Genomic DNA, 57,671 nt, shown 5'->3' with positions numbered 1-57,671 from the left:
CTGATCCGAGCCGGATCGGGCGCGTCGACACTCACGATCGAGCGTGCCGTCACCACAAGTTCCTCGTGATCGCGGGTGACGTGGAAGAACACGTCTTCGTTGCCGTACACGTCCCGCCCGCTCGACTGGTCCGCCGGCGAAGGATCGACGGTGACCGACGACTCCAGGACGTGCTGGCCCTCGAAGGCGCGCGGGCTGAGGAAGCCGCGGCCGAACGACGACTTCACGCGATCGGAGTAGGTGTACGTGGTCCGGTGGGTGATGGAATACCACCGCTGCTGGGGTACTGGGGGCTGGGGTACTGGGGGCTGGGGTACTGGGGGCTGGGGTACTGGGGGCTGGGGTACTGACGGCTGGGGTACGAAGGGCTGTGTCACGCCAGAATCCTTCCGCTTCCGCTGCCCCACAACGGCTGTGTTCCGCCGGGAAGGGTCAGGTGGGTGTCGCGGATGACGTTCGCCAGCTCCTTCAGGGACCTGTGGATCGAGTCGAGAAGGTCGGCGAGCTCCGCGCGTGTTCCGGTGGGATCCACGGTCTCGAGGTCCTCCGGGTCGACTCGGCGCAGACGCGCGATCATGCGCTCGACCAGCGCCTCGGGCCGTGACGTGCCGGTGGAACCGGGCAGCTTGCCGAGCCCTTCGAGGGCTCGGTCGAGCTGGTAGACGAGGGAGCGCGGGTTGCCGGCGTCGAACAGGAGCAGATCCGCCACCGCCGCGAGTCGAATGCGGCCGTGGTGGCGGCGTCGGTACGTCACCGACGACTCCATCGCCGCGAGGACGGACTCGATCACAGCGGTCTCGGTCTCCGGGATGTAGACGGACGTGACCGTGACCGACAGCAGCTTGGTGAGCTGCAGAGCCCGCTCCACTCGCTTGCCGACGTCCATCACGAACCAGCCCGGATCCCGCACCATCGACTCGGAGGCCAGTCCGGAAACCGCGAGGATCGACCCGACGACGGCGGATTGCGTCGCCCAGAGCGGTGCCTCGTCGGTGGTCGGTGCCGCTGCGAGATCGGCGAGCGCGTTGTCCAGTCTGCTCAGCACGGCCCAGGTGTCGACCGACAGCTGATCGCGCACCGCACGCGCCGCATTCTGCAATCCGTCGACGGACTGAGCGAGCGACCCGGCGCGGGTCGCGTCCAGGGTCAGGGAGCGAAATTCCGCGATCGCCTTGCCGCGTCCGAGCTCGACCGTGAAGCCGGGCCCGGTGCCGGACACCCGCGTCACCGCCTCCAGCAGCACCGGCAGCGCACCGCTCCCGTCGGCCCACGGCTTGGATTGGTACTCCTGGTAGCGGTCGCCCGCCGTCACCAGCAGACGAGCCATGTCCTCGGCACGCTCGGAGTACCGACCGAGCCAGAACAGGTCCGCGAGCACGCGCGGCGACGACACGCCTTCGACGCGCGCTGCGGCGTAGCGCGGCAGCACCTCCGGCTGCGCAGGGATGTACGCGATGTCGGCGTCGGCGGGCGTCGTGCGCTGTTCGGAGCGGACCCACACGTCCTTCGCGGCGGTACTGAGCATCGGGTCGATCAGCGGGTCGGTCACCAGCACCTGAGCGAGGCCGCCGTACATCGGTGTGTAGCCGACGCGTTGCGCGACGTCGAACAGCCGCAGTCCGACCGCGCCGGGCACGACGGCTTCGCGGCGATCGTGATGGCCGGCCGGACCCACCGGCGCCGTGGCGAACTGGGGCCGGTCCTGGGCCGACCACGCCCAAGGCTGCGAGCGGATCCGAGCGAGCAGTTGCTCCCGAGCAGCCTGCGTCATGCTCGATCCGACGTGGGCCTCGCGAGAGTCGGTGGAACGCAACAGGAGCGAGCCGACGTTGGCCTCGATGTACGACATCGACGCGGCGTCGCCCGCCCAGTACGTCTGGACCGAGTCGATCAGCAGGTCCTCGTCCAGCAGCGCGCGGCTCAGCCGCGGCAGCAACGGGAGCAGGGCCGGGTTCTCGAGGACCCCGGAACCGATGGTGTTGACGACGGTCACGACACCGCGCCGCAGCACTTCCACCAATCCGACGACACCGAGGTGCGAATCCGGCCGCAGGTCGAGCGGGTCGACGTACGTCTCGTCCACGCGCCGCACGACCACGTCGACGCGCCGCAGCGTCCCGAGCGCACGCATCCAGAGCGACCCGTCCCGTACGACGAGATCCGCGGACTCGACGAGGGGAAATCCGAGCATGGACGCCAGATACGCCTGATCGAACGCCGTCTCGGACATCACGCCGGGGCTCAGGACGACCACCAGCGGATCCTCGGCCGACTCAGGAGCCGCTTCTACCAGTGCCAGGCGCATCGCCCGCGCGAAGTTCGAGAGCTGGCGTGGACTGGTCTTCTCGTACAGCTCCGGGATGGACCGTGACATCACCGTGCGGTCCGCGAGTGCGTAGCCGGCACCCGAGGGAGCCTGCGTCCGGTCGGCCGTGACGCGAAACTCGCCGTCGGCGAAACGGGCGACGTCCGCGGCGTGGAAGAACAACTGGTGGGGGCCGGGGACGGTGATGCCGTGCGCAGCCCGCACGTAGCCGGGGTGCCCGAACACGATCTCGGGCGGAACCAGACCCGTACTGATCAGCTTCCGCTCGCCGTAGATGTCGCTCAGGATCAGATCCAGCAGTCGCGAGCGCTGCACCATCCCGGCTTCGAGCATTTTCCAGTCCGGCGCGGAGACCACGTAGGGCACGCAGTCCAGTTCCCAGCGCACCGTGCCGGTTCCGCTGACACCGGGGCCGGGAATGGTGTTGTAGGTGATCCCATGATCGTCGACGAGCCGTCCGACGCGATTCTGGATGCTCGTCAGCGCGTCGCGACCGTTCTCGGTCACCGACGACACGAGATCGAGCCAGTGCGGCCGAATCGCGTCGCCGCCGTCGAGCAGTTCGTCGCGCGCACCGACGGCTGCGGCGAGCGAGCGGTATCGCGCGAGCAGACCTTCCGGGTCACGGGTACCGCGTGCGTGCGGTGTGTTCTGCGAGTCCGGCACACCGGACACTGTTGCGTGCGCCATGTGACCCGGTGTTCCCTCTCTGACGACCGTCGTGCCTTACGCCAGGAACGATCCGGTTCGACGGAGGTCGAGGAGCCCTGGCGCGCTGACATCGGCGGCAAGGCGCGCTTGCTTCTCGAGTAACTTACCCAGGTCGATGCGGCCGGTCGTGAACCCACCCTCTTCGAACCGTCCGCCGCGACGCGATTCGGCCTCGACGGCATTGACGGGCGGCGCATCGTAGGACCGTCCGCCGGGGTGCACCACGTGATACGCGCATCCGCCGAGGGACCGCTGCGACTGCTTCTCGATCAGATCGAAGTGCAGGGGTGACTGCACCTCGATGCTCGGGTGCAGTGCGCTGGGCGGTTGCCACGCGCGGTAGCGGACGCCGGCCACCTGAACGTCGGCCTTGCCGGTCCGCATCAGCGGCACGGGTGTGCCATTGCAGGTCAACATGAATCGGCCGGGATCGGCTCCGGTCACGGAGACCTGGATGCGCTCGACGGAGGAGTCGACGTAGCGCGCCGTGCCGCCGGACGTCGATTCCTCGCCGAGCGTGTTCCAGGGCTCGATCGCCCCCCGCAGTTCGATCTCGGCGTCGGCCACCACCGTGGTTCCGATGCGGGGGAACCGGAATTCGGTGAACGGGTCGAGCCAACTGGTGTCGAACTCGATGCCGTGATCTCGCAGATCGTCGACGACCCGCGCAATGTCCGCGATCACGAAGTGCGGCAACAGGTATCGGCCGTGGAGGTTCTCACCGTGCCGGATCAGCGGAGCCTTCAGCGGCTCGTCCCAGAAGCGCGAGACCATCGACCGCACGAGTAGCGACTGCACCATGGCCATCTGGTGGTGCGGCGGCATCTCGAACCCGCGAAGCTCGAGCAGTCCGAGGCGGCCACGCGAGGAATCGGGGCTGTACATCTTGTCGATGCAGAACTCCGCGCGGTGCGTGTTGCCGGTGAGGTCGGTCAGCAGGTGCCGCAGTGCGCGGTCGACCACCCAGGGCGCGGGCGCTGCGTCGGGGTCCGCGGGTGTGCGCACCTCGGCGGTGCGGCGAGCGATCTCGCCGAAGGCGATCTCCATCTCGTACAGCGACTCCGGGCGACCTTCGTCGAATCGCGGTGCCTGCGACGTCGGACCGATGAACCGACCCGAGAAGAGGTACGACAGCGACGGGTGCCGCTGCCATTGCGTCAGCATCGACACCAGCAGATCCGGACGCCGCAACAGCGGTGACTCGCGGGGCGTGGCACCACCGAGGGTGATGTGGTTGCCGCCACCGGTTCCGCGCCCGGTGCCGTCGTTGTCGAACGCCTCCGTGCTCAGCCGCGACTGGCGTGCCTCGCGATAGAGCGTCTGCATGAGATCGTTCTGCTCGGCCCACGACGCGGTCGGTTGAACGTTGACCTCGATGACGCCGGGATCCGGTGTCACGGTGAGAGTTTGGATTCTCGGATCGTTCGGCGGGCCGTAGCCCTCGATGACCACGGGAGTCTCGATACTCGACGCCGCCGATTCGATGCGAGAGACGACGTCGACGAAGTCGTCGAGTTCGTCGATGGGCGGCAGGAACACGTGCAGGATGCCGTCGCGCACCTCGGACACCAGGGCGGTGACCGGGTTGTCGCCGGGCTCCGGAGCCGCCGTCATCGGCGAGACGCTGTCCGCCAGACCGAAGTGCGTGCGCGGGGCGGCGCGCAGTTGCCGCGGCGTCGGCAACGGCCCGCGCTCGACGATGGGGTCTGCCGGGTTCTCGAGCCGCTTCGCCTTCCAGGAGATCGCGTCGAGCGGAAGGCGCAGGCCCGCCGGAGAGTCGCCCTCCAACAACACGATTCGGCCGCGTCGCAGTCGCCAGTCGGCGCTCGCCCAGCCCGCACCGTCGTCGGTGCGGTGGATGGGCAACACGAACGCGGCGGGCTCGTCGGTGCTGGCGTCGAGCTTGGCCAGCAGCGCCTTGCGGGCGTCGCGAGTGTCGGTACCCGGTTCGATGTCGTCCTGCCCCTCGGCGGCCGGCGGTTCGCCGTCCGGCTTCTTGAGCAGTGACAGCAGGTGCGCGAGAGGGTCTTCGAACGCCGGACGAGCCTGCTTCGCCGGGAAACCGAAGTCCTCGACGAGTGCCTCGACCAACTCGCGCGCTTTTGCCGGCTCGGTGGCCGGCTTCGTGCGATCGGCCGGTAACCAGGGATCGGCGATCAACGTGTCGTCGTGCCACAGACTTTCGCCGTCGGTTCGCCAGAACAGCCCGATCTGCCAGCGCGGCAACGGTTCTCCCGGATACCACTTGCCCTGGCTGCGTTGGACCATTCCGTCCGGGGCGTAGATGGTCCGCAGCCGCTCGGCCAACACGCTCGCCAGTTCGCGCTTGTGTGGGCCGTCCGCGTCGGTGTTCCATTCCGGCGCACTCGGGTTGTCGATCGCCACGAAGGTGGGCTCACCGCCCATGGTGAGCAGAATCTGCTGCTTCTCGATCCGCTCGTCGATCTCGAGGCCGGCGGTCTCGATCGCGTCCCACTGCTCGTCGGTGTACGGAAGTGTCGTGCGCGGATCCTCGTGGACACGGACGACGGTGTTGGAGAAATCGAGCTCCGCCTTGCACTTGCCGACCGCCCCGGTGATGGCGGCGGCAGTCGACGGGTGGGGTGTGGCCGAGAGAGGGATGTGCCCCTCCCCCGCGAACAGCCCGGACGTCGGATCCATGCCGACCCAACCGGCCCCGGGCAGATACACCTCGCACCAGGCGTGCAGGTCGGTGAAGTCCTCGACCGGTCCGCTTCCGCCTTCGAGCGAGGCGATGTCCTGACTGAGCTGAACCAGGTAACCGGAGACGAAGCGAGCCGCGAGGCCCATCTCACGCAGGATCGACACCAACAGCCACGCCGAGTCGCGGCACGATCCGATGGCGGTGCGCAGCGTGTGGTCGGGTGTCTGCACACCCGGCTCCATTCGGACCGAGTACGCCACGTCGCCCATCACGGCCCGGTTGACCATCGCCAGGAACTCGATGGTTCTGATCTCGCCGCGCTCGCGGACCGCGGCCCGCATCTTCTCCACCCACTGCGTGACCAGAACACCCGGTCCGGACCCTTCCTCGCCTTCGTCGACCGAACGCAGGTAGGGCTCGAGGTCGGGCAGGTCTTCCTTCTTGTACTCGAATCCGAAGTGCTCGGCCCAGTCCTCGACGAAGAAGTCCAGCGGGTTGATGGCCTCGAGATCGGCCACCAGGCCGACGGTGATCGACAGATGGTTCGTGCGTTCGGGGAACACCACGCGCGCAAGGAAGTTGCCGAAGACGTCCTGCTGCCAGTTCACGAAGTGCTCGGCCGGTTCGATCGTCAGCGAGTAGGCCTCGATGGGCGTCCTCGCGTGCGGCGCCGGACGCAGACGGATCTCGTGCGGATACACCTTGGTGAAGCGGTCGAACTGGTAACTGGTGCGGTGCTCCAGCGCTACCTTGATCCCCACCGGACGATCAACTCCTCGTGCAGCAGTTCCGAAATCGGCTCGTCGGCCGGTTCGCTGAAGCCACAACTCTAGAGCCGGGAGCACCGGAGCGCGCACCGACACGGACCCGCTGGGACCCCGGTGGTGTGCCCTACCTCACGATGTGGTCGCCCGGCGCCGGATCATCAGGACGACCGAGGCGGCGAACACGATTCCCACCAGGTTGATCGCCAACTGCCCCACCGACAACGCGGCGATGCGCCACGACCCCACCATCGCGGCCACCACCGCGAATCCGGCGGCGGGCACCGTGGTCACCGAAATGAAGACGCCGACCAGCGCAGCAGACTTCGCCGAGAGCAACGCGAGCATTCCCGCCGCGCCGGCGAGGATCGCGACCACGAACGACGCCGGTCCCACCTGGTAGATGAAGTCGACCTGATCGATGCTGTCGATGGTGCCGATCTCGAACCAGCCGAAGGCCTCCGCCAGCAATGCCCCGACCGCGGTGACTCCCATCGCGAGCGGAAACCCGACCAGGAGTGCGATCGACGAGCGCTTGATCAGCCGAGGTCGACGCAGAACGAGCCCCACCGCCAGTGCGGCGAGTGGTCCGAACTCGGGCCCCACCACCATCGCGCCGACGATCGTGACCGGCGAATCGGTGATGACGCCGACCGCGGCCAGCAGGCACGCGATGGTGAGAAACGACGCGAAGGTGACGTTGAGGGTCGACTCCTCCTTGGTGCGGACGAGCAGCTCGTCCCAGACGATGGCGTCGTCGGGGTCACCCGGCGCGGCGCGCTCGGCTCGGTCGGCCCGGTCCGACAGGGTCGCGTCGATCGACGTCACCGTGATCGCTCCGGTCTGCACGAGACCCAGGCCGTGCAGCGCGTCCAGCACCTCGTTGGAGCTTTCCCGCGTGACGTCGGCTTCGACGACGTCGCCCTCGGGTTCGAGCGCTGCGCCGGGGTACAGCGTCAGGTGCGCGACGCCGACGCAGTTCCGCATGGCCGCCACGACTTCGTCGGTCGTGTCGCTGGGCGTCGCCACGCGGATGCGCTGCACCGCGGCCACCGGATTACTCGTCCTTCTTCCCGGCCTCGTCCTTCTTCGGCGGTGTGGCGTCGATGCCCGACTCCTTGCGCTGCTGCGGCGTGATCGGGGCCGGTGCGTCCGTCAGCGGGTCCACGCCGCCACCGGACTTCGGGAAGGCGATCACCTCACGAATGGAGTCGACGCCGGCGAGCAGCGCCGTGATGCGATCCCACCCGAACGCGATGCCGCCGTGCGGCGGGGCGCCGAAGGCGAACGCGTCGAGCAGGAAGCCGAACTTCTCCTGTGCCTCGGCCTCGTCGATTCCCATGACGGCGAAGACGCGTTCCTGAATGTCCTTGCGGTGGATTCGAATACTGCCGCCGCCGATCTCGTTGCCGTTGCAGACGATGTCGTAGGCGTAGGCGAGTGCCGATCCGGGATCGGTGTCGAAGGTGTCCATGGATTCGGGCTTGGGCGAGGTGAACGCGTGGTGCACCGCCGTCCACGATCCGGAGCCGACGGCCACGTCGCCGCTGGCGGTGGCGTCCGACGTCGGCTCGAACAGCGGTGCGTCGACGATCCAGACGAACGCCCACTCGTTCTCGTCGATCAGCCCCTGCTTTTTGGCGATCTCGCCGCGGGCAGCGCCGAGCAGCGCTCGCTGCGCCTTGACCGGGCCTGCCGCGAAGAAGACACAGTCACCGGGCTGGGCTCCGACGTGAGCGGCGAGTCCGTCGCGCTCGGCGTCGGACAGGTTCTTGGCGACGGGGCCGCCGAGCGTGCCGTCCTCCTGGACCAGTACGTACGCCAGCCCCTTCGCGCCGCGCTGCTTGGCCCACTCCTGCCACGCGTCGAGCTGGCGTCGAGGCTGCGACGCACCGCCGGGCATGACGACGGCGCCGACGTACGGCGCCTGGAACACGCGGAACGAAGTCTGCGCGAAGTATTCGGTGCACTCGACGAGTTCCACCCCGAACCGCAGATCCGGCTTGTCGGATCCGTAGCGACGCATCGCCTCGGCGTAGGTCATGCGCGGAATCGGTGCGGTGATCTCGTGGCCGATCAGGTTCCACAGCGAGGTGAGAATCTCCTCGGCGAGGACGATGACGTCGTCCTGCGTCACGAAGCTCATCTCGACGTCGAGCTGAGTGAACTCGGGCTGGCGATCGGCCCGGAAATCCTCGTCGCGGTAGCACCGTGCGATCTGGTAGTACCGCTCGATTCCGCCGACCATCAGGAGCTGCTTGAACAGCTGCGGGCTCTGCGGCAGCGCGTAGAAGCTGCCCGGCTGCAGCCGAGCCGGAACCAGGAAGTCGCGGGCACCCTCCGGGGTGGAGCGCGTGAGCGTCGGGGTCTCGACCTCGACGAACTCGTGGTGCGCCAGCACCGCGCGGGCAGCTGCGTTCACCTTGGAGCGCAACCGAATTGCGTGTCCCGGGCCCGCTCGACGCAGATCGAGATAGCGGTACTTCAGACGAGCTTCTTCGCCGGGGGTTTCGTCGAGCTGGAACGGCAGGGCCGCACTCTCACCGAGCACCTCGAGCGCGCTCACGTTGACCTCGACCGCTCCGGTGGCGATCTCGTAGTTCTGGTTGCCTTCGGGTCGCAACTCGACGGTGCCGGTGATCTTGACGCAGAACTCCGACCGCAGACGGTGGGCCTGCTCGGCGGCGACTCCTTCGCGGAACACGGCCTGCGCGACACCCGACGCGTCCCGGAGATCGATGAAGATCACCCCGCCGTGGTCACGGCGCCGGGCTACCCACCCGGTCAGAGTGACTTCGTGATCGGCGTGCTCGGCTCGTAGCGAACCGGCGAGGTGCGTGCGCAGCACAGGATTCCTTCCGTGACAGTAAATGTTTTCGCGCCAATCCTACGGAGCGCGTCCACCGGGATCCGAAGACGGTTGCCGACTCACATGCAAAGCTGTCCGTCATGACGTTCGACGACAACGCTCGTATCGATTCCAGCCGGGTTTCGCGCAGCGGAGGCGGTGGGCGGGGCGGCAAGCTCGCGATCGGTGGTGGCGCCGGCGGGCTCATCATCGTGGTGATCGCGCTCGTCCTCGGCGTCGATCCCAGCACTCTGACGGGCGGCGGCACTTCCGACGCCCCGTCGTCGAGCCAGGCGGGCGCCATCACCGGGTGCGACACGGGCGCGCAGGCCAACGCCGACGTGGACTGCCGTGTGGCGGCGACCGTCAACAGTCTCGATCAGGTGTGGGGCGCTCAGCTGCAACCGCAGACCGGAACGGCGTACGTGCAACCGGAGGTGCAGTTGTTCTCCGGCGCGGTGAACACCGGATGCGGTCAGGCGAGCAGCGAGGTCGGCCCGTTCTACTGTCCCGCCGATTCCACGGCCTACTTCGACACCAGCTTCTTCCAGGTTCTCGTCGACCGCTTCGGGTCCAGCGGCGGACCGCTGGCGCAGGAGTACGTGGTCGCCCACGAGGTGGGCCACCACATCCAGAACCAGCTCGGCGACATCGGTCGGGCCCAGAACGACCCCAGCGGTCCTGAATCGGGTTCTGTCCGAACGGAATTGCAGGCCGACTGCTACGCCGGAATCTGGGCGAACTACGCCGACAAGCAGCCAGCGCCCGGGAGCAGCGAGCCACTGCTCGACCCCCTGACCGACCAGGACATCTCCGACGCTTTGTCGGCGGCGTCGTCGGTGGGCGACGACCGCATTCAGAAGGCGTCGACGGGCCGAGTGAGTCCGGAAGGCTGGACCCACGGCTCGTCGCAGCAGCGGCAGAACTGGTTCCTCACCGGGTATCGCACCGGCCAGGTGTCCGCGTGCGACACCTACAGCGCGCGGGACCTCGACAACCCGGCCGGTCTGCAGGGCGTCCGTTAAGTGGCCGACCGCCCGATCTGCGTCACCTGTGGCGTGGCCGTCGACCTCGACCGGTTCGATCCCGACGACTGCGCCGTCTGCTCGGACGACAGGCAGTACGTCGGGTACGACGGTCAGCAGTGGACGACGATGACGGATCTCGCGTCCGATCACGTCAACGTGATTCGGGAGGAGTCGCCCGGGCTCTGGGGAGTCGGGACGGAGCCGTCGTTCGCCATCGCGCAACGCGCACTGATCGTGCCGGGCGAAGGCGGAAACCTGTTGTGGGACTGCGTCTCCCTGGTCGACGGCCCCACGGTGGACCGCGTGAACGAGCTCGGCGGTCTCGCCGCGATCGCCATCTCGCACCCGCACTACTACAGCTCGATGGTCGAGTGGAGCGAAGCGTTCGGCGGTGTACCGATCTACCTGCACTCGGCCGACGAGCAGTGGATCAGGGCGTCCGGGAACACCCGCCTGTGGGACGGCGACACCACCGAGATCCTCCCTGGACGCACGCTGGTCAATCCTCGGGTTCACTTCGCCGGAGGGTCCGTTCTGCACTGGCCAGGCATCGACGGACGGGGCGCTCTGTGCACCGGTGACATCGTTCAGGTGGTGGCCGATCACCGGTGGGTGAGCTTCATGTACAGCTATCCGAACCTCGTTCCCGAGCATCCCGACACCGTGCGGCGGACGGTGGAGCTGTTGGCGCCGTTCGACTTCGAGACGATCTACGGTGCGTGGTGGGGACGCGTGGTGCCCACCGACGCCAAGCGTGCCGTGACCCGCTCGGCCCGCCGGTACCTCGAGCATCTCGGGCTCACGCTCTAGAACAGCGAGCTTTCAGAACAGAGTCAGTGCGGGCTCCGCGGTCGGGGTGACCGGCCGCGGCAGATCGTGAACGGCGCGGGCGCCGACCGGGTCCAGGTCGGTCAGTGCGCGCTTCTCGAGCAGAGGGGTCACCTTGTCGCGCAGCCAGTTCTTGTATTCCGGGCTGACGTAGGCACCGCGGCCGTACAGCTGCCGATAGCGCCGCACGAGCGCGGGGTGCTCGTCGGCCAGCCAGCTCATGAACCATTCGCGGGTGCTTCCGCGCAGATGCATGGGCATGGCCGACACTCCCGTGGCGCCGGCGTCCTCGATGGCCCCGATCAACGTGTCGAGATGTTTGGCGGAATCGGTGAGGAACGGAATCACCGGCGCCACCAGAACATTGCAGGACAGTCCCGCATCGGTGATCGCGCGAATCAGATCGAGCCGCGCCCGCGGGGACGGCGCGCCTGGTTCGAGGGATTTCTGCAGATCGACGTCGTGGAACGCCAGGCTCACACTCACCTGGACGTTCACCTTGGTCGCGGCGAGCGAGAGCAGGGGCAGATCGCGTCGGATCAGTGTCCCCTTGGTGAGGATCGAGAAGGATGTGCCGGACTCGGTCAGTGCGCGAATGATGCCCGGCATCAACCGGTATCGGCCCTCGGCCCGCTGATAGGGATCCGTGTTGGTGCCCAGCGCTACCGGTTCACGCTTCCACGACGCCTTGGCCAACTCCTTGCGCAGGACGGCCGCGACGTTCGTCTTCACGACGATCTGGGAATCGAAATCCCGTCCCGCATCGAGATCGAGATATTCGTGGGTGGGTCGCGCGAAGCAGTAGCGACAGGCGTGCGAGCAGCCGCGCATCGGGTTGATCGTCCACCGGAAGGGCATCGACGAGTCCTCGGGCAACTTGTTCAGCGCGCTCTTGCACAGGACCTCGTGGAAGGTGATGCCATCGAACTCCGGAGTCTGCACCGTGCGGACCAGGCCCGCGCGTTCCAGACCGGGCAGCGCACCGTCCTGCGCTTCGAGCGACTGCCCCTGCCACCTCATGCGTCACAGTCGAACATCTGTTCTAGTCGGTGTCAAGCCGGTCCGGTACCCGATAACCTGACTGTCGTGACCGCACCCACCCTGCCGACGCTCGAGCCCCTCCTCACCCTGGTGATCGAGACGGGGGACGTTCGCGACATCGGCGACTCCCCCGCCGGCGCCGAGGTGGTCGTTCCGGTGACAGGGGGAACCGTCGACGGGCCCGGCATCTCGGGCCGCATCCTGCCCGGTGGAGTCGACGTCCGCACCACGAGGGCGGACGGGTCGACGACGTACGCGGCGGACTTCGTGGTGGAGATGACGGGCGGCCTGGTTCGCATGCGCTGCAGCGGGTTTCGATTCGGCTCCGCGGAGGTCACTGCCGCCGTGGACGAAGGTCAGACGGTCGATCCCGCGCTCTACTACTTCCGGGGCACACTCGAGGTGACCACGGCGGTGCGTGAACTGGTGTACCTCAACCGAGCGCTTCTGGTGACGTCGGGCGCGCAGGACACGCAGTCCGTGGTCCTGGCCGCGTTCCTCGTCACGTAAGCGCGCGGTGGACGCCGCCTCCGCAGTACGGTGCGCCCTCGCGAGTGCGCGCCTCGAGGGGTGGAACCCGGCGGCCGACGACGTCACGACGGTGAACGCCCTCGCGACCGGCAGTATCGCGTTCGACGCAGTCGTCGATCGGACGGTTGCCGGACAGGGTGGCCGCACCGCGACGCGTCGATCGTTCGGTTCGCTGCGCCGTAGCGGCTACACCGTCCCCGGAAGCACGGTGCTGCGCAACCGTTTCGGGATCGTCGACGCGGACGCAGCACATCGCGTCGAGTTCGTTCTCGCCGCAGGTCGCACATGCGAGTTGCACCTGGGGCGTGCCGCATCCGTTCCGCGCACGGCGCGCGGTCTGCTGGGTACACACCGCCATCTGTTCGGCGACATGTACTCCTGGGCCGGATCGGTACGGACCGTCCAGCTGGCGAAGAACGGAACGAAGTTCGCCCCGGTCGGCCGCATCGCGGGATACTTCGACGAGATCAACGCGCTCGTGGACAGCGCACGGTGGGACGAACTCGACCGAGGGTCCATGGCGTACCTGTGCAGCGCCCTCTACGCCGTGATGAACCAGGCCCATCCGTTCCGCGACGGCAACGGCCGGGCCGGGCGCGCCTTCCTCTGCGAGCTGGCGCGCGAGAGCGCGTTCCACCTCGACTACAGCCGCACCGACCGCGCGGAATGGATTGCGGCGTCGATCGATTCCGCACCGCTGCGGCCGAGCGGCACGCCGTCGCCCCGGCCGTTCCTGCCCATCTTCCGAACCGTGGTGCAGCCCCGCGACTGATCAGCTTCCGGCAGAGTTGATCAGCCTCCGGCAGTGGCGAACTCGCCGGCGGCCGACCACGCGTCTCGCTCGGTACCGAAGGCCTCGGCCTGACCCTTGCGGAACAGTGCGATGGACTCGGCGTTCGATTCGAGGAACGATTCGTGCTCGGCGAGCGCGAACCGACCGTCCGTGATCTCGACGCCGGCGCCGCGCCCGGCCGCCAGGTCGGCGCGCATGTCCAACAGTTCCTCGTTGCTCACCGGATACCACGAGATCCGGTCGAAGAAGCGCAGCAGCCACGGGCTGCCGTCCTCGAAACCCGGTACGGCGGAGGGGAACCGGTGGTTCCAGACCTGCGTGGTGCGACCGACGAACTGGTACCCACCCGGCCCCTCCATGCCGTAGATGCAGAGGTACGCGCCGCCGATTCCCACGGCGTTCTCCGGCGTCCACGTGCGGGCCGGGTTGTACTTGGTCGTCACCAGTCGGTGCCGCGGATCGAGCGGAGTGGCCACCGGCGCACCGAGATACACGTCTCCCAGGCCGAGAACCATGTACTCGGCTGCGAACACGGTGTCGTACACGTCGTCGACGGTGTCGAGCCCGTTCATCCGCCTGATGAACTCGATGTTCCAGGGGCACCACGGGGCGTCGGCGCGCACACCGTGCATGTATCGCTCGGTCGCCTCTCGGGTGGACGGATCGTCCCAGGACAGCGGAAGGCGGACGGTTCGCGACGGTACCGACAACTCGGAGGTGTCGGGCAGTGCGTCCTCCGCCTCGCCGAGCAGGTCGAGCAACGACCGCGCCGACAACACGTCCGGGTCGAACTTGATCTGCAGCGAACGGATGCCCGGCGTCAGGTCACGCAGCCCCCGCGGCGCCGCGTCCTCGATGGAGCGGTGCAGCGCATGCACGCGCGCTCGCAAGGCGAGATCGAGTGTCATCGAGCCGTATTCGACGAGAATGTTGTCGTCACCGGACCGCCGGTACGTCACCGCCGTGGCAGCGTCACGTCGCCCGACCACGCCGTCGTCGCCGTCTCCGCCGCGGGAGAACACGGCAGGCGAGGACGCACGGCGCTCACGTCCGAGCGAGGAGGGAGACGCCGCGTGTGCCTGTTCGACAGCCACGAACCGCACCGAGTCACCGGGGCGAAGCTGGCCCAGTTTCCACCGCTCCGCGGCGACGACCGTCACCGGGCAGACGAAACCGCCGAGGCTCGGCCCGTCCGGCCCGAGCAGGATGGGCGTGTCGCCGGTGAAGTCCAGTGCCCCCACCGAATACGCGTTGTCGTGAATGTTCGACGGATGCAGGCCCGCCTCCCCACCGTCGGTGCGCGCCCAGTCCGGGCGAGGTCCGATCAGGCGAACTCCGGTGCGGTCGGAATTGAAATGCACCTCGTAGTCGGTACCGAAAACCGTGTCGATGTCGGCGCGGGTGAAGAATTCCGGCGCTCCGTGGGGACCTTCGGTGACCGCGAGCTCCCACCGATTCGTCAGGGCCGGAACGTGTTCCGACGGAACGGCCTGCGCCGCCCGGTTCTCGGGTGCGGCATGCGTGCTCAGCACGTCGCCCTCGGCCAGGACGCGACCCCGATGACCGCCGAACTTACCCAGGGTGAAGGTGGCCGCGCTGCCCAGGTACTCCTCGGCGTTCAGTCCGCCGCGCACCGCGACATACGTCCGCATTCCGAACCCGGTCACCGTCCCGACGTCGAGGACAGCGCCCGCGGGCACCGTGATCGGCGCGAAGCGGTCCACGGCGACCCCGTCGACGGTGACCGGAGCATCGGCGCCGGTGACACAGACGACTGCCTCGGAGTCGAAGCGCAATGCCGGCCCGACCATGGTGGCCTCGAGTCCGCAGGCCCCTTCGCCGTTGCCTACGGCCACGTTGGCGAGGCGGAACGACACGTCGTCCATCGGACCGGACGGCGGCACTCCCACCTGCCAGTAGCCGACTCGACCCGGCCAGTCCTGAACGGTCGTCATCATGCCCGGCCGGACCACGGTCACGTTCATGAATTCGGTTCCGAACGCGTGACGATCATCCGCACCGGCGTCGGGTCGAATCCGTTGCAGGGGTTGTTGATCTGCGGGCAGTTCGATACGAGTACCAGCACGTCCGTCTCGGCGCGCAGAGCGATCCGTTTGCCGGGTGCGGACAGTCCGTCGACGATCCCGAGGGAGCCGTCGGGGTCGACCGGCACATTCATGAAGAAGTTGATGTTCGGCACCAGGTCCCGTTTGCCGAGCCCCCAACGGCTGCCCTCGATCAGGAAGTTCTCGACGCAGGCGTGCTGGTGTTTGGTGTGGTGCCCGTAACGCAGGGTGTTCGATTCCTGCGAGCACGCTCCGCCGACGGTGTCGTGGTTGCCCACCTCGTCCGCGACGATGGTCATCAGCGGTTCCGACTCTGCGTCGAGGAGCACCGATCCCGTGCCCAGAAACAGATTGCGTTGGGCGGCAACGGTTGCCGCCGAGCTGTACCGCACCGTGTGGTCGTCGGCGCCGTAGATCAGGGTGTCGACGGCTTGATTGCCGTGCAGGTCCACGATGGTGAGGACGTCGCCGGCGGACACGACGGCGGACCACGGTGCGCGGGCACCGGCGATCGAGTCGTGCACCACCTTTCCGGGGACCAGGGCGAGGTCGGTGCCGTCCAGGGTGAGGGTCATCGCTGCACTTCCTTGTCGAACGTCGTTGCAGTCCAAGCATCTTCGGTGTTCGCCACCGCGCGGAGGTATTCCGGATCGGTGTTCTTTATCGCGTCGAGGTCGCCGGGCGCCTCCCACGCGATCACCTCCAGCGTCGTCGTGTCGAACGTCGGTGACGGATCGAGCGGGTGCGCGGTGTTGACGAGCACCACGACGAGCGACAGATGCAGAATCAACTCGACGGCGGTATCGGGACCGGCGGAACCGGTCGAGACCAGTTCACCGTCGGCCTCGGCTCGCACGCCGTGAAAGAACGACAGGCTCGGCGGTACGTCCCGCGGCTCGAGTCCGTTCTTGGCGGCCGCGAGAACGAACAGCTCTCGCCCGGCGGGCGACGCCGAATGTGCCTCCCCCGCACCGTATCGAGCGGTGTTGGTGCGCAGTGTCGTGGTTCCGCACAGCGCGTCGTGGTGGCCGGACGTGTCGGTGAGCACCGTGGCCAGAACTCGACCCTGATCGGACAGAAGTGGGTGTCCGCTGCCGAGATAGGCCTGCCACGGCACCTTGACCGTGTCGGCGACGTTGAGCCGCTCCCAGGGTGCGTCCGCTCGATACAACATCAGGTGTGCGCAGGCCGCGCCTGCCACGTCCCGCAGCCGGATGCGCGTGCCGCGTGCCAGCACCTTGCTGGTGTATCGACCGCCGGGCACCGACTCGGTCCAGGTCAGTCGGTCCGGCGCCACGCCGTCGGGCGGTGACGGCCACTGTGCGGCGGGCACCACCGGCATCGCGTCGGTGATCGACCCTGCCTGTGCGCGAGCGTGTTCGCGAGCGGCGGTGGTTGTCGCTGTCATGTCATGCTCCGATCGTGACTGCGTTGGGGTGAGCCTTTCCGCGGGGGAAGCACAGGGCTCCCACGATCACCACGGCGAGAACGGTCAGGGGCGCGGCGAAGCGCAGGATCGGCATGTCGGCGGCGGGGTCGAAGATCTCCGCTCGCGGCCAGGACAGGTTGACGACCATCACGGCGCCGTAGACGACCGCCAGGATGTTCACCGGCAGGCCCATGACTCCGAGCGAGAAGAGCGGTTTGCCCTCGCTGTCCACCTGCGTGGTCGATCGCGGCCACCCCTTCAGCCGCTGCACGAGGAGCGGCACGGTCACCATGAGGTACGCGAGGTAGATGAGCACGATGCACACGCTCGACAGGGTGGTGAAGATGGCCGAGTTGCCGACGTTGACGGCGAGGATGCCGACGCACGCGAGACCGATGACCACGGACGGCCAGATGGGAGTGCCCGTGCGGCCGTTGACGGTGGAGAGTGCGCGGGAGAACGGTAGGCGGCCGTCACGCGCCATCGAGAACATCAGGCGCGACGCTGCGGTCTGAATTGCCAACGTGCAGATAAGGATTGCGATGGAGACGTCGATCAGCAGGACCGTTCCCCACGGCGAGGACAGCACGGCCCCCAGGACGTAAGGCAGGCCCTGAGTCGCCAGTTCGCCGTCCGTCAAGCTCGGGGCCGCCATCAGCGCACCGATGATCATGAGTCCGCCGCCGAGTGCGGACACCGACAGCGCGAGCCGAATGGTGCGCGGAGCGACGCGTCGGGGGTTCTTCGTCTCCTCGGCCAGTTCGCCCGCGGAGCCGAATCCGACCATCACGTACGCCGCCATCAGACCCGAGACGATCCACGCACCGATGTATCCCGATCCGCCCGGAACGCTGCCGGTGTCGAACACCACCTGCGGCCCGCGCTGAGCGTGGGTGAAGAACACACCGATGACCGCGATGACGCCGATGATCTCGCAGGTGACTCCGATGCTGTTGATGCGCGACATCCAGTTGACGCCGAGACAGTTGATGGTGGTGGTGATCACGAGCAGGACGGATCCGAGGATGACCGCGTTCGCGGCTCCGCTCGGCGAGGTCAACGCTGTGTCGTCACCGACGAACTGGAATCCGCTCCACACCGACGGAAGGACCACCTGGAGGGCGATCGCGGCGGCGGAGGCGGTGACGATCTGCGCGATGATCATGAACCATCCCGCAAACCAGCCGACAACCTCGCCGCCCATACGCCGCGACCACTGGTAGATCGCGCCGGAGATGGGGAACCGCGCCGCCAGTTCGGCGAAGTTGAGCGCCACCATGAACTGACCGATGAACACCACCGGCCAGGTCCAGAAGAAGGCCGGTCCGGCGAATCCGAAACCGAGGCCGAACAGCTGGAAGATGGTGGTGAGGATGGAGACGAACGAGAATCCGGCCGCGAACGAGGCGTACCGGCCCAGTGACCGGTGTAGCTGTTGCTCGTACCCGAAGTCGGCGAGGTCGCCCGAGTCGGCCTTACCGGTTGCTCCCGAGCGAGAGCCTGGAGGTAGCAATGTGTCGCTCATGGACGTGAACTCCCGCGTGATGGAAACCGATTTTCTGTCAATTGACAGTTAAGCCGGATCCGGGACGCGGCGGGTGTCGGCTGTGTGACCGAAATGGCTGCGCTCGTTAACAACTCGTTTCTCGCGTGTCGCCGCCGTGACCGAGTTCTCACCTCCTGACACAATGACCGGCATGACCTCGATCGGCGCCGGTCGCCCACGTCTCGGAGCCCGCAAGCGACCGGGAGCCACCGCTCGGGACGAAATTCTCGACGCCGCAGCGGAACTGTTCACCACCCAGGGATTCACCAACACCTCCACCCGCGCCATCGCCGACGCGGTCGGAATTCGTCAGGCCTCGCTCTATCACCACTTCGGAACGAAGGACGACATTCTCGCCGCGCTCCTCGTCGGTACCGTCGACGAACCGCTCGCGCACGCACGTGAGTTGAGCGAGCTGACCGACGACGCCGTGCTGCGGCTCTACACGCTCGCGTGGTTCGACGCCGGCCAGCTCGCCCACTCTCGCTGGAACCTCGGCGCTCTGTACTTCCTGCCGGAGTTGGCGAACGTGAGGTTCGAGCGCTTTCGCGCGCAGAGGACCGACTTGATGGATCTGTACGCCGAGTTCTCCCAAGCCGCGCTGGTGGCCCTGAAGACGTTGGACCCGGCGGACAGCGCCACCGCGGCTCTGCCGTTCAGGCTCGTGGAATCGGTGATCAACACGCGCTCGGACTTCGGGGAACCGCCGGCCACGACCGCGGTGACGATCGCCCATGCGGCGATACGCGCACTCGGGTGGACCGGTCCTGCGGGCGAGTTCGAGGAGCCGGCGCGGGCGCTGCTCGGCGCGATCAGTCGCTGAGCTCGGCGACTTCCTTGTCCGTCAGGACGGTCCCCTGTTCACGGCCTGCGTTCTTCACCATCGTCACCGCCGCGTACAACGGACGCTCGGCCAGTCCCGCGTCCCGCGCCTCGGCGCGCAACTGCTTTATCAGCACCGACGCCGCTGCTGCGGCCGGAACCAACGCGGCCGACGACAACGCGTTCGCGAGCGATCGCAGGCCCATCGGCTGCAACTCACGTCCCCCGTTGACGGTGTAGAGCGCCAGGGCCACGGTCACGGTCGCGTTTCCGTCGCTGACCCGCAGCAGGACCTGACTCACCTTGGCTGCGCGGACCACCACTTCCACCGACACCGCTTCCGCGAAATCGACACGGCGGTGACGCACGCGAAACCGCTGATGCACCGTGGTGCCGTCGATCCACGTGTGGCGCCGAGCCACGAGAAGAACGACCGACACCGGGGGGACGGCGAGAATCACGGTGACCAGGGCGCCCAGCATGAAGGAGGACGCCAGCAATCCGACCACCGCACCGAGAACGACGGCGACGACGCTCACCGCGGCCGCAGCTCGGCGCAGCCGGGGAACCAACAGCTCCGGCGGAATCAGATCGAGATCGGTGATCTCACCCTGCGCCAAGTATCGCCTCCACGCGCGCGAGTACGTCGCCGAGCGGGACGGACTCCTGCTCCCCCGTCGCCAGGATCTTCACACCGATTTCGTCGGCTTCGATATCTCGCTCACCCAGAACGAGGGCGATGCGGGCACCCGAACGATCGGCCGCCTTCATCGCGCCCTTCACCCCGCGACCTCCGTAGGCGAGATCCGTTCGCACACCGACAGAGCGAAGGTCGCGAGCAATGACCGCCAAGCGGCGCAGCGCCTCGTCGCCCATCGGCACCCCGAACACGTCGCAACGGCTCGAGTCGCCGACGCTCACGCCCTCGGCCTGCAGAGCGAGCACCGTACGATCGACGCCGAGCCCGAAACCGATGCCGGACAACGGCTGTCCGCCCAACTGCGCCATCAGCCCGTCGTACCGCCCACCGCCGCCGATGCCCGACTGCGCGCCGAGACCGTCGTGGACGAACTCGAACGTGGTCTTCGTGTAATAGTCCAGACCCCGGACCATCCGCGGATTCACCACGTATGGAATGCCCAGAGCCGTCAGGTGCTCGAGCACGGTGTCGAAGTGCTCCTTCGCCGGCGCGGACAGGTGATCGAGCATCAGGGGCGCGTCGGCGGTCATCTCACGCACGTGCGGGCGCTTGTCGTCGAGAACGCGCAGCGGGTTGATCTCCGCGCGGCGACGGGTCTCCTCGTCGAGATCGAGCCCGAAAAGGAACTGCTGCAACAACTCTCGATACTGGGGACGGCAGGTGTCGTCGCCGAGGGAGGTGATCTCGAGGCGGAACCCGGTGAGGCCGAGACTGCGGAACCCGCTGTCCGCGATCGAAATCACCTCGGCGTCCAGGGCGGGATCGTCCACACCGATCGCTTCGACACCGACCTGCTGGAGCTGCCGGTAGCGCCCGGCCTGGGGGCGCTCGTATCGGAAGAAGGGCCCGCTGTAGGAAAGCTTCACCGGGAGAGCGCCGCGGTCCAGACCGTGTTCGATCACCGCTCGCATCACACCGGCGGTGCCCTCGGGGCGCAGCGTGACGCTGCGCTCGCCGCGGTCGGCGAAGGTGTACATCTCCTTGCTCACCACGTCCGTCGACTCACCGACGCCGCGGGCGAACAGCCCGGTGTCCTCGAAGATCGGGAGCTCGACGTGTCCGTATCCGGCCAGACGGGCAGCACGCACCAAGCCGTCACGCGCGGCGACGAACGCGGCGGAGTCGGGCGGGAGGTAGTCGGGAACGCCCTTAGGCGCGGCGAAACTGCTCACGTGGTCCTTGCTCATCGTGCGCCGCCCAATCCCACCAGGAACGGGTTCGTCGCGCGCTCGTCGCCGATGGACGTGGTGCCGCCGTGTCCGGGTAGCACGACCGTGCTGTCCGCGAGGGGCAGGAGCCGATCCTCGATGGACCGGAGGAGCTGCTCGTGGTCGCCACCGGGCAGGTCCGAACGGCCGACCGACCCGGCGAACAGGGTGTCGCCCGACAGGACGACGGAGTTCTCCGAATCCACCTCGACGCGGAACACGACCGACCCCGGCGTGTGACCCGGAGTGTGGTCGACGCCGAAGCTGATGCCGGCCAACTCGAGCGACTCGCGATCGGTCAGCTCGACCACCGTCTCGGGCTCGGTGAAGCTCATGCCGCCGATGAACGGAGCCAGCGCCGGACCGATGGCCGAACCGGGATCGACCAGCATGTAGCGATCGGCAGGATGCACATGGAGCGGGATACCGAACTTGTCGCACACAGGCTGCGCGTCCCACATGTGGTCGAGATGACCGTGGGTGAGCAGAACGGCAACCGGGGTGAGCTGCGACTCGTTCAAGAAGTTGACGAGCGGCGCCATGGCTTCCTGACCCGGATCGACGACGACACACTCGGCGGCTCCGTCGTGGGCGAGGACGTAACAGTTTGTCTGGAACATCCCGGCAGGGAATCCGGTGACGAGCACGGTGATGGACTCCTCGAGTGGGCGGGGGCGGTGACTGTGTTGGTGAGTCGACTGGTGTTGCTGAGACGACTGTATTGCTGGAACCTCCAGCCTAGGGTGCCCACCGCGCCACCGACATAACGGGCTGGTTCGCCCGGTCGGGGATCTCTCAGGTTCGCCTGGCACACTTTGCGCGTCAGCCGAGCTCCGACGGGTTCGTTCGTCACGAAGAAAGAGGATCGCCGCAGTGCCCAGCAACGAACAGCGACGTGAGGCAGCCAAGCGCAAGCTCGATCGCCAGCTCGCGAATCGCGCCGCACGCGCCAAACGGCGCAAGCAACTGACCGTCGCAGGATCCGTCGTCGGCGTGGTCGTCCTGGTCGGCGCGGTGGTTCTCGCTGTGACATTGACCCGCGGTGGCGACTCGGGGTCCACCGACGCGTCGGCCACCTCGGCCGCGCCGGAACCACAGGTGGCGGGCGTGATGCCGGCGGGCCGCTCGCAGCCGCTGCCCGAGACGGTGACCTGCAGCTATACCCCGGGTGGGACCGCTGCCAAGCAGGTCAACCTGCCGCAGACCGACGGAGTGCCCACCGCCCAGGACAACGTCAGCGTCAGCATGGACACCTCGCAGGGGCCGATCGGTCTGTCGCTGAACGCCACCGAGTCACCCTGCACGGTGAACAGCTTCGCCTCTCTCGCGGGCCAGGGCTACTTCGACGGCACGCCGTGCCACCGCCTCACGACCGCCGATTCGCTGAAGGTGCTGCAGTGCGGCGACCCGACGGGCACCGGTAGCGGCGGACCGGGCTACCAGTACTCGAACGAGTTCCCCACCGACCAGTACGCGTCGAGCGACCCCGCCCTCCAGGAGCCGGTCACCTACGCCCGCGGCACCATCGCCATGGCCAACGCCGGTGCCGACACCAACGGCAGCCAGTTCTTCCTGGTGTTCGGCGATTCGCAGTTGCCGCCCAACTACACGGTCTTCGGCACGATCGACGAGGCCGGTCTGGCCACGCTCGACAAGATCGCCGCAGGCGGCGTCACGGGCGGCGCGCAGGACGGCGCACCGGTGCTCGCCACGACGCTGAACACGGTGCAGCTGGACGTGTAGCTCGCCGGATTTGCCGTGATCACGGTGGAAATGTTCGGAATTCTCGCGAAACCGAACATTTTCGCCGTGATCACCGGCTGACGGGATCTACGCAGCCGACGTCAACCGGTACACGTCGTACACACCCTCGACGTTGCGCACGACGTTCAGCACGTGCCCGAGATGCTTGGGATCGCCCATCTCGAAGGTGAACTTGCTGATCGCCACACGGTCACCCGACGTGGTGACCGAGGCGGACAGAATGTTGACCTTCTCGTCGGCCAGCGCCTTCGTGACGTCCGAGAGCAGACGGTGCCGGTCCAGCGCCTCGATCTGAATGGCCACCAGGAACACCGACGACGGTGACGGCGCCCATTCGACCTCGATGAGGCGTTCGGACTGCAGATGCAGCGAGCTGGCGTTGGTGCAGTCCGTGCGGTGCACGCTCACCGACCCGCCGCGGGTGACGAAGCCCATGATCTCGTCGCCGGGCACCGGTGTGCAGCACTTGGCCAGCTTGGCCACCACACCGTCGGCGCCCGACACCATCACTCCGGCGTCACCGACGCGGCGAGGGCGAGTCGGGATGGTCGACGGCGTAGAGCGCTCGGCCAGCTCCTCCTCGACGTCACCGACGCCTCCGAGATGGGCCACCAGCCGTTGCACCACGTGCTGCGCCGAGACGTGGTTCTCCCCCACCGCGGTGTACAGCGCGGAGACGTCGACGTAGCGCAGCTCGTGCGCGATGGACGACATGGACTCGGCATTCATCAAGCGCTGCAAGGGAAGTCCGCCGCGGCGCACTTCCTTGGCGATCGCGTCCTTGCCGGCCTCGAGTGCTTCCTCGCGGCGCTCCTTGGCGAACCACTGGCGGATCTTCGTCTTCGCGCGCGGCGAGACGACGAAGCCCTGCCAGTCGCGGCTCGGGCCGGCGCCCTGCGCCTTCGAGGTGAACACCTCGACCACTTCGCCGTTGTCGAGTTTGCGTTCGAGCGCGACGAGCCGACCGTTGACGCGTGCGCCGATGCAGCGGTGACCGACCTCGGTGTGCACCGCGTACGCGAAGTCGACGGGGCACGATCCGGCGGGCAGCGTCACCACGTCACCCTTGGGCGTGAAGACGAAGATCTCCTTGACCGCGAGGTCGTAGCGCAGCGACTCGAGGAACTCCCCCGGGTCGGCGGCTTCCCGTTGCCAGTCGAGGAGTTGCCGCATCCACGCCATGTCGTCGAGCTCGGTGGTGTCGGACTTCGAGGAGTTCTTGCCGCGGGTTTCCTTGTACCGCCAGTGCGCGGCGATGCCGAACTCCGCGGTGCGGTGCATGTCGCGGGTACGAATCTGCACCTCGAGCGGCTTGCCTTCCGGCCCGACCACCGTCGTGTGCAGCGACTGGTAGACCCCGTATCGGGGCTGCGCGATGTAGTCCTTGAACCGGCCGGCCATCGGCTGCCACAGCGAGTGCACCACGCCGACCGCGGCGTAACAGTCACGAATCTCGTCGCAGAGAATGCGGACTCCGACGAGGTCGTGGATGTCGTCGAAGTCGCGGCCCTTGACGATCATCTTCTGGTAGATCGACCAGTAGTGCTTGGGGCGTCCTTCGACCACGGCGCCGATGCGCGACGCGGCCAGCTCGGAATTGATGAGTGCCCGGACCTTGGCCAGGTAGGTGTCACGCGACGGGGCGCGGTCGGCCACGAGCCGGACGATCTCGTCGTACTTCTTCGGATGCAGGATGGCGAACGCGAGGTCCTCGAGCTCCCACTTGACCGTCGCCATGCCGAGACGGTGTGCGAGCGGCGCGATGACCTCGAGTGTTTCCTTGGCCTTGCGGGCCTGCTTCTCGGGCGGGAGAAAGCGCATCGTGCGCATGTTGTGCAGGCGATCGGCGACCTTGATCACGAGCACGCGCGGATCGCGGGCCATCGCGATGATCATCTTGCGGATGGTCTCGCCCTCGGCGGCCGTGCCGAGGACGACCTTGTCCAGCTTGGTGACACCGTCGACCAGGTGCGCCACCTCGTCGCCGAAGTCGCTGCGCAGCTGTTCGAGCGAGTAACCGGTGTCCTCGACGGTGTCGTGGAGCAGCGCGGCGACCAGTGTGGTGGTGTCCATTCCCAGCTCGGCCAGGATGTTGGCGACGGCCAGCGGGTGAGTGATGTACGGGTCGCCGGATTTCCGCATCTGCGTCGCGTGACGCTCGTCCGCAACGTCGTAGGCGCGCTGGAGCAGTGCCAGATCGGCCTTGGGGTACAGCTCACGATGTGTGCCGACCAGTGGCTCGAGGACGGGCTTGACCGTGGTGTTCCGCTGCGCCGTCATGCGACGGGCGAGACGCGCGCGTACACGCCGCGACGCGGAGGTGGACGTGGTGGTCACGGCCTCTTCCGGGGCAACAGGGGGCTGGGCTGCCGTGGGTGCAGGAGAGGGCTGGGCCGTCTCGGGTACGGAATCGGTCTCCGTCGGAACCGAATCCGGCGAGTTCTCGCCGATGAACCGTGTCACTGGGGTCACCTCCCTGCCTCACTGCGTCGACCGTGTACCTGTCGACTTTAGTCCTCAGACCACGGAGAGGGCGGCCAGCGCACCCGAACCCCATCGCCGACGCCCGTCCAGGGCTCCGATCTCGAGGACGACCGCCGCTCCCACGACGTCGGCGCCGCAGTCGGTGAGCAGTTCTCGGGCCGCGACGAGCGTGCCGCCGGTCGCGAGTACGTCGTCGACCACGAGGACGCGGCGGCCGGCGAGGTCGATCGTGTCGGCAGGCACTTCCAGTGTGGCCGTGCCGTATTCGAGGTCGTACGACCTGCTGTGCACCGGCGGTGGCAGCTTGCCGGCCTTGCGCACGGCCAGAACGCCGGTACCGAGCGCCAGCGCGACGCCCGCGCCGAGGAGGAAGCCGCGGGCGTCGATGCCCGCGACGAGGTCGGCCTCCGTGCCCGATTCCGCCAACGCGTCGATCACCGCGCGCAACCCCGCCGCGTCGGCGAAGACCGGTGTGAGGTCTGCGAATCGGACGCCCTTCTCCGGGAAGTCGTCCGCCCAGCGGGTCAGGGTCGTGATCGCGTGCTCGGCAGCAGCTGATGTCATCGCAGGAGCACCCATCTGTCCATGTTCCAGCCGGTGCCGGCCGTCGTCGGGTTGAACATCACGTTCTCGACGCCACTGGCTGTCGACGTCTTGCGGGGCGCGTTGAAGAGCGGCAGCGTCGGCATGTCGTTCCAGAGGATGTTCTCCGCCTCGGTTCCGACCGCGGCTTGCGTCGCGTCGGAATCGTCCACCGCGAGCTGGTCGACGATGGCGTCGATTCGGCCGTTGGAGTACCGCCCGAAGTTCACGGCCTGCCCGGTCCGCAGTGCGAAACGGTCCGCCTCACCGAGGGCGGATCCGGTGGCGCCCGCCTGCCCGGCGGTTCCGGTGAGGATGGCGTCGACCTGGCCGGAACCGAGGTCGGTGGGCTGGAATCGATCGCTCCCGGCGTCGACGACGGTGACCCCCGCGGCCTGGCAGGCCGACGCGATGGCGGCGACGAGACCGCGCCGGGTGTCGTCCGGCGCGAGGTATCCGATTCGCACGGTCGGATTCGGCACGCCCGCACCGGCGAACCCTGCCGACGCCGCGGCAGCGTCGGGCTGGAGGTAGCGGTCGCCGGCCGTCGCGGCGACGGTCGGATAGACCAGCGAGCCGGGAACGGTGACCCGGCTGTCCACGACGCCGGATCCTCGTCCGCCCGCCGTCGCGGAGTCGTAACCGGGACTGCCGGCGTCGTCGAAGAGCTGAGTACGCGGTACGCAGGACGCGAAGGCTCGGCGCGCGGCGGGGTTCTGGAACACCCCGCTCGTGGCGAACACCAGTTGCTCGATGCCCCACCCGGGCGCGACGGTGTCGGTGAAACCCGACGGCGACGCGGCGCCCGCCGACGAGTCGACGATTTCGACGTCGGAGGAGGACACCTTGGCGGCGATGTCGGTGCCGTTGGGCCAGACGACGATGCGCTCGGTTTCCGGCGCGCGCCCCCACCACGCTTCGTTCGGGACCAGGACCAGTCCGTCCTCCGCGGTGTACGACTCGATCCGATACGGGCCCGCGGACGGGAAGTCGGCGGGGTCGAATTGGCCGGGCGTCAGGTTCCACCCGGTGTTCCACATCTGAGCGACGCGCTCGAGCGACGCGGTGTCGTTCTGGGCTGCGGCGACGGGGAGGTCGGGCACGTTCGCGACTCTGCTCGCGACGTGCGCCGGCATCAGTGCGGTGGCTCCGAACAGGGACCGCCAGTCGACGTAGTTGCGTCCCGCCGCGAAGTGGACCAGTGCGTTCTTCGAGCCGGTGGCGCAGTCGATTCGATCGATGTCCGCGTACCCGCCGGTCGACGCGGCGTCGAACAGCGGTGCGCCCTCCGCGTTACGCGCCTTCCCGTTTCGTGCGGCCCACGCGAGCACGAGGTCCTCGCACCCCATAGGAACGCCGTCCGACCAGACCGACGCGGGTGAGAGCGTGTACGCGACGGTGAGCGTGTCGCCGGGAACGGTTGCGGCCGTGCCGATGTCGGTGTCGGCGAGCGGGACGCCCTCCGGTCCGAGGTAGGTGAACCCAGGGAGCACCCGTGAGAGTGCCTGCGGCGCACCGGAAACCGACCCGGCAGTCGTACCGGCGTTGTAGGTGGTGATGGTGTTGTCGATCGCGTAACCGATCGACGGAACCTTGTCCTCCGGCGACGAACACGCCGACAACGACGCGCCCGCGACGATCGCAACAGCGGCGAGGGCAGCCGTCCTACGCACCGTCAGCGCCTCCTTTTGGCGCGCTTTCCGGTCGGACGTGCACCCGGGCCGGGCGCACGAGCCGCTTCCCGCACCGGTTCGGATTCGGTCGTCGCGGTGGCAGCGGAGCCGGCTGCCACCGGAACTCGCTGCGCTCCGCCGTCGACGGCGGACCGGCGGGCGAGCACCTTCTTGGTGTGCGCGGCGACCGGTCCCCACCGTTCCTTGAGCGTGACCACGAGCGGTGTCGCGAAGAAGATCGACGAGTAGGCACCGACGACGATGCCGACCAGCTGAATCAGTGCGAGATCCTTGAGCGTGCCCACGCCGAGCAGCCACACGGCCACGATCATCAGCGCCAGCACCGGGAGCACCGAGATGAGCGTCGTGTTGATCGACCGCATGAGGGTCTGGTTGATCGCGAGGTTCGCCTGTTCGGCGTAGGTGCGGCGGTTCAGGTGCAGGATGCCGCGGGTGTTCTCCTCGACCTTGTCGAAGACGACGACGGAGTCGTACAGCGAGAAGCCCAGGATGGTGAGCAGCCCGATGACCGTCGCCGGCGTGACCTCGAACCCGACCAGCGAATAGACACCGGCGGTGACGAGGATGTCGAAGAACAGCGCCGCGATACCGGCAATGGCCATGTCCCGCTCGTAGCGGATCGCGATGTAGATGCTGACCAGGACGAGGAAGACCGCCAGTGCGATGAGCGCCTTCTCGGTGATCTGGCCACCCCACGTCTCGCTGACGTCGGTGAAGCTGATGGCGTCGGCCGTCTGGGTTCCCGAGCTGTTCACCGGCTTGAAGGCGTCGAACAGGGCCGCCTGAAGCGCGTTCGCCTGACCTTGGTCGAGCGCCTCCGAGCGGATCTGGACGGTGGCGCCGGCGCCGCTTCCGACGGTCTGCACGGACACCGGGTCCTGGCCCAGTGTCTGCGAGTACACCGTCTCGACCTGGCTGGTCGACACGTTGTCCGCGGCCGGAAACTGAACTCGCGTACCGCCTTCGAAGTCGATGCCGAACGTGAAGCCTCGCACCGCGATCGAGAGCAGCGCGATCAACACGATGACGCCGGTGAGGATGTAGTAGAAGCGCCTGCGGCCGATGACCTCGAAAGCGCCGGTACCGGTGTAGAGGCGGCTGATCCAGCTCTTGGACGCCTCTGCCTGCGCCGGATCGAGCGAGTCGGTCGTGGTGGTGTCGGCCATGATCATGCCTCCCTGGACGTGGTGGCGAGTTTGGCCGCCGCGGCACGCTTGCGTGCGCGGGCGATGTCGGCGACCGCCCCGAGCCCGTTGACGGACGGCTTGGACCAGAAGTCGGTGCGCGACGCGATGTTCACGAGCGGCCAGGTGACGAGAACGACCACGATGATGTCGAGCAGAGTCGACAGTCCGAGGGTGAACGCGAATCCGCGGACCTGACCGACGGCGAGCGCGTACAACACCGCGGCAGCGATGAAGCTGACCGCGTTACCGGACAGGATGGTTCGGCGTGCCCGCGACCAACCGCGGGGCACAGCGGACCGGAAGCTGCGGCCCTCGCGCATCTCGTCCTTGATGCGCTCGAAGAAGACGACGAACGAGTCGGCCGTCATACCGATGCCGATGATGATGCCCGCGATGCCGGCCAGGTCGAGCGTGAAATCGATCCACCGACCCAGCAGCACGAGGATTCCGTAGATCGCCACCAGCGACAGGATCAGCGAGAGCGCGGTGAGGATGCCGAGCATCCGGTAGTAGAGCAGGCAGTACAGAAGCACCAGGGCAAATCCGATGGCGCCGGCGATCAGACCGGCCTGCAGCGACGCGAGACCCAGTGTCGCGGAGACGGTTTCGGCCTCGGACGCCGCGAACGACAGGGGCAGCGAACCGTACTTCAGGGTGTTCGCCAGTTCGCGCGCACTGTCTGCGGTGAAGTTACCGGTGATCTGCGTGGCGCTTCCGGACGGCGTCGCACCCTGAATGACGGGCGCGCTGACCACCTTGGAGTCGAGGGTGAAGGCGGCCTGCTTGCCGATGTTGGCGGAGGTGAACTGCGCCCAGGTGTCGCCGCCGCTGGTGTCGAAACTCAGCGAGACGACGTTGCGCGACTGCTGGGTGTCGAACTGCGAGCTCGCGTCCGCGATCTGCTGTCCGTCGATGATGGACGGTTCGAGCACGTACACGGCGGTGCCGTCGGACGAGCAGGTGACCAGCGGCAGAGCCGGGTCGTCGTTGCCCTGCAACGGGTCCGGCGCGTTGCAGTCGATGGTCGCCATCGCCTGCTGCTGGATGCTCGGGTCCGTGCTCTGACGCAGCGCCTTGGCGGCGGCAATGGCGTCGGCGGTCTCGCCGGCCGTGGATTCGGCGGGAGCGTCACCGGGCTCGGTCCCTGCGGACTGACCGTCCACCGGTGCGCTGGGCGCTGTCGAATCGGCCGGCGCCGTCGTAGCAGCCGGGGTCGTGGGATCGGCCGGCGCCGTCGGATCCTGAGCGGGGAACGGGCGGTTCTGAGGCACCGTGTTTTGAGGCGCCGTGGAGGCGGGATCCTGCGCCGGGGCAGCCGGAGGTGCCGGATCACCGGTCGCCGGCGTCTGCCCCGACGGGTCGGTTGCGGATGGGGTCTGTCCGGCCACGGACGGTGCCTGCGTCGTCAGAACCGGGCGGATGTAGAGCCGGGCCGTCTGGCCGAGGGTGCGCGCCTGCGAGCTGTCGTCACCGGGCACCGTGATGACCAGGTTGTCGCCGTCGATGACGACCTCGGAGCCGGACACACCGAGGCCGTTCACGCGCGTCTCGATGATCTGCTGCGCCTGGCGCAGGCTGTCCTGGCTGGGCGCGCTCCCGTCGGGGGTACGCGCGGTGAGCGTCACCCGGGTGCCGCCCTGCAGATCGATACCCAACTTGGGGGTCGGGGACTTGTCACCGGTGAGGAAGACGAGTCCGTAGACGACGGCGACCAGCACTGCGAACAGCGCCAGAGCGCGCACCGGATACGTGGATCCGCTGGAAGGTGCCACGGTGTGTCGATCTCCTACAGGTCTCGAAAGGGTTCGGAACGCGAGCTATGGGGCGGACAAAGCACGGTCGACCGTACCCTCCCCATGGAAAAGCACCGCCGCCCAGGACGCCCGGGCAGCGGTGCGCGCGAGGTTTGTCGTACTTCTCGCGTGTCAGTCCTTGGTCAGGCGCGCCTGAGTCTGCTCGGGGCTCTCCTCGACGACGGGGTCGGAGACCGTCGTGGACGCTTCGTCGTCCTCGTACTCGTCGTCCTCGTATTCCTCGTCCACCAGCACGTCACGAACGACGGCACGCGACCAGGTGGTGATGATGCCCGGCGCGATCTCGAGGTCCACGGTGGTCTCGTCGAGATCCTCGATGGTGGCGTGCAGGCCCGAGGTGGTCAGAACGCGATCGCCGATCTGGAGCGAATCCTGCAACTCGGTCGTCTTCGCGAGTTCCTTCTTCTGCCGGCGGATGCCCAGGAACATGGGTACGAGCAGTGCGAGAATCAGGAGCGGGAACAGCAATTCCATGGAAAATCAGTCCTCGAATTCATCGGGTGGGTTCGGACCAGTGTGCCATCTGCCCGGATCGCCGGGAACCGCGATCATTCGTCGAAGAGCGTTCGGGCGGGCTCGTTGGATCGCACAGTGATCCCGCCGACGGTCAGATCGGGGGGCGGCACGAGGCCCAACTGCTTCCACGCGGCAGCCGTGGCGACGCGTCCACGTGGGGTTCGTGCCACCATTCCCGCGCGCACCAGAAACGGCTCGCACACCTCTTCGACTGTTGCCGGCTCCTCGCCGACCGCCACGGCCAGAGTCGACACGCCGACCGGTCCCCCGCCGAAACTGCGCACGAGCGCTCCGAGCACGGCGCGGTCCAGCCGGTCGAGCCCGAGCTCGTCGACGTCGTAGACCGCGAGTGCCGCCTGCGCGACCTCCAGCGTCACCACGCCGTCGGCCCGCACGTCGGCGTAGTCACGCACCCGTCGCAGCAATCGGTTCGCGATGCGCGGTGTCCCGCGGGAGCGACCCGCGATCTCGACGGCCGCGTCGGCGGTGATCCGCACCCCGAGGATGCCGGCCGATCGGGTGAGAATGCGTTCGAGCTCGGGTGGGTCGTAGAAGTCCATGTGCGCGGTGAAGCCGAAGCGGTCGCGCAGCGGACCGGTGAGTGCGCCGGACCGGGTGGTGGCTCCCACCAGCGTGAACGGGGCCACCTCGAGAGGGATGGAGGTGGCGCCCGGGCCCTTGCCGACGACGACGTCGACCCGGAAGTCCTCCATCGCCAGGTACAGCATCTCCTCGGCCGGACGCGCGATCCGGTGAATCTCGTCGATGAACAGCACGTCACCTTCGACGAGGTTGCTCAGCATCGCGGCCAGGTCGCCGGCTCGTTCGAGGGCGGGACCGGACGTCAGACGCAGAGCGGTGCCGAGTTCACCGGCGATGATCATGGCCATCGACGTCTTGCCGAGGCCCGGAGGTCCCGACAGCAGAATGTGATCGGGGGTGCCGCCGCGCATCTTGGCGCCGGTGAGCACCAACTGAAGTTGTTCGCGCACACGCGGTTGCCCGATGAAGTCGTCGAGCGACTTCGGGCGCAGACTCGCGTCGAGGTCCGCGTCGTCGGCGACGAACTCGGCCGTGACCGGCGATTCTTCGGGATCGCTCGTCATCGTGATTTGCCCAGACTCGACAGGGCCGTGCGCAGCGTCACCGACGTGGTGGCGTCCGGATCGGCCGCGAGAACTGCGTCGACGGTCTCCTCGGCCTGCTTCAGCGAGAATCCGAGGCCGACAAGTGCTTCGCTGACCTGATCTCGGACCGAGGCCCCACCGGCCACCGCGGCGGTTCGGGTCGGCGATCCGGCGGATGCGACGGCGTGCACCTTGTCTCGCAGTTCCACCACCAACCGCTCGGCCCCGCGCTTGCCGATACCCGGCACTCGGGTGAGCGCGACGACATTGCCGTCCGCCAATGCTGCGCGCAGCGAATCCGGTTCCAACACAGCGAGAATCGCCATCGCCAGCCTGGGCCCGACCCCGGACACGGTCTGCAACAAGCCGAACAGATCGCGCTGCTCCGAATCGGCGAAGCCGTACAGCGTCATCGAGTCCTCGCGGACGATCATCGCTGTCACCAAGCGGGTGTCGGCGCCGCGCGTGAGGCCCGCGAGCGTGGACGGCGTCGCGTTGAGCCGGTATCCGACTCCGGCCGCTTCGATCACGACGTGATCGAGTGCGATGTCGAGCACCTCACCGCGGATCGAGGAGATCATCGTTTGGCACCCGCTTTCCGCTGCTCTTTCAGTTTGGCCTCGTATCGCCGCTTCTGTTCTGCCGCAAGCGCTTCCGCCTGCGCCATCCGTGCCATCATCGGCGCCCGCCAGCAATGACAGATGGCCAGCGCGAGCGCGTCGGCGGCGTCGGCCGGTGTCGGCGCCTGCTGCATCCGCAGGATGCGGGTGACCATGGCGGTGACCTGAGACTTGTCGGCGCTGCCGTTTCCGGTGACCGCGGCCTTCACCTCGCTGGGTGTGTGGAACGCGACGGTGATCCCGCGCCGCGCCGCGGCGAGGGCGATCACACCGCCCGCTTGCGCCGTGCCCATCGCGGTCCGCACGTTGTGCTGGGAGAACACGCGCTCGACGGCCACGACGGTCGGTTGATGTGTGTCGAGCCAGTACTCCGCGGCTTCGGAGATGATCAGTAGGCGGCGAGCGAGGTCGAGATCGGCCGGCGTGCGAATCACGTCGACGTCCAACGCGGTGACGGTGCGGCCGGAACCGCCCTCGACGAGACTGAGCCCGCACCGCGTCAGACCTGGATCGACACCCATCACCCGCACGCTGCTCTGCTCCCGTCCCACCCTGCCGCCTTACGAACTGTTGTTCGAGAGCATATAGACGAGGGCGCGCACGAACGGTGAGGCTCGCCCGGTGAGTCAGTCCTCGTTCGGCGACTCAGTCCTCGTTCAACGCAGCCATGACGTCGTCGGAGAGCTCCACGTTGGACCACACGTTCTGCACGTCGTCGCTGTCCTCGAGCGCGTCGATGAGCTTGAACACCTTGCGCGCACCGTCGACGTCGACGGGCACGCTGACCGACGCCTGGAAGCTCGCTTCCGCGGAGTCGTAGTCGATCCCCGCTTCCTGCAACGCGGTACGCACGGCGACGAGGTCGGTCGGTTCGCTGACGATCTCGAAGCTGTCCCCCAGGTCGGTCACTTCTTCGGCGCCGGCATCGAGAACCGCCATCAGGACGTCGTCCTCGGACTGACCGTTCTTCTCGAGCGTGACGACGCCCTTGCGGGAGAAGAGGTAGGACACCGATCCGGGATCGGCCATGTTGCCGCCGTTGCGCGTCATCGCGACGCGCACTTCACCGGCCGCACGATTGCGGTTGTCTGTGAGGCATTCGATGAGCACGGCCACGCCGTTGGGCCCGTAACCCTCGTACATGATGGTCTGCCAGTCGGCGCCGCCCGCCTCTTCACCGGCGCCGCGCTTGCGCGCGCGCTCGATGTTGTCGTTGGGCACCGACGTCTTCTTGGCCTTCTGAATGGCGTCGTACAAGGTGGGGTTGCCGGTGGGATCGCCGCCACCGGTACGCGCCGCGACCTCGATGTTCTTGACCAGCTTCGCGAAGGACTTGCCGCGACGAGCGTCGATGACCGCCTTCTTGTGCTTGGTCGTGGCCCATTTTGAGTGGCCGCTCATACGCGCAGGCCCCTTTCTGATCGGTGAAGCGAATTGCGATGAGTTTACGCGCGTTCGCGCACCATCTCGGCAAACAGGCGATGTATCCGCAGGTCGCCGGTGACTTCGGGGTGGAACGAGGTGGCCAGCGCCGGTCCCTGTCGCACCGCGACGATCCGGCCGTCGGCCGGCCCGCCCGACACCGCAGCGAGTACCTCGACGTCCGGTCCGGTCCGCTCGACCCAGGGCGCACGGATGAAGACGGCACGCACCGGGCCGCCGTCGACGTCTCGCACGTCGAGGTCGGTTTCGAACGAGTCGACCTGGCGTCCGAATGCGTTGCGCCGCACGGTGATGTCGAGTGCGTCCAGGTGTACCGCGTCGGGACGGGTGTCGAGAATCTCCCCCGCCAGCAGGATCATTCCCGCGCACGATCCGAACACCGGCAACCCGCCTGCGATGCGAGTGCGCAGCGGGTCGAGCAGGTCGAACACCGAGAGAAGGTTGCCGATCGTGGTGGACTCACCGCCGGGAAGAACCAATCCGTCGACCGCGTCGAGTTCGGAGGGGCGACGCACCCCGATGGCGCGCACTCCGCACTCGCTCAGTGCCGCGAGGTGCTCGCGGACATCACCCTGCAGTGCGAGGACGCCGACGAGCGGCGCGCTCACGTCGTCGCGTTCCGATCGATGCGCATCAGACCCTCCTGGGTCACCGCAGCAACCATGTTGCCGTCCCGGTCGAAGATTCGGCCCTGGGTGAGGGCGCGACCGAAACCGGCGGAGGGCGAGGTCTGGTCGTACAGAAGCCATTCGTCCGCTCGGAAGGGGCGCATGAACCACAGCGCATGGTCGAGCGACGCCGTCTGCGTCGCCACGTCCCGGTGCGGCACCTTGGCCGATCCGAGAAGGGTCATGTCCGACATGTAGGCGAGCGCGCACACATGGAACACCTGACTGTCGGGCAGCGGATCGCGGTATCTGATCCACACTCTTTGCTGCGCAGCGAAATTGTGATTTCTGGTCAGCTTGTCCTCGGGAACGAGCCGAACGTCCCAGCGGTCCCATTCCTTGTAGAACGACTTCTGCGAGATCTCGGGGTCGGTCGCCGGGTCACGCAGCTCCTCCGGTTGCGGCACGGTGGGCATGGTGTCCTGGTGCACGATGCCCTCGTCCTGCACGTGGAACGAGGCGGACATGGTGAAGATGGCCTTGCCGTCCTGCAAGCCGGTGACTCGACGGGTGGCGAACGAGCGACCGTCACGCACCCGATCGACGATGAACACGGTGGGCTCCGTGGGCTTTCCGGGGCGCAGGAAGTAGCCGTGCAGCGAGTGCACCCGAAACTTCTCGTCGACGGTGTGCACGGCGGACACCAGGGACTGCCCGGCCACCTGGCCGCCGAACGTGCGTATCAGGTTCGTCGGGATCGTCTTACCGCGGTAGATGTCGTTCTCGATCCGCTCGAGCTCGAGAATCTCTTCGATGCCGGCCATGCTCACCTCATTCGTGTCCGGGTCAGGCTAGCAACCACACAGAAAAGGCAGAATCGACGTGTGCCTCAGTTCTCCCCCGTCGGTGTCGACGCACTTCTCGCTCTGATCGCTCGATCGGTGCGGGACGCGACGGGACGGCGGGTGGTCGCGGTCGACGGTCCCGACGCCGCCGATCCCACCGCGTTCGGTCGGAAACTCGTCGACGTTCTTCGGGCCGACGGAGGCGACGCGGCCGTGGTGTCACTGCACGACTTCGTGCGGCCTGCCTCGATACGACTCGAGCACGGCAGAACGGACGAATTGTCCTATCGCACATCGTGGTTCGACTATTCCGCACTCGACCGCGAGGTGGTCACTGCCGTCCGGCAGCGAGGCGAGTGGCTGCCGGCGCTGTGGGACGAGGAGAAGGATCGATCACCGCGCGTCCCGGTGCGTTCCGCGGGCGAGAAGGCCGTGATCGTCGTGGCCGGACCGATGCTGCTCGGACGCGGCCTGCACTTCGACGTGACGGTGCGGTTGCTGATGAGCGAAAGTGCTGTGCGCCGAAAGACACCCGAGGATCGTGCGTGGTCCATCCCACCACTGTTCGATCACGCCGCCGAGACGTCCGAGCCGGCCGACTTCACGGTGCGGTGGGATCACCCCGACCGGCCTGCGCTGGCCGAGGTGATCGACCGATGACTACCAGCCGCGCTCGGCCAGGCGGTGCGGCTGCGGGATCTCGTCGACGTTGATGCCGACCATGGCTTCGCCGAGGCCGCGCGAGACCTTCGCGAGCACGTCCGGGTCGTCGTAGAACGTGGTGGCCTTCACGATGGCGGCCGCACGCTGTTCGGGGTTGCCGGACTTGAAGATTCCCGAGCCGACGAACACCCCTTCTGCACCGAGCTGCATCATCATCGCGGCGTCGGCGGGGGTGGCGATGCCACCCGCGGTGAACAGGGTCACCGGGAGCTTGCCGGCCTGCGCGATCTCGACGACGAGATCGTAGGGTGCCTGCAGTTCTTTTGCGGCGACGAACAACTCGTCCTCCGGCATGGAGGTGAGGCGACGGATCTCGTCGCGGATGGTGCGCATGTGCGTCGTGGCGTTCGAGACGTCGCCGGTGCCGGCCTCGCCCTTGGAGCGAATCATGCCCGCGCCCTCGGTGATTCGACGCAGCGCCTCGCCCAGTCCGGTCGCTCCACAGACGAAGGGAACGGTGAACTTCCACTTGTCGATGTGGTTGGCGTAATCGGCGGGTGTGAGCACCTCGGACTCGTCGATGTAGTCCACCCCGAGGCTCTGCAGGATCTGCGCCTCGACGAAGTGACCGATACGAGCCTTGGCCATCACCGGAATGGTCACGGACGTCTTGATGCTCTCGATCATGTCCGGATCGCTCATGCGCGAGACGCCGCCCTGAGCGCGGATGTCGGCGGGAACACGCTCGAGTGCCATGACGGCGACGGCGCCGGCCTGCTCGGCGATCTTGGCCTGCTCGGCGGTGACGACGTCCATGATGACGCCGCCCTTGAGCATTTCGGCCATTCCGCGCTTGACGCGAGCGGTACCTGTGGCGGTGGTCACGACTGAAACTCCTAGTGTCGACTGAAACTGATGCAGAGACATCGACATTAGGCGCGATCGAGACGGGTTTCGATGGCCACTCGACCATCGCTGGACTGCCCCGTGTCAGTGAATGGTGCGAACTTCCGGGTCCGTTCGCAGCGCCACCACGGTGTCCGCCTCGTCCAGCAGCTCCGCCATGCCGTAGGGATAGACGGTCTCACCGGACGCCGCCAGCGCACGAATGTCCTCGGCGCTGCACCACCGGTGCCCCGTCACGGCGCGCCGCTCGAGGTCGGTGAAACCGGTGTGCACGGGTTCGAATTCTTCGGTGCGCGTGGCGAAGAAGAGCTCCTCGGAGCGGATCACGACACCGTCGAACGGGAACGTCGCGATGCGCCTCCACATGGGACCGCGCAAGTCGTCCACGTCGATCATCAGACCGGTCTCCTCGGCGAGCTCGCGAACGGCGGCCTCCTTGAGGCTCTCCCCCGGCTCGACACCGCCGCCGATGGTGAACCAGAAGTACACGTCGGGCGTCGACGGATCGTGCCCACGCATCAGCAGGACTCGACCTCGCGCGTCGAGCAACACCACGCGGGCGGACGTCCGCGTCGACGCCACCTCGAGGGTCTCCGCGCCCGAGGGGTTCGCCCGCTCCGAGATTTCGAAGTACGTCGGAAGCGGCGCCGTGCCGCCCAGTCGCAGCCACCGCACCGGCCGACGCGCGCGCAGCGCGAGGGTGTCTCGAACCGCGTCGTTGTGGAACCGACGCGCGATCAGCACCCTCGCCTCGGCGTCCGCCAACTCCGAAATGAGTTGCGGCTTCAGCGAATCGAGTTCGACGTTGGCGAGCGCCACCGACACCGCGTTCTCGGCGGACTCACGCTCCTCACGGTCGGCGCGTTCCGCCCGGTCGGCCAGCGACGTGAGATTCTTGCTGTCCATGGACCCCGGCGCGGCCAGGGCAGCGGCGACGGCGCGGGTGACAACCGAGCGGCGCGCCAAGGCGGCGTCGAGCGACTGCCACGCCTGATCCGACCGAACGTGCAGGCGGTCGAGGCGATTCGCGGTCCCGTACGCCCACAGGCCCACGACCAGAACCACCATCACGACGAGCCCGACGATCAGGACGGTCAACGCAGAGAGCGTCATCAGTCTTCGACCCGCACTTTCTTTCCCCCAACGGTCACGATGTCGTACACCCGCAGAATTTGCTCGGCGACGACCGGCCAATCGTATTCGGTCACCACGCGGCTCGCCTTCTCGACGAGACGATGCCGCAGGTCGTCGTCCGACAGAACGGTATCGAGCGCCGACGCCAGAGCATCCGAGTCCGAGATCGGCACCAGCACGCCGGCCTCGCCGTCACGGAGCACACGCCGGAAGGCGTCGAGCTCGCTGGCGACGACGGCGGCGCCCGCCGCCATGGCCTCGACCAGCACGATGCCGAAGCTTTCGCCGCCGGTGTTGGGCGCGCAGTAGACATCCGCGCTGCGCAGCGCCGACGCCTTCTCCGCGTCGCTCACCAACCCCAGGAACGTCAGATGATGAGCCAGCCGGCCCGCCTGGCGCCGCAGCTTGTCCTCGTCCCCGCGGCCCACGATCAGGATTTCGACGTCGGGGTGGCGTTCGGTGAGAGCGGGAAGTGCGCCGAGCAGTGTGGCCATGCCTTTGCGTGGCTCGTCGAAGCGGCCGAGGAACAGAACCGTCTTTCCCGGACGGGGATACCCGGGCAGCGGTTGCGCCGTCGCGAACGCCGGAACGTGTACGCCGTTCGGAATCTCGACCGCGTCCGACCCCAGCGCCTCGACCTGCCAACGCCGAGCGAGCTCCGACACCGCGATGCGGCCACTGATCTTTTCGTGATACGGACGCAGAACACCTTGAAAAGTGCTCAGCAGCAACGACTTCGTGGTCGCAGCGTGAAAGGTCGCGACGATCGGACCCTGCGCGATCTTGAGCGCGTACATCGACAGGCTCGGAGCGTTGGGTTCGTGAATGTGCAGCACGTCGAAGTCGTTGTCGTCGATCCAGCTCTTGATGCGGCTGTAGGTGATGGGGCCGAACGCGAGTCGAGCCACCGACCCGTTGTACGGAAAGCTCAGGGCCCGACCGGTCGAGACGACGAAGTCGGGCAGCACTGTCTCGTCCGCGGCCGGAGCGAGCACGCTCACCTTGTGTCCGCGCTGAATGAGGACTTCCGCCAGCTCGGCGATGTGCGCCTGAACCCCGCCCGGTACGTCGAACGAGTAGGGGCAGACCATCCCGATCTTCACTGCTGGGTCATTCTCTCTTGCCGCGCCTGCGACAGGTCGTCCCACCAGAGTGGTTGCAGCATGTGCCAATCCGCCGGATGGGCGGCGATATTGGCCGCGAACTTGTCGGCGAGAATCTGCGTTGCCTGCTCGACTCCTCCGGAGACGTCGATCGGAGGTTCGACGCTGAAGCCCCATCCCCCGTCGGTGAACCAGCAGTGCACCGGCAGGAGGGCAGCGCCGGTGTCGATGGCGAGGCGCGCCGGCCCTGCGGGCATACGCGTCGGCTCGCCGAAGAACGTCACGGGAACACCGTGTTTGGCCAGATCACGTTCCCCGAGCAGGCACACCACCTTGTTGTCCCGCAGCCTTGCCGCGAGCTCCGGGAACGGGGGCTTCTCGCCGCCGCTGAGCGGAAAGATCTCGAAGCCGAGCGACTCTCGATACTCGACGAACCGCCGGTACAGGCTCTCCGGCTTCAATCGCTCTGCGACGGTGGACAATCCCCCGTGCGCGTGGACGGCCCAGACTCCGGCCATGTCCCAGTTCCCGCTGTGCGGCAGCGCCAGCACCACGCCGTTGCCCGCCGTGAGGGCGGCGTCGATGTGTTCCTTGCCCTCGATCAACCGGTCCAGGTCGGCGCCCACTGCCGCCAGATCCATGGACGGAAGGCGAAAAGCTTCACGCCAGTATCGGGCGTACGAGCGCAGGCTTGCCCGGACCAGGTCGTCGGGCACCAATTCCGGTGTCGTCCCCAGAACCCGAGCGAGGTTGCGGCGCAACTGAACAGGACCACCGCCGCGCCGAGCCGCGACGTCGGCCGCACCATCGAAGATCGTGACCGCGACGCGCTCGGGCAGAGCCCGCACGACGCGCCAGCCGGCGACGTAGCCCGCGGCGCCCATTCTCTCGGACAGACTCACGGAGCATCCGCGCCGGCGTCCGGCTTGGCCATCGGCAGGATGTCGCGGGCACCGTCCGACCGGCGCACGGCCAGAACCCGTTGAAACACGGTGACGATGCTGGCCGCGGCGAGAACCCACATCGCGACGTAGATGGACCAGTGCAGCCAGTCGATGCCCAGAATGCCACCGAGACCGGTGAATCCGGCACCGACGAGCACGATCACGAGCCGATCGGGCCGCTCGATCCATCCTCCGTCCGCCGACAGACCACTGGCCTCGGCGCGCGCCTTGGCGTACGAGATCACCTGGGACGTGACCAGGCAGATCAAGGTCGCGACCAGAAGCGGCCGATTGTTCTCGTGGTACACCGCCCACCACGACAGGCCGGCAAAGATAGCGCCGTCCGCGACACGGTCGCAGGTCGCGTCGAGGACCGCGCCGTACTTGGTGCCACCTCCACGCGCTCGCGCCATCGCACCGTCGAGCATGTCGAACATCACGAACAACCAGATCACCAGTGCGCCGGTCCACAGGTGTCCCGTCGGGAACAGGGTCACCGCGGCGACGACCGTCGCGACGGTGCCGATGACGGTGACCGCGTCCGGAGTCAGGCCGGTGCTGTTCAGCGCGCGCCCGAGCGGCGCGGTGGCCTTGGACACCGACGCGCGCCCGAAGATGGAAAGCACGTCAGTCCTTCCACGCCGCGGCGAGCAGTGCACGTGTGTCGCGGAGCAACTGCGGCATCACCTTGGCACCGCCGATGACGGTGATGAAGTTGGCGTCTCCGCCCCAGCGCGGAACGATGTGCTGGTGCAGGTGCTCGGCCAGCGAGCCGCCTGCCGGCGCACCCAGGTTCAGGCCGACATTGAAACCGTGCGGACTCGACACCCGCTTGATGACGCGGATCGCGTGCTGGGTGAAGCTCATCAGCTCCGCGCTCTCCTCCGCCGTCAGGTCTTCGAGTGCGGCAACCTTGCGGTACGGCACGATCATCATGTGTCCGGGGTTGTACGGGTACAGATTCAGTACGGCGTACACCGATTCTCCGCGAGCGACGATGAGGCCGTCCTCGTCGGCGAGCTTCGGAATCTCCGAGAAGGGCTCGCTCGCCATCTTGTCGTCGGCCTTCGGGGCGGTGGCGACGTACGACATGCGGTGCGGAGACCACAAGCGCTGCAAGCGATCCGGATCACCGACGCCGGTCTCGACGATGTCCTCGTCCCCCGACCGCCCGTCGGTGTGCCCGTCCAACTCCGACCGGCCTCCGGCCTTCCCGCCGCTCACGACTGCGCGTCCTCGGCGATAGCGTCCTCGGCGAAAGCGTCGGCAGTCGGAGACTGGTTCTGCCGCTGCCCGATCCATTCGGTGACCAACGAGACCGCGCGGTCGATCGGCACACCGTTGACCTGAGTGCCGTCTCGGAATCGGAAACTGACGGCGCCGGCCTCGACGTCCCGTTCGCCCGCCAGGAGCATGAACGGGACCTTCTGCGTGGTGTGGTTGCGGATCTTCTTCTGCATGCGGTCGTCGCTGGAATCGACCTCGGCCCGCACGCCGGCGCGCCGCAGCTGATCGACGACCCCGTGCAGATGCTCCTCGTAGTCGGCCGCCACCGGAATACCGACGACCTGGACGGGCGAGAGCCACGCCGGGAACGCCCCGGCGTAATGCTCGGTCAGGACACCGAAGAAGCGCTCGATGGAACCGAACAGCGCACGGTGAATCATGTACGGCTGCTGGCGACTACCGTCGTTGGCGGTGTACTCGAGATCGAATCGGTCGGGCAACTGGAAGTCGACCTGAATGGTCGACATCTGCCAGGTGCGGCCCAGCGCGTCGCGCGCCTGCACCGAGATCTTCGGCGCGTAGAACGCCGCTCCCCCTTCGTCGAGGACGAGTTCGAGACCGGAGTCCATGGCCGCTTCACGCAGCGCCTCGGTGGCCTCGTGCCACTGCTTGTCGGTGCCGACGTACTTCTCCTCGTTCCGGGTGGACAGTTCGAGGTAGAAATCGTCGAGCCCGTAGTCGGCGAGAAGCCCCAGCACGAACCCGAGCAACGACTTGAGCTCGGACTGCAGCTGATCCGGAGTGCAGTAGATGTGGGCGTCGTCCTGCGTCATACCGCGCACGCGGGTCAAACCGTGGATCACACCGGACTTCTCGTAGCGGTAGACGGACCCGAACTCGAAGAGCCGCAACGGAAGTTCGCGGTACGAGCGCCCGCGAGCCTTGTAGATCAGGTTGTGCATCGGGCAGTTCATGGGCTTGAGGTAGTAGTCCTGGCCCGGCTTGCGGACGGTGCCGTCCTCGTTCAGTTCCTCGTCGACGTGCATCGCCGGGAACATGCCGTCGCGGTACCAGTCGAGGTGCCCGGACGTCTCGTACAGATCGCCCTTGGTGATGTGCGGGGTGTTCACGAACTGGTAGCCCGACTCGATGTGCCGCTGGCGCGAGTAGTTCTCGAGTTCGGTGCGAATGATGCCGCCCTTGGGGTGGAACACGGGCAGGCCCGAGCCCAGCTCGTCGGGGAAGCTGAACAGATCGAGCTCGGTGCCGAGCTTGCGGTGATCGCGCCGCTCGGCCTCGGCGAGCAGTTCGAGATGGGCGTCGAGCGCCTCCGCGCTCTCCCATGCAGTGCCGTAGATCCGCTGCAGATCGGCGTTGGCCTGATTGCCACGCCAGTACGCGGCCGAACTGCGAGTGAGCTTGAAGGCGGGGATGTACTTGGTGGTCGGCACGTGCGGGCCGCGGCAGAGGTCGCCCCACTCACGTTCTCCGGTACGAGGATTGAGGTTGTCGTAGGCCGTCAGTTCGCCGCCGCCGACCTCCATGATCTCCGGGTCGTCCGCGGAGCCCTTGTCGTCGACCAGTTCGAGCTTGTACGGCTCGTCCGCGAGCTCGGCCTTGGCCTGATCCAGCGACTCGTACACCCGGCGTGAGAAGCGCTGACCACCCTTGATGATCTGCTTCATCTTCTTCTCGAGCTTGGCCAGATCGTCCGGGGTGAACGGCTCCTTCACGTCGAAGTCGTAGTAGAAGCCGTCCTTGATGGGCGGTCCGATTCCCAGCTTGGTGCCGGGGAACAGATCCTGCACCGCCTGCGCCAACACGTGCGCGGCGGAATGCCGGATGACGCTCCGGCCGTCCTCGGTGTCGGCCGCGACCGGCTCGACCTCGGCGTCGGTCGACGGCGCCCAGGACAGGTCGTGCAACTGGCCGTCGAGGTCGCGCACCACCACGATGGCGTCCGGTCCCTTGTTGGGGGCGCCGAGCTCACGAAGCGCCGTTCCGGCGGTCGTCCCGGCGGCCACACTGATGCGGGCGGGAAGAACTGCGGAATCGGGCATGCTCACGGTGATGCGCTCCTGATGGGTCCGGCGGTGGCTGGGGCAGTGAACAGACTATCGGCAGAGATGGGCCGGCGGACACATCACCCGACGAGCGCAGCGAGTCGCGCCAGTCGGGTCTCCGGCCTCTGGCGCGGGCAGCTCGAGCACTTGTGGTCGCCGACCTCGAAGACCAGACAGCACGAACTGCGCTGGAGGAACCGTCGACGTCCCGGTGCGGGGTCGTCGCCATCTGCGGGCTCGGCCGCTCGAAGGGCGTCCACATCGACGAACCGTGGCGTCGGCAACCCCGTGGCCAGCTGTCGAGCCAGCTCGGTCGCCTCTCCGATGCGCCCGAGCGCGGTTCCGACGTCGAGCGCGCGGTTCGCGAGTGAATCGGAGGCGATGGCCCACAGGCTCGGTGGGTGCACCGACGCGGTCGTCGACACCGCGTCGACGAACCGGCCGCACATCTCCGTCAGCGCGGCGCCGAGTTCGGCGGGCTCGTCGATCCATCCACTGGATCTCACCGCGTCGGGAGTCCCGGTGTCATCCAGACGGACCATCACAGCATCGGGCCGCATGTCGAAGGCGCGGCCGGTGGCCAGCATCTGAGCGACCGGGACCAGCATGAACGTCGAACTGGCCGAGTACCACCACAACGTGGCGGCGACGGACGGTGACGCCGTGGGCCAGCGTCGACCGAGCAGAGGTCCCAGAGTGGCGGGCTCGAGCAGCTCCGCAGTAGTAACACCGTCGTCGGCCACGAGGTCGGCCACCCACGGTGGGATGCCAGCGATCAGATCGGGCTCTGCAGCCATGCCTGGTCCAGACCTACCCAGCCCGCCACGAGCCCGACTCCGCCCAGCAGCCACAGAGTTGCGATCACCACGGCAGCGGTGAAGAGGACGCCGAGTCCCTTCACGAACATGTTCTGCTGACCGAACCAGTGCATGAACGCGTTGTACTTCGTCTTCGCGAACCGCAGAAGGCGCTTCGCCCAGGCGAATTCGGAGGCGAGAATGCCGAGTCCGGCGAAGACGATCAACCAACCGGGGCCCGGGTACGGAATGGCGATGATTCCGATGGCGAGCACGATCGCGCCCACCACGCCGACCCCGATGCGGTACGCGAGGTCCATGGTGGGCTTCTCGGCGATCCTGGCCCGGAAGTCGTGATACCGGCCGGCGGCCTCCTCGAACGCGTTGTCGTCGTCGTCGACGGCCGACGTGTCTCGAACGTTCTCGCTGGATGCCACGGGCCAAGAGTACCGAGAAGAAACGACAAAAGCCTCCGACGTTGCCGTCGGAGGCTGCTGCGTGGTCCCGGCTGGGTTCGAACCAGCGACCTCCCCGGTGTGAACGGGACGCTCTTCCACTGAGCCACGGGACCGAATCGGGCCGCAGCGCAGCCCGTTCGAACGAGGACGAACATTAACACGCTGCTCGTGCGAGCAACCAATCGCTCGTCGCCGAGGCGCGGTGAGCAGGTGATTTGTTACTCGAGGCGGCGGTGGGCTAATGTTTCGAACCGCACCTGATGAGGCATTCGTGCCGATCAGGCGTGTGCGGACGTGGCGCAGCTGGTAGCGCACAACCTTGCCAAGGTTGGGGTCGCGGGTTCGAATCCCGTCGTCCGCTCGAGGGTCTCTGCCCCTGGTGGTTCACCGCGGGTTTCTCGACCTAGGGTGGAGTGGCCGAGTGGTGAGGCAACGGCCTGCAAAGCCGTGCACACGGGTTCGATTCCCGTCTCCACCTCGCTAGGTGAACGTCCCGTGTTCACCGACATGCGCGATTAGCTCAGCGGGAGAGCGCTTCCCTGACACGGAAGAGGTCACTGGTTCAATCCCAGTATCGCGCACCATTGTTCGACCCGGAAGGCCCCCTCTCGAGGGGGCCTTCTGGCGTTCACCGGTAGTGCTCAGTGCACTCGATACCGCTCGACCAACTCGTCCAGGTGCGCCGTGGTCTTCGCATCGTCGACCATTCGATTGTCGCCCTCTTCGACGACGTGGACGTGGTCGTGTACGTACTGCGTCCACTCCAGATCGGCCATCAGCTGATCGGAGCCGTACGCGCCCGCTTCCTCGATCGCCTTCTCGATCGCCTTGCGTACCTGATCGACGCGCCCGGTGAAGAAATCCAGTGTCAGTGCCTGTTCGCTCATGTGCATAAGCCTGTCCGGACAACCGGCTGTTCGCAGGAGAACCGTCAGGATTTTTTTGTGACGAACCCGTGTCGGTGATCTACTTCAGTACATGCCGACCTGGGGATGGTTCGTAGTTGCTTTGGTGGTCGTCGATCTCGTGGTGATCGTGACGTGGGTAGTGCTGCGCCGCACCGCGAAACCGACGCCCACGAGCGCGCACCCGGTCGATGCAGCAACGCACGACGAGGTGCTCGCACTGGTCTCGGACCGCAAGAAGGTCGAGGCCATGAAGCTGCTGCGTGACCGTACGGGCATGCCGCTGCGACAGGCCAAGAACACAGTCGACGCCGTGTCGTCCGGGCCGTCGCAGCAGTGAAGATCGTCGACGCGCAACTCGCCGACGTCGATCGTCTCGCCGACCTGGCCGCGCGCCTGTTCCCGCTTGCGTGTCCGCCCGGGTCCGACGCCGACGACATCGCCGCCACCATCGACGCGATGCTCTCCCCCGCACGATTCGTCGACTACCTCGCCGACCCCGAGCGCAGGGTTCGCATCGCGGTGCACGACGAGAAGTTCGTCGGGTACGCCATGTTCGTCACCGCGGAGCCGACCGATCCCGACGTCACCGGGTCGCTGACCGTCGCGCCGACCGTGGAGGTGAGCAAGATGTACGTCGACCCGAGCGCGCACGGCACGGGAACCGCTGCGGCACTGATGCAGTCGGGTGTGGACCTGACCCGCGAGCTGGGCCGACCGGCGATGTGGCTCGGGGTCAACCAGGAGAACGACAAGGCGCGGCGGTTCTACGAGAAGTGCGGCTTCGAGGTCGTCGGAACCAAATCGTTCACCCTCGGCACCGAGGTCGAGAACGACTTCGTGATGCAGAGGGTCCTGGCTTAGACCGAGGCGAAGCGTGACAGCGCGAGCAGACGCGACGTGGCACGCAGGTACTTCTTGCGGTACCCGCCGGCCAGCATCTCCTCGGTGAAGATCGCGTCGAGCTTGGCGCCCGACACGGTTACCGGAGTTCCCGCGTCGTAGAGGCGGTCGGCGAGGACCACGAGACGCAGCGCCACCGACTGGTCGGGAGCGGCGTGAACGTTCTCCAGGAAGACGGCGGGAACACCGTCGATCAACTTTCCGTACCTCGACGGGTGCAGCGTGCTCAGGTGCTTGCACAGTGCATCGAAGTCGTCGAGCGTGGAACCTTCGATCTTGGCTGCCGCCTCTTCCAGCTCCGCCTCCGAAATCGGTTCCGGAGCGGGAGGCAGGTCGCGGTGGCGGTAGTCGGGCCCGTCGACGCGCACGGACTCGAAGATCGATCCCAGCTTCTTGATCTCGCGGAGGAAGTCCTGTGCGGCAAAGCGTCCCTCGCCCAGCTGGCCGGGAAGGGTGTTCGACGTCGCGACCACGGACACGCCGCCCTGCGAGAGTTCGGTCAGCAGACGGGAGACCAGCATCGTGTCGCCCGGATCGTCGAGTTCGAACTCGTCGATGCACAGCACGCTGTAGTCCGAGAACCCCTCGAGTGCCTTGTTGAATCCGAGCGCACCGACGACGTGGGTCAGTTCGACGAACGTTCCGAACGCCTTCGGCTCGGGGCTCGCGTGGTAGATCGAGGCGAGGAGGTGGGTCTTGCCGACGCCGAAGCCGCCGTCGAGGTAGAGACCGGCGCCCACCGGCTGCGACTTCTTGCCGAACAGCCCACGCTTCCCACCGGAACGGATCTTGCCCACCTTTCCCGCGAACTCCTCGGCGATGCGCACGGCATCGGCCTGAGTCGGTTCGTTCGGGTCCGGGATGTAAGAGGCGAAACTGACGTCGTCGAACATCGCCGGCGGCACCATCTGCGCGATCAGCTGATCGGCGGGAACGACCGGGTTGCGGTCGACAAGGCGTTCTGGCATGAGGTCGAGGTTAACGACGTGGTGTGATGGTATTTGTGCAGCGTATCGATAATGGGACCTACCTCACACCCACCGACACCGAGCTCACCGAGCTGTACGACTACCCCAGCGATCTCACGGCGCCGTGGATCCGTCTGAACTTCGTGGCCAGCATCGACGGCGCAGCCACCGACGACGGAAAATCGGCCGGGCTGGGAACGCCCGCCGACAAGCAGGTGTTCGACATCCTCCGCAACCACACCGACGCCGTGTTGGTGGGTTCGGGCACCGCGCGTGCCGAGAACTACGGCGGCGTGGTCGTCTCGGACGACGTACGCGCGTGGCGACTCGCGAACGGACGTGCCGCGGTTCCGCCGGTGGTGGTGGTGACGTCGTCTGCCAACGTCGATCCGTCGTCCAAACTCGTCACCGACGCCGAGACACCGCCCATCGTCGTCACACCCGAGTCGGCGCCGAGCGATCGCATCGACGCCCTCCGCCGCGCCGGGGCAACCGTGGTCACGACACCGGGCGAGACGGTGGACAGCAACGACATTCGCCGCGCACTGGCCGAGGCGGGCCTGTTCCGCGTGCTGTGCGAGGGCGGGCCGAGCCTGTTCGGGCAGCTGCTCGACGACGACATGGTGGACGAGCTGTGCATCACCACCTCGCCGACTCTTGTGGCGGGCGACGCCGGGCGCATCGCCCGCTCCTCGACCACCCGGGCACGGCCGATGCGTCCCGCACACATCCTCACCGACGACGACGGAACGATCCTCGTCCGCTGGGTCAGAGCGCACCCTGGCACTGTGGAGGGATGACACCGACCTCTCCGGTGAGGGCCCGCCTCGGACTTCGTGCCATCGTCGCGTTGCTGTCGGCTCTCGCGCTGACCGCCGGGTGTGCTGCCGGACCGTCGAACCGACCGGACGTCGCCGTCGAGCGGGACGGCGGAGGCGCCCCGCCGCCGGAGTCGACGACGCAAGACCCGGGTCCCGCCGGACCCCCACCCCTCGAAGTGCCCATCACCGACCTGGCCTGGCAGGACTGCACCGCGTCCACCACCAGTCGCTACGGCATCACCGCGGCCGCCTCGGTGGTGGTCGAGTGCGCCACGTTCTCTGCTCCGATCGACGCGTCCGACGTGTCGCTGGGTGCGTTCGACCTGGCCGCCACACGAGTGCGCCTGTCCACGACACCCGCCGACGCCGGACCTCTGGTGTACACGCCGGGATCGGACCGGCCGGCGTCCGCCGACATCGCCGTCCTGGCCGCCCAACCCGACACCGCGTTGCTCGCCGCTCACCCCGTCGTCGGTGTCGATCGCCGCGGACTCGGCGCGTCGGCCCCCTTCGACTGCGGTCCCGACATGACCCAGCCGCGGGCCCAGCTCGCCGATCTCGGTCAGTTCACCCCCGGCTCGACCGACCAGGTCGACACGGTGGCGAGCATCGCGCGTGACGCCACCATCGCCTGCACCGATTTCCTGCAGGGCGACGCACTGAAGTTCTCCAACGCGGCCAGCGCCGACGACCTGAACGCACTGCGCACGGCACTCGGGGTGCGGACCCTGGGAATCGTCGGATCGGGTAACGGCGCACTCGTCGCGCTGGCCTACGTGGCCGCGCACCCGGACAACGCGTCGCGCCTGATCCTCGACGCTCCGAACAGCGTCAACACCGACGCCGCGGCCACCACCGAGCAGACCGTGAAGGGACGCGAAGCCGCGTTCGACGCGTTCGCCGCACGATGTGTCGCCTCGGGTTGCTCCCTCGGCGCCGATCCACGAGCCACCACCACCCAGCTGCTCTCCCGCGCCGCTGCCGGCGGCCTGGGTCCGATCTCCGCGAGTTCGATGCTGGCCGCCATCACCCGATCGTTGGCCTTCGGCTCACCCGTCGACGCTGCGGCGCGCACCACCGCGCTGTCGGACACCCTGAGCGCGGCGTCGCGAGGGGACACGTCTGCTCTGACGGCAGCCGTGCTCGCCGCCCGCGCCGACGTGGGTTCGGACGGCCAGTTCGTGAGCCGCTGCACCGACGGCCAGCAGTGGCCGGGACCGGATCGGGTGCGCGATCTGCGGCAGTCGTGGGGGCAGTCGTATCCGTTGTTCGGCTCCGACGCGGCGCTCGGCATGCTCGCGTGCTCCGCGTGGCCCGCATCGTCGCCGTCCCCGGTGCCGGGATCGATCGGCGTTCCGGTTCTCGTGCTGAGCGGAAACGCGGATCCGGTGGTGGGCAGCGACGGTCTCCCCGCCGTGACGGGCGCGATCGCGGCGACCGGTGCGACCACCGCGACGGTGACCTGGCAGGGCGTGGGGCATCCGGTGTCCGTCCTGTCGTCGTGCGCCCGGACGTCCGTCGTGGCGTATGCGAACGACGCGACACTTCCGGGCGACGGCAATGCCTGCCCCGCGTAGCGCTCGCGGTACCGTTCCCCGGTGTCGTTCCGGTCCCTAGAACCCCGCACCGCGGATACCGCCGCTCGCGTGATCAGCTACGTGATGTGGCCGATCGCCATCATGACGGTGCTCAACCGCGTGCTGGTGAAGGCCGTCAACGGTTTCCGAACGGACGACTTCACGCCGGTGTATCAGGCGGCGCTCGCGTTCCTCAACCGTCGGCCCGTCTACGACGCCGACTTCTCGTCGGTGGACCCGCACTACCTCTACCCGCCGAGCGGCACGCTGATGATCGCACCGCTCGCGGTCATCGACCCGGAACGCTCGCGGTGGCTCTTCATCGGGGTCAACGCCGTCGCGGCCGTCGTCGCGCTCTACATCCTGCTGCGCCTCTTCGATGTCGCGCTCTCCTCCCCCATCACCCCCGTGGTGCTGTTCGCCGCGTTCTCGACCGAAACGGTCACCAACACACTGGTGTTCACCAACATCAACGGTCTGATTCTGCTCGGTGAGGTCGCGTTCCTGGGGTTGCTGCTGAAGAACAAGCCCTACTGGTCCGGCGCGGCCATCGGTCTGACGATCGCGGTCAAACCCACGCTCGCGCCGCTCCTGCTCCTGCCACTGGTTCGCAAGGAATGGCGCGTCTTCGTCACCGCAGTCGGAATCCCGCTCGTACTGACGGCGGTCGCCATTCCCTTGATCGTCGATCCGTGGGACTTCGTCCGTCGAACGGTGCCCTACCTCGGCGAGACCAGGGACTACTTCAACAGCTCCATCGCCGGCAACGCGCTCTACTACGGTCTGCCGGAGTGGCTGAGCCTGGGCCTTCGCGGTGTGTTCGCCATCATCGTGGTCGTCACCCTCTACCTGCTGTGGAAGTACTACCGCCACGACGAACTGTTCTTCCTGATGACGACTAGCGGCGTGCTGCTCACCGCCTCGTGGCTGCTGTCGTCGCTCGCGCAGATGTACTACTCGATGATGCTCTTCCCGTTCCTGCTCACCGTTCTGCTGCGCAACTCCACCATCCGGAACTGGCCGGCGTGGCTCGCCGCGTACGGCTTCCTGAGCTACGACAGCTGGCTTTCGGGTCGATGGCCGACGGCCGGACGCGCCGCCGAGTACATGAAGACCACGTTCGGGTGGAGTCTGCTTCTCATCGTGGTGTGCTGCGTCCTGGTGGGCCGCTACCTCGCAGCCAAGCGGGAAGGCCGCCTCGAGGACGGCATCGATCCGCTGTTCGACGACGGTGTCACCGACAGGGCGGTCGAGGCGGCCGAAACACCGTCACCTGCGGCGGACACGAAGGTCGCCGAGAAGTATTAGCGTGGGGGCATGAGTTCAACAACGGATAGCAGCGCCCCCTTCGAACTGTCCGACGCGCAGTGGCGCGAGCGGCTCACCCCTGCCGAGTACGCCGTCCTGCGCCAGGCGGGGACGGAGCGCCCCGGTGTCGGTGAGTACACCGACACCACCGCCGAAGGCATCTACAACTGCCGCGCCTGCGGGCAGGAATTGTTCCGCAGCACCGAGAAGTTCGAATCTCATTGCGGCTGGCCGTCTTTCTTCGATCCGGCCGACTCCGACAAGGTCATCCTGAAGACGGACACATCGCTCGGAATGAAACGAGTCGAGGTCATCTGCTCGAACTGCCACAGCCACCTCGGGCACGTCTTCGAGGGCGAGGGTTACCCCACGCCGACGGATCAGCGGTACTGCATCAACTCCATTTCGATGACGTTCGAGCCGAAGGCCTGAGGCGCGTGCGTACGTTCACTTCGGCCGACGAGCTCGTCGCCGCCGTCGGCGACACCATCGGCACCAGCGACTGGCTCGAGGTCACGCAGAAGATGGTCGACCAGTTCGCGGAGGCGACCGGTGATCATCAGTGGATTCACGTCGACGTCGAACGAGCGAAGAAGGAAAGTCCCTTCGGTGGGCCGGTCGCCCACGGCTATCTGACGCTGTCGCTGCTGCCGGCGCTGTCGTGGCAGACCTACACGGTGGAGAACACCACGATGGGGGTCAACTACGGCTCCAACAAGGTGCGGTTCGTCAACCCCGTTCTCGTCGGGTCCCGCGTGCGACTGACCGCAGTACTGGCGTCGGCCGAACCCCTGCCGAACAACGCGCTGCAGCTGACGGTGGACTCGACCATCGAGATCGAGGGCGCGGACAAGCCTGCGCTGGTCGCTCAGGTGATCAGTCGCCTGTACTTCTAGCGACGAACGTCGGCTGCTCGTAAGCCCTGATCGGGGGCACGTCGCCGGTCCACTTCTCGATGTCGACCAGCGCGTGCTGCCCGGTGCAACCCTGCGCCAGCTTCGATGTGTGTTCGTCGGACGTCAGCACGTTCGGGTTCCCGTGCACGCACATCGACTGCGGATCGGCCGGGTCCAGCGGGTCGTACCAGGCACCGGTCGACAACTGCGCCACGCGGCGTGAGACCGCGTCGTCGAGAACGGCGCCGGCCAGGCACGCACCTCGGTCGTTCCAGACGCGCACCACGTCGCCGTCTGCGATGCCCCGCGACCGGGCGTCGTCCGGATGCATCCGGATCGGCTCTCGCCCCTGCACTTTCGACGCCTGACTGACGGCGCCGTGATCGAGCTGGCTGTGCAACCGTGACTTGGGCTGGTTGGCGATCAGGACGAGCGGGAAGTCGGCGGCGCGAGGTCCGCCGAGCCATTCGGTCGGTTCCATCCACATGGGATGGCCGGGACAATCGTCGTAGCCGAATCCGTCGATGTCGGAGCTGAAGATCTCGATCTTCCCACTGGGTGTCCGGAGTGGTTGACCGTCCGGATCGGCTCGGAACTCCTCGAACAGGGTCAACCCGTCCTCGGTGTCCATCCGGTAGCTGCCCGCACTCCAGAACTCGTCGAAGTCCGGCACCGGATGCCCTGCCGCGCGCACGAATCCCTGCCACTGCTCGTACATGTGCCGCAACCACTGCTCCGCCGTGCGGCCCTCGGTGAAGCGCTCCCCCACACCCAGTTTCGTCGCTAGCGCCGAGAGAGTGTCGTAATCGTCCCGTGCGTCGGCGAACCGCGGTACCGCCCGTTGCATCGCGACCATCAACGGATCGTTGCGGGTGCAGCTGAGGTCGTCGCGTTCGAGGCTCGTGGTCGACGGGACCACGAAATCGGCGTGTCGAGCCATCGGTGTCCAGTAGGGATCGTGCACGACGATCGTCTCCGGACGCGCGAGCGCGCGCCGAAGTCGGCCGATGTCCTGATGGTGGTGGAACGGGTTTCCGCCGGCCCAGTGCACGTACTTGATGTCGGGGTAGGTCAGGGACGCACCGTCGTAGTCGAATCGGCCACCGGGATCGAGCAGCATGTCCGACACCGCCGCAACGGGAACGAACGTCCGCACCGTGTTGACGCCCTGCCAGAACGTCGGCAGCGGATACGGGACCGGTGCGAGCCCGGGCTCGTTCATCGAACCGTACCCGTGACCGAATCCTGCTCCGGGCGTTCCGATTCCGCCGAGCATCGCCGCCAGGGTGATTCCCATCCAGGGGGCCTGTTCACCGCCACGGACCCGTTGCAGCGACCAGGTGACCGTGACCAGCGTGGTGTGCGCCGCCATCCGCCGCGCCAGGTTCGCGATGACGTCCGGCGCCAGCCCGGTGATGGCCGACGCCCACGCGGGGTCCTTGGGGACGCCGTCGGACCGGCCGAGCAGGTACTCCTCGAACCGGTCGTAGCCGGTGCAGTACCGAGCGAGGAAGTCGGTGTCGTGCAGGCCTTCCGACGCGAGAACGTACGCGAGAGCGAGCATGAGCGCGACGTCGGTTCCCGGCACCGGCGCCAACCACTGCGCGGCACCGTCCACGTCGTCCCGGAGCGGGCTGATCGACACGATTTCCCCACCGCGGGCACGGAAACGGTCGAGTGCGTCGCGCGTCGGATGATTGGACGTACCACCGTGATTGGTGCCGGTGTTCTTGCGCGGCACCCCGCCGAAACACACCATCAGCTCGGTGTGGTTCGCGATGACGTCCCAGGACGTGCTGCGCGCGAACAACTTCCAGTGCGTCCCGACGACGCGGGGCATGATGACTCCGGTGGCGCCGAGCGAGTAGCTGTTCACCGACCGCGTGTAGCCGCCGATGGTATTGAGAAATCGGTGAAGTTGGCTCTGCGCGTGGTGGAATCGGCCCGAACTGGCCCAGCCGTAGGAACCGCCGTAGATCGCTTCGTTGCCGTGGGTATCGAGCACGCGACGCAGTTCACCGGCGAGCAGATCGGTGAACTCGTCCCAGTCGAGTTCGACGAACGAGTCGTTTCCACGATCGTTCGACGGCCCCGGCCCATCCCGCAGCCAGCCGCGCCGGACCGCCGGTCGCCTGATCCGGGACCGATGCTGCACCGATCCGGGGATGTTTCCCAGTGCGGGTGACGGATCCGCGTCACCACGGTCGGGAACGACCGCGGTGACCTCGCCGCCGGACGACTGCGCCGAAAACATGCCCCAATGAGCCATGTGTTGGCTGGATGCGGTCACAGCTCGATTCCGTGCGAGCGCACCGCCGTGAGCAACGCGTCGGGGCGATCCTTGGTGGGCAGCGGCTCGACCAGCGCGAACGCCGCGCCGAGCGCACGGGCACCGCCGTCCGCCTCGTCGCTGTCGCCGACCATCAGTGCGCGCTCTCCCGCTACTCCGGCACGGGTCAGCGCGATCTCGAAGATCTCAGGGCTCGGCTTGATGGCGCCGACCTCGTATGACAGGACGTAATCGCTCACGTACTGATCGAAGCCGAGCTTCTCGAAGGCCGGGCGCATGTCGAACGCGATGTTGCTCACGATCACGACCGGAATGCCCTTGTCGGACAGCCCCTTCAGTACCGCCCCTGTGTCCGGGTAGGGCGTCCACGACGTCGGGTCGGTCACACGGTCATAGAGCGACTCCGCGTGCTCACGCCGCCGCACACCCGATGCCTCCAGCACCGCCAGGTACGCGGCGCGGTGCATGGCGGGATCGAGATCCCGGTTCTCCCACGCGTGCTTGCCGTCGTCGTCGAGTTCCACGACCGCGCCGACGGGCGTGGTCATCCGGCGCATCAGTTCCGCCTGCAGGGCGCCGTCGACGCGTTCGTCCTCGCCGACCCGCAGATCGGCGAACCAACTGTCGTCCTCCTCGAGGCGAAACAGCGTGCCCGAGTAATCGAAGAGAACGGCCTCCGGCCTGCCCGAGTAATCGAAGAGAACGGCCTCGGGTGAAGTCACGGCAGCGCGCTCACGAGCTTCTCGACCTCGACGCGCGGGCCGGTGAAGAACGGAATCTCCTCGCGCACATGGCGCCGCGCTTCCGTGGCTCGCAGATCGCGCATCAGGTCGACGATCCGATCGAGCTCGGGTGCTTCGAACGCCAGAATCCACTCGTAGTCTCCGAGCGCGAACGCCGGCACGGTGTTGGCGCGCACGTCCTTGTAGCCGCGGGCGGCCTTGCCGTGATCGGCGAGCATGGTGCGCCGCTCGTCGTCGGGCAGCAAGTACCAGTCGATGGACCGAACGAACGGGTACACGCAGATGTAATCGCCCGGATCCTCACCGGCGATGAACGCCGGGACGTGCGACTTGTTGAACTCCGCCGGACGATGCAGCGCGGCGTTGCTCCACACGGACGTGCTGGCCTTGCCCAACGTGGTGGTTCGCCGGAAGTCGTTGTACGCGGCCTGCAGATCCTCGATGCGCTCCGCGTGCGTCCAGATCATGAAGTCCGCGTCGGCCCGAAGTCCGGCCACGTCGTAGAGCCCGCGCACCACGACTCCGGTGTCCTCGAGGCCCTCGAAGAACGCGCGGGCCTCCTTGATGGCTGCCTCGCGATCGTCACCGAGGACGCCGGGAGTGACCTTGAATACCGAGAACATCAGGTACCGGAGGGTGGAGTTCAGTGCGGAGTAATCGAGGCGTGCCATGCCCCTATTCTTCCACGAGGGTCGCAGCCAGTCGCTGCGCTGCTCGCGTTCCCGACGCGATGCACGCGGGAACACCGACACCGTGCAGATACGCCCCGGCCAACTCCAGGCCCGGCACGTCGTCGACGGCTCGCATGACGGTGCCCACGCGCTCGACGTGGCCGGGTGCGTACTGCGGCAATCCCCCGTGCCACCGCTGCACCACGGTGTCCGTCGGCGCGTCGTCGACGCCCAGCACGGTCCGCAGATCCTCACGGGCGGCCGCCACGATGTCGGCGTCGGACGCGTCGACGATGGCGTCGTCGCCGAACCGGCCGAACGAGCACCGCACCAATGACACACCACGATCGGCCAAGTGTGGCCACTTCCGGGACGAGAGCGTGAATGCCTTGGCGCGCAACGGCTCTCCCCCGTCACCGAACTCACCCGTCGCGACGAGGACCCCCGAGTTGGTCGGCAGCTCGACCGCATCGAACGCCAGGGCGACGAGCACGGACGACGCGAGCCTGATCTCCGCGAGCTCGGCTGCGGCCGCCGGGACGACCGACCCGATCATGCGAGCCGCGTCGGGCGCAGGTGCGGCCACGACGACGCCGTCGACCGGCCCGATCGGGTCCACCGTCCACCCCGTCGACGTCCGTGCGATCCCGCCCACCGTCGTTCCGAGGAGGACCGATGCGCGAGCGGCGTGGGCGAGCGCTCGGAGCAGCACCCCGTACCCGTCGCGAATGCCCCCGAACACCGGGCCCGGCGTCGGCGTCGGGACGGCGATTCGGACCGCCTCGGTCAGCGATGGTGCTCCTGCGTCGAGGGCGGCAGCCAGAGTCGGTACCGCGGCTCGCACGCCGATCGAGGATGCGAGACCCGAGTACACCCCTCCGAGAAGGGGATCGACGCTCCGCGCCACCACCTGCGGGCCGAATCGCTCCGAGACCAGTTCGCCCACGGACAGGTCGTCGCCGACGGTCCAGCGGAACGGGCGTGAGGGTTCCCCCGCGATGCGCTCGCACGTGGCGTCGTCGACGAGACCTCGGACGGATTCGGCCGACGTCGGGATCCCCATGAGAGTGCCGGCGGGCAGAGGGTGGAGGGCGCCGCCGGACCGGATCACTGGGCGCGCTGCCGACGGCCTGACCAGTTGACCGGCGAGTCCGAGTTCGTCGAGAAGCGCCGGCACTTCCGGCCGACGCGAGACGAACGCTTCGGCGCCGACGTCGACCGTTCCCGACCGCATCTCGGCAGAGTGCAGTTTTCCGCCGACGCGGGTGCCGCCGTCCGCGACGACGATGTCCGCATCCGGCCCG

53 protein-coding genes, 4 tRNA genes and 1 pseudogene (2 of these 58 cut by a window edge) are annotated in these 57,671 nt (G+C 67.4%); 17 read left to right on the top strand and 41 right to left on the bottom strand.

Translation table 11 applies throughout. The features are described from left to right. The 5 genes from AC59JP_RS05275 to aspS form a co-directional block, all read right to left on the bottom strand. Positions 1–227, bottom strand: partial view of a transglutaminase family protein gene (locus tag AC59JP_RS05275; protein WP_497324558.1) — the 5' end (the start) only. It extends 631 nt beyond the left edge of the window; 227 of the gene's 858 nt are visible here — the first part of the coding sequence; its start codon is at positions 225–227; the stop codon falls past the left edge of the window. 146 nt (positions 228–373) lie between these two features. After that, on the bottom strand, positions 374–3,016 hold the full coding sequence (locus AC59JP_RS05270; protein WP_497324557.1) for a circularly permuted type 2 ATP-grasp protein: 2,643 nt from the start codon (positions 3,014–3,016) through the stop codon (positions 374–376). 36 nt (positions 3,017–3,052) lie between these two features. Next, positions 3,053–6,463 (bottom strand): transglutaminase family protein, encoded by a 3,411-nt coding sequence (locus AC59JP_RS05265; protein WP_497324556.1) that lies wholly within the window; start codon positions 6,461–6,463, stop codon positions 3,053–3,055. 135 nt (positions 6,464–6,598) lie between these two features. Then, positions 6,599–7,453: a DUF389 domain-containing protein gene (locus AC59JP_RS05260; protein WP_497324884.1), complete on the bottom strand. Its 855-nt coding sequence runs from the start codon at positions 7,451–7,453 to the stop codon at positions 6,599–6,601. A gap of 70 nt (positions 7,454–7,523) precedes the next feature. Continuing rightward, positions 7,524–9,314: an aspartate--tRNA ligase gene (gene aspS / locus AC59JP_RS05255; RefSeq protein WP_497324555.1), complete on the bottom strand. Its 1,791-nt coding sequence runs from the start codon at positions 9,312–9,314 to the stop codon at positions 7,524–7,526. 101 nt (positions 9,315–9,415) lie between these two features. On the opposite strand from aspS, the gene ypfJ reads away from it, so the two are divergent. After that, positions 9,416–10,339, top strand: a complete 924-nt coding sequence (ypfJ, locus tag AC59JP_RS05250) for a KPN_02809 family neutral zinc metallopeptidase (protein ID WP_497324554.1) — start codon at positions 9,416–9,418, stop codon at positions 10,337–10,339. After that, positions 10,340–11,152: an MBL fold metallo-hydrolase gene (locus tag AC59JP_RS05245; protein WP_497324553.1), complete on the top strand. Its 813-nt coding sequence runs from the start codon at positions 10,340–10,342 to the stop codon at positions 11,150–11,152. A 12-nt stretch (positions 11,153–11,164) separates the two neighbouring features. Here AC59JP_RS05245 and AC59JP_RS05240 read toward each other — a convergent pair whose 3' ends face one another. Further along, positions 11,165–12,190, bottom strand: coding sequence for an Rv2578c family radical SAM protein (locus tag AC59JP_RS05240; RefSeq protein WP_497324552.1), 1,026 nt, complete (start codon positions 12,188–12,190; stop codon positions 11,165–11,167). A 66-nt stretch (positions 12,191–12,256) separates the two neighbouring features. Between AC59JP_RS05240 and AC59JP_RS05235 the strand changes: the two genes are divergently transcribed. Together AC59JP_RS05235 and AC59JP_RS05230 are read left to right on the top strand one after the other, a co-directional pair. Next, positions 12,257–12,721 (top strand): DUF3237 family protein, encoded by a 465-nt coding sequence (locus AC59JP_RS05235; protein WP_497324551.1) that lies wholly within the window; start codon positions 12,257–12,259, stop codon positions 12,719–12,721. Positions 12,722–12,728: 7 nt separating this feature from the next. Further along, on the top strand, positions 12,729–13,514 hold the full coding sequence (locus AC59JP_RS05230) for a Fic family protein (RefSeq protein ID WP_497324550.1): 786 nt from the start codon (positions 12,729–12,731) through the stop codon (positions 13,512–13,514). 20 nt (positions 13,515–13,534) lie between these two features. On the opposite strand, the gene AC59JP_RS05225 is transcribed toward AC59JP_RS05230, so the two are convergent. From AC59JP_RS05225 to AC59JP_RS05210, 4 genes are read right to left on the bottom strand one after another with little or no spacing between them, the layout of a single operon-like run. Beyond that, positions 13,535–15,520: a 5-oxoprolinase/urea amidolyase family protein gene (locus tag AC59JP_RS05225; protein WP_497324549.1), complete on the bottom strand. Its 1,986-nt coding sequence runs from the start codon at positions 15,518–15,520 to the stop codon at positions 13,535–13,537. After that, entirely contained in the window at positions 15,517–16,176 is a 660-nt protein-coding gene (locus AC59JP_RS05220; protein ID WP_497324548.1) for an urea amidolyase associated protein UAAP2, read from the bottom strand. The genes AC59JP_RS05225 and AC59JP_RS05220 overlap by 4 nt, the downstream gene beginning before the upstream one ends. Further along, the gene (locus AC59JP_RS05215) at positions 16,173–17,009 is read right to left on the bottom strand and encodes an urea amidolyase associated protein UAAP1 (RefSeq protein WP_497324547.1); all 837 of its coding nucleotides are present in this window, start codon (positions 17,007–17,009) and stop codon (positions 16,173–16,175) included. The genes AC59JP_RS05220 and AC59JP_RS05215 overlap by 4 nt, the downstream gene beginning before the upstream one ends. Before the next feature lies 1 nt (position 17,010). Next, positions 17,011–18,555 carry an amino acid permease gene (locus AC59JP_RS05210; RefSeq protein WP_497324546.1) on the bottom strand — a complete coding sequence of 515 codons (1,545 nt, stop codon included), beginning with the start codon at positions 18,553–18,555 and terminating at the stop codon, positions 17,011–17,013. Between the two features lie 172 nt (positions 18,556–18,727). Here AC59JP_RS05210 and AC59JP_RS05205 point away from each other — a divergent pair, with 172 nt between their 5' ends. Further along, positions 18,728–19,399 carry a TetR/AcrR family transcriptional regulator gene (locus tag AC59JP_RS05205; protein WP_497324545.1) on the top strand — a complete coding sequence of 224 codons (672 nt, stop codon included), beginning with the start codon at positions 18,728–18,730 and terminating at the stop codon, positions 19,397–19,399. Here AC59JP_RS05205 and AC59JP_RS05200 read toward each other — a convergent pair. From AC59JP_RS05200 to AC59JP_RS05190, 3 genes are read right to left on the bottom strand one after another with little or no spacing between them, the layout of a single operon-like run. Beyond that, positions 19,389–20,018, bottom strand: coding sequence for a hypothetical protein (locus AC59JP_RS05200; protein WP_497324544.1), 630 nt, complete (start codon positions 20,016–20,018; stop codon positions 19,389–19,391). The two genes, AC59JP_RS05205 and AC59JP_RS05200, sit on opposite strands and share 11 nt — an antisense overlap. Then, entirely contained in the window at positions 20,005–21,285 is a 1,281-nt protein-coding gene (hisS, locus tag AC59JP_RS05195) for a histidine--tRNA ligase (protein ID WP_497324542.1), read from the bottom strand. Before hisS ends, AC59JP_RS05200 begins: the two co-directional genes overlap by 14 nt. Then, positions 21,282–21,953, bottom strand: a complete 672-nt coding sequence (locus tag AC59JP_RS05190; RefSeq protein WP_497324540.1) for an MBL fold metallo-hydrolase — start codon at positions 21,951–21,953, stop codon at positions 21,282–21,284. Before AC59JP_RS05190 ends, hisS begins: the two co-directional genes overlap by 4 nt. Before the next feature lie 226 nt (positions 21,954–22,179). On the opposite strand from AC59JP_RS05190, the gene AC59JP_RS05185 reads away from it, so the two are divergent. Beyond that, entirely contained in the window at positions 22,180–23,049 is an 870-nt protein-coding gene (locus AC59JP_RS05185) for a peptidylprolyl isomerase (RefSeq protein WP_497324539.1), read from the top strand. Positions 23,050–23,136: 87 nt separating this feature from the next. Here the strand turns inward: AC59JP_RS05185 and AC59JP_RS05180 are convergent. The 12 genes and pseudogenes from AC59JP_RS05180 to AC59JP_RS05125 form a co-directional block, all read right to left on the bottom strand. Next, positions 23,137–25,392, bottom strand: a pseudogene (locus AC59JP_RS05180) (RelA/SpoT family protein); the annotation flags it as partial. A 195-nt stretch (positions 25,393–25,587) separates the two neighbouring features. Continuing rightward, a complete protein-coding gene (locus AC59JP_RS05175) occupies positions 25,588–26,118 on the bottom strand; it encodes an adenine phosphoribosyltransferase (protein WP_497324538.1) in 531 nt (176 codons plus the stop codon). Continuing rightward, complete coding sequence (locus AC59JP_RS05170; protein ID WP_497324537.1) at positions 26,115–27,809, bottom strand: ABC transporter substrate-binding protein; 1,695 nt, start codon at positions 27,807–27,809, stop codon at positions 26,115–26,117. Before AC59JP_RS05170 ends, AC59JP_RS05175 begins: the two co-directional genes overlap by 4 nt. Positions 27,810–27,811: 2 nt before the next feature. Further along, positions 27,812–28,996, bottom strand: coding sequence for a protein translocase subunit SecF (secF, locus tag AC59JP_RS05165; RefSeq protein WP_497324536.1), 1,185 nt, complete (start codon positions 28,994–28,996; stop codon positions 27,812–27,814). A 2-nt stretch (positions 28,997–28,998) separates the two neighbouring features. Then, positions 28,999–30,789 carry a protein translocase subunit SecD gene (gene secD, locus AC59JP_RS05160; protein ID WP_497324535.1) on the bottom strand — a complete coding sequence of 597 codons (1,791 nt, stop codon included), beginning with the start codon at positions 30,787–30,789 and terminating at the stop codon, positions 28,999–29,001. A gap of 153 nt (positions 30,790–30,942) precedes the next feature. Then, a complete protein-coding gene (gene yajC / locus AC59JP_RS05155) occupies positions 30,943–31,305 on the bottom strand; it encodes a preprotein translocase subunit YajC (RefSeq protein ID WP_497324534.1) in 363 nt (120 codons plus the stop codon). Positions 31,306–31,379: 74 nt separating this feature from the next. Then, positions 31,380–32,453: a Holliday junction branch migration DNA helicase RuvB gene (gene ruvB, locus AC59JP_RS05150; RefSeq protein ID WP_497324533.1), complete on the bottom strand. Its 1,074-nt coding sequence runs from the start codon at positions 32,451–32,453 to the stop codon at positions 31,380–31,382. Then, positions 32,450–33,055, bottom strand: a complete 606-nt coding sequence (gene ruvA / locus AC59JP_RS05145) for a Holliday junction branch migration protein RuvA (protein ID WP_497324532.1) — start codon at positions 33,053–33,055, stop codon at positions 32,450–32,452. Before ruvA ends, ruvB begins: the two co-directional genes overlap by 4 nt. Further along, on the bottom strand, positions 33,052–33,624 hold the full coding sequence (gene ruvC / locus AC59JP_RS05140; protein WP_497324883.1) for a crossover junction endodeoxyribonuclease RuvC: 573 nt from the start codon (positions 33,622–33,624) through the stop codon (positions 33,052–33,054). The genes ruvA and ruvC overlap by 4 nt, the downstream gene beginning before the upstream one ends. Positions 33,625–33,739: 115 nt before the next feature. Further along, a complete protein-coding gene (locus AC59JP_RS05135) occupies positions 33,740–34,495 on the bottom strand; it encodes a YebC/PmpR family DNA-binding transcriptional regulator (protein WP_497324531.1) in 756 nt (251 codons plus the stop codon). Between the two features lie 44 nt (positions 34,496–34,539). Next, positions 34,540–35,145 (bottom strand): pyridoxal 5'-phosphate synthase glutaminase subunit PdxT, encoded by a 606-nt coding sequence (gene pdxT / locus AC59JP_RS05130; RefSeq protein WP_497324530.1) that lies wholly within the window; start codon positions 35,143–35,145, stop codon positions 34,540–34,542. After that, the gene (locus AC59JP_RS05125) at positions 35,142–35,969 is read right to left on the bottom strand and encodes an acyl-CoA thioesterase (RefSeq protein WP_497324529.1); all 828 of its coding nucleotides are present in this window, start codon (positions 35,967–35,969) and stop codon (positions 35,142–35,144) included. The genes pdxT and AC59JP_RS05125 overlap by 4 nt, the downstream gene beginning before the upstream one ends. 60 nt (positions 35,970–36,029) lie before the next feature. Between AC59JP_RS05125 and AC59JP_RS05120 the strand changes: the two genes are divergently transcribed. Beyond that, a complete protein-coding gene (locus AC59JP_RS05120) occupies positions 36,030–36,650 on the top strand; it encodes a nucleoside/nucleotide kinase family protein (protein ID WP_497324528.1) in 621 nt (206 codons plus the stop codon). On the opposite strand, the gene pdxS is transcribed toward AC59JP_RS05120, so the two are convergent. The 10 genes from pdxS to AC59JP_RS05070 form a co-directional block, all read right to left on the bottom strand. Further along, positions 36,651–37,580, bottom strand: a complete 930-nt coding sequence (pdxS, locus tag AC59JP_RS05115) for a pyridoxal 5'-phosphate synthase lyase subunit PdxS (RefSeq protein ID WP_497324527.1) — start codon at positions 37,578–37,580, stop codon at positions 36,651–36,653. Positions 37,581–37,643: 63 nt separating this feature from the next. After that, on the bottom strand, positions 37,644–38,672 hold the full coding sequence (locus tag AC59JP_RS05110) for an NUDIX hydrolase (RefSeq protein WP_497324526.1): 1,029 nt from the start codon (positions 38,670–38,672) through the stop codon (positions 37,644–37,646). Beyond that, positions 38,672–39,796, bottom strand: coding sequence for a glycosyltransferase family 4 protein (locus AC59JP_RS05105; protein WP_497324525.1), 1,125 nt, complete (start codon positions 39,794–39,796; stop codon positions 38,672–38,674). Before AC59JP_RS05105 ends, AC59JP_RS05110 begins: the two co-directional genes overlap by 1 nt. Next, entirely contained in the window at positions 39,793–40,680 is an 888-nt protein-coding gene (locus AC59JP_RS05100) for a phosphatidylinositol mannoside acyltransferase (RefSeq protein WP_497324882.1), read from the bottom strand. Before AC59JP_RS05100 ends, AC59JP_RS05105 begins: the two co-directional genes overlap by 4 nt. A gap of 14 nt (positions 40,681–40,694) precedes the next feature. Next, positions 40,695–41,366, bottom strand: a complete 672-nt coding sequence (pgsA, locus tag AC59JP_RS05095; RefSeq protein WP_497324524.1) for a phosphatidylinositol phosphate synthase — start codon at positions 41,364–41,366, stop codon at positions 40,695–40,697. A gap of 1 nt (position 41,367) precedes the next feature. Further along, positions 41,368–41,964 carry an ATP adenylyltransferase gene (locus AC59JP_RS05090; protein ID WP_497324523.1) on the bottom strand — a complete coding sequence of 199 codons (597 nt, stop codon included), beginning with the start codon at positions 41,962–41,964 and terminating at the stop codon, positions 41,368–41,370. Beyond that, positions 41,961–44,027, bottom strand: coding sequence for a threonine--tRNA ligase (gene thrS / locus AC59JP_RS05085; protein WP_497324881.1), 2,067 nt, complete (start codon positions 44,025–44,027; stop codon positions 41,961–41,963). The genes AC59JP_RS05090 and thrS overlap by 4 nt, the downstream gene beginning before the upstream one ends. Positions 44,028–44,110: 83 nt before the next feature. After that, positions 44,111–44,827: a (2Fe-2S)-binding protein gene (locus AC59JP_RS05080; protein ID WP_497324522.1), complete on the bottom strand. Its 717-nt coding sequence runs from the start codon at positions 44,825–44,827 to the stop codon at positions 44,111–44,113. After that, positions 44,806–45,264, bottom strand: coding sequence for a TIGR02611 family protein (locus tag AC59JP_RS05075; protein ID WP_497324520.1), 459 nt, complete (start codon positions 45,262–45,264; stop codon positions 44,806–44,808). The genes AC59JP_RS05080 and AC59JP_RS05075 overlap by 22 nt, the downstream gene beginning before the upstream one ends. Before the next feature lie 62 nt (positions 45,265–45,326). Further along, positions 45,327–45,398, bottom strand: a tRNA-Val gene (locus AC59JP_RS05070). A 175-nt stretch (positions 45,399–45,573) separates the two neighbouring features. On the opposite strand from AC59JP_RS05070, the gene AC59JP_RS05065 reads away from it, so the two are divergent. From AC59JP_RS05065 to AC59JP_RS05055, 3 genes are all read left to right on the top strand, one after another. After that, positions 45,574–45,646: transfer RNA gene (locus AC59JP_RS05065), tRNA-Gly, on the top strand. Positions 45,647–45,692: 46 nt separating this feature from the next. Then, a tRNA-Cys gene (locus AC59JP_RS05060) sits at positions 45,693–45,763 on the top strand. A gap of 31 nt (positions 45,764–45,794) precedes the next feature. After that, positions 45,795–45,869 (top strand) — tRNA-Val (locus tag AC59JP_RS05055). 57 nt (positions 45,870–45,926) lie between these two features. Here AC59JP_RS05055 and AC59JP_RS05050 read toward each other — a convergent pair. Next, positions 45,927–46,172, bottom strand: a complete 246-nt coding sequence (locus AC59JP_RS05050) for a hypothetical protein (RefSeq protein ID WP_497324518.1) — start codon at positions 46,170–46,172, stop codon at positions 45,927–45,929. 91 nt (positions 46,173–46,263) lie between these two features. Between AC59JP_RS05050 and AC59JP_RS05045 the strand changes: the two genes are divergently transcribed. Both AC59JP_RS05045 and AC59JP_RS05040 read left to right on the top strand, forming a co-directional pair. Further along, positions 46,264–46,530 (top strand): hypothetical protein, encoded by a 267-nt coding sequence (locus AC59JP_RS05045; protein WP_497324517.1) that lies wholly within the window; start codon positions 46,264–46,266, stop codon positions 46,528–46,530. Continuing rightward, on the top strand, positions 46,527–47,054 hold the full coding sequence (locus AC59JP_RS05040; RefSeq protein WP_497324516.1) for a GNAT family N-acetyltransferase: 528 nt from the start codon (positions 46,527–46,529) through the stop codon (positions 47,052–47,054). Before AC59JP_RS05045 ends, AC59JP_RS05040 begins: the two co-directional genes overlap by 4 nt. Here the strand turns inward: AC59JP_RS05040 and zapE are convergent. Next, positions 47,051–48,061: a cell division protein ZapE gene (zapE, locus tag AC59JP_RS05035; protein WP_497324515.1), complete on the bottom strand. Its 1,011-nt coding sequence runs from the start codon at positions 48,059–48,061 to the stop codon at positions 47,051–47,053. The genes AC59JP_RS05040 and zapE overlap by 4 nt on opposite strands. Positions 48,062–48,096: 35 nt before the next feature. Here zapE and AC59JP_RS05030 point away from each other — a divergent pair, with 35 nt between their 5' ends. Genes AC59JP_RS05030 through AC59JP_RS05010 form a run of 5 tightly spaced genes read left to right on the top strand, consistent with a single transcriptional unit; the run spans position 48,097 to position 52,663 of the window. Further along, positions 48,097–48,861: a pyrimidine reductase family protein gene (locus AC59JP_RS05030; RefSeq protein WP_497324880.1), complete on the top strand. Its 765-nt coding sequence runs from the start codon at positions 48,097–48,099 to the stop codon at positions 48,859–48,861. After that, a complete protein-coding gene (locus AC59JP_RS05025; protein WP_497324514.1) occupies positions 48,858–50,459 on the top strand; it encodes an alpha/beta fold hydrolase in 1,602 nt (533 codons plus the stop codon). The genes AC59JP_RS05030 and AC59JP_RS05025 overlap by 4 nt, the downstream gene beginning before the upstream one ends. Before the next feature lie 21 nt (positions 50,460–50,480). Then, positions 50,481–51,767 (top strand): glycosyltransferase family 87 protein, encoded by a 1,287-nt coding sequence (locus AC59JP_RS05020; protein WP_497324513.1) that lies wholly within the window; start codon positions 50,481–50,483, stop codon positions 51,765–51,767. Between the two features lie 9 nt (positions 51,768–51,776). Next, positions 51,777–52,199 carry a peptide-methionine (R)-S-oxide reductase MsrB gene (msrB, locus tag AC59JP_RS05015; protein ID WP_497324512.1) on the top strand — a complete coding sequence of 141 codons (423 nt, stop codon included), beginning with the start codon at positions 51,777–51,779 and terminating at the stop codon, positions 52,197–52,199. A gap of 5 nt (positions 52,200–52,204) precedes the next feature. After that, positions 52,205–52,663: a MaoC family dehydratase gene (locus AC59JP_RS05010; RefSeq protein WP_497324511.1), complete on the top strand. Its 459-nt coding sequence runs from the start codon at positions 52,205–52,207 to the stop codon at positions 52,661–52,663. Here AC59JP_RS05010 and AC59JP_RS05005 read toward each other — a convergent pair. The 4 genes in view from AC59JP_RS05005 to AC59JP_RS04990 are tightly spaced (at most 17 nt apart) and all read right to left on the bottom strand, a layout consistent with a single transcriptional unit that may run on beyond the window. After that, positions 52,644–54,932 (bottom strand): molybdopterin-dependent oxidoreductase, encoded by a 2,289-nt coding sequence (locus AC59JP_RS05005; protein ID WP_497324879.1) that lies wholly within the window; start codon positions 54,930–54,932, stop codon positions 52,644–52,646. The two genes, AC59JP_RS05010 and AC59JP_RS05005, sit on opposite strands and share 20 nt — an antisense overlap. 17 nt (positions 54,933–54,949) lie before the next feature. Beyond that, complete coding sequence (locus AC59JP_RS05000; RefSeq protein ID WP_497324510.1) at positions 54,950–55,675, bottom strand: HAD family hydrolase; 726 nt, start codon at positions 55,673–55,675, stop codon at positions 54,950–54,952. Beyond that, a complete protein-coding gene (gene hemQ, locus AC59JP_RS04995; RefSeq protein ID WP_497324509.1) occupies positions 55,672–56,367 on the bottom strand; it encodes a hydrogen peroxide-dependent heme synthase in 696 nt (231 codons plus the stop codon). Before hemQ ends, AC59JP_RS05000 begins: the two co-directional genes overlap by 4 nt. Positions 56,368–56,371: 4 nt before the next feature. Beyond that, positions 56,372–57,671, bottom strand: the 3' portion of a protein-coding gene (locus AC59JP_RS04990; RefSeq protein WP_497324508.1) for a protoporphyrinogen oxidase. Its footprint extends 68 nt past the window's final position; only the last 1,300 of its 1,368 coding nucleotides appear in the window; the start codon falls outside the window, past its right edge — the gene reads right to left on this strand; its stop codon occupies positions 56,372–56,374.

The organism is Rhodococcus sp. 320_ES, assembly GCF_059691855.1.
The sequence above is the reverse complement of the archived record's forward strand: the minus strand, read 5'-3'. Positions and strand labels throughout refer to the sequence as shown.

What these genes read in the sequence shown, in the direction of transcription:
- AC59JP_RS05270 (WP_497324557.1), bottom strand. Translation starts at nt 3,016, where the DNA reads ATGGCGCACGCAACAGTGTCCGGTGTGCCGGACTCGCAGAACACACCG.
- AC59JP_RS05260 (WP_497324884.1), bottom strand. Translation starts at nt 7,453, where the DNA reads ATGCGGAACTGCGTCGGCGTCGCGCACCTGACGCTGTACCCCGGCGCA.
- ypfJ (WP_497324554.1), top strand. Translation starts at nt 9,416, where the DNA reads ATGACGTTCGACGACAACGCTCGTATCGATTCCAGCCGGGTTTCGCGC.
- AC59JP_RS05240 (WP_497324552.1), bottom strand. Translation starts at nt 12,190, where the DNA reads ATGAGGTGGCAGGGGCAGTCGCTCGAAGCGCAGGACGGTGCGCTGCCC.
- AC59JP_RS05225 (WP_497324549.1), bottom strand. Translation starts at nt 15,520, where the DNA reads ATGAACGTGACCGTGGTCCGGCCGGGCATGATGACGACCGTTCAGGAC.
- AC59JP_RS05220 (WP_497324548.1), bottom strand. Translation starts at nt 16,176, where the DNA reads ATGACCCTCACCCTGGACGGCACCGACCTCGCCCTGGTCCCCGGAAAG.
- AC59JP_RS05215 (WP_497324547.1), bottom strand. Translation starts at nt 17,009, where the DNA reads ATGACAGCGACAACCACCGCCGCTCGCGAACACGCTCGCGCACAGGCA.
- AC59JP_RS05210 (WP_497324546.1), bottom strand. Translation starts at nt 18,555, where the DNA reads ATGAGCGACACATTGCTACCTCCAGGCTCTCGCTCGGGAGCAACCGGT.
- AC59JP_RS05205 (WP_497324545.1), top strand. Translation starts at nt 18,728, where the DNA reads ATGACCTCGATCGGCGCCGGTCGCCCACGTCTCGGAGCCCGCAAGCGA.
- hisS (WP_497324542.1), bottom strand. Translation starts at nt 21,285, where the DNA reads ATGAGCAAGGACCACGTGAGCAGTTTCGCCGCGCCTAAGGGCGTTCCC.
- AC59JP_RS05175 (WP_497324538.1), bottom strand. Translation starts at nt 26,118, where the DNA reads ATGACATCAGCTGCTGCCGAGCACGCGATCACGACCCTGACCCGCTGG.
- secF (WP_497324536.1), bottom strand. Translation starts at nt 28,996, where the DNA reads ATGGCCGACACCACCACGACCGACTCGCTCGATCCGGCGCAGGCAGAG.
- yajC (WP_497324534.1), bottom strand. Translation starts at nt 31,305, where the DNA reads ATGGAATTGCTGTTCCCGCTCCTGATTCTCGCACTGCTCGTACCCATG.
- ruvB (WP_497324533.1), bottom strand. Translation starts at nt 32,453, where the DNA reads ATGACGAGCGATCCCGAAGAATCGCCGGTCACGGCCGAGTTCGTCGCC.
- ruvA (WP_497324532.1), bottom strand. Translation starts at nt 33,055, where the DNA reads ATGATCTCCTCGATCCGCGGTGAGGTGCTCGACATCGCACTCGATCAC.
- AC59JP_RS05135 (WP_497324531.1), bottom strand. Translation starts at nt 34,495, where the DNA reads ATGAGCGGCCACTCAAAATGGGCCACGACCAAGCACAAGAAGGCGGTC.
- AC59JP_RS05125 (WP_497324529.1), bottom strand. Translation starts at nt 35,969, where the DNA reads ATGGCCGGCATCGAAGAGATTCTCGAGCTCGAGCGGATCGAGAACGAC.
- pdxS (WP_497324527.1), bottom strand. Translation starts at nt 37,580, where the DNA reads ATGTCTCTGCATCAGTTTCAGTCGACACTAGGAGTTTCAGTCGTGACC.
- AC59JP_RS05110 (WP_497324526.1), bottom strand. Translation starts at nt 38,672, where the DNA reads ATGACGCTCTCTGCGTTGACCGTCCTGATCGTCGGGCTCGTCGTGATG.
- AC59JP_RS05100 (WP_497324882.1), bottom strand. Translation starts at nt 40,680, where the DNA reads ATGGGCGCCGCGGGCTACGTCGCCGGCTGGCGCGTCGTGCGGGCTCTG.
- thrS (WP_497324881.1), bottom strand. Translation starts at nt 44,027, where the DNA reads ATGCCCGATTCCGCAGTTCTTCCCGCCCGCATCAGTGTGGCCGCCGGG.
- AC59JP_RS05080 (WP_497324522.1), bottom strand. Translation starts at nt 44,827, where the DNA reads ATGGCTGCAGAGCCCGATCTGATCGCTGGCATCCCACCGTGGGTGGCC.
- AC59JP_RS05050 (WP_497324518.1), bottom strand. Translation starts at nt 46,172, where the DNA reads ATGAGCGAACAGGCACTGACACTGGATTTCTTCACCGGGCGCGTCGAT.
- AC59JP_RS05045 (WP_497324517.1), top strand. Translation starts at nt 46,264, where the DNA reads ATGCCGACCTGGGGATGGTTCGTAGTTGCTTTGGTGGTCGTCGATCTC.
- zapE (WP_497324515.1), bottom strand. Translation starts at nt 48,061, where the DNA reads ATGCCAGAACGCCTTGTCGACCGCAACCCGGTCGTTCCCGCCGATCAG.
- AC59JP_RS05025 (WP_497324514.1), top strand. Translation starts at nt 48,858, where the DNA reads ATGACACCGACCTCTCCGGTGAGGGCCCGCCTCGGACTTCGTGCCATC.
- msrB (WP_497324512.1), top strand. Translation starts at nt 51,777, where the DNA reads ATGAGTTCAACAACGGATAGCAGCGCCCCCTTCGAACTGTCCGACGCG.
- AC59JP_RS05005 (WP_497324879.1), bottom strand. Translation starts at nt 54,932, where the DNA reads ATGGCTCATTGGGGCATGTTTTCGGCGCAGTCGTCCGGCGGCGAGGTC.
- hemQ (WP_497324509.1), bottom strand. Translation starts at nt 56,367, where the DNA reads ATGGCACGCCTCGATTACTCCGCACTGAACTCCACCCTCCGGTACCTG.